Source organism: Moorena sp. SIO3B2, from assembly GCF_010692525.1.
In the GTDB taxonomy this organism is placed as follows: Bacteria; Cyanobacteriota; Cyanobacteriia; order Cyanobacteriales; family Coleofasciculaceae; genus Moorena; species Moorena producens.
Genome location: NZ_JAAHHE010000036.1, coordinates 1 through 51,623, shown reverse-complemented (window position 1 = coordinate 51,623; position 51,623 = coordinate 1). Strand labels below are relative to the sequence as shown.

Sequence of the window (51,623 nt, the reverse complement as noted above, 5' to 3'; positions counted from 1 at the left end):
AGTATAGTCCTGATTATAACTTAATTGAATTGGTTTGGCATTCAGCAAAAGAATATATTGCCAATCGAGTTTTCAAATCAATTGAAGAATTAGAATGTTTGTTAAATCATCTTTTAAATGAAGGAGGGTTAATTATAAAATGGGTACGAAAAATAAAAAACAAAGGCAATGCTGTTATCACAGTTTAAATGCGCAACAGCTTACAACCTATTGGATTGGCTATATATAGACTCCAAGCTTGATATGACAAGCATTTAGTCCTCCACAGTCACCTCATGACGCGCCGTTTACCGAAAAGATCCAGTAATGGCCGTCGGCTTCAGTTCCCAAATAAGGCTGATCCATACGGCAATCAACGAGTTTAATCTTATCCTCAGATTGCAACTGTTTGTAGTAACCCTCAAAGTCGTAGGTGTTGTAATACGTTGTTTTGGTACTCATGATAATAGTTCCTCCTGGCTTTGTGACCTGTGCTAACCATTTCAGAGATTGAGGTTCAACAAAGTCCAGGGCAAACACACCACAGCAGAGGGTTAGGTCATACTGTCCATGCAGAAAAAATGGCAGTGGATGGTTTAAATCAACCCATCCAATTAAGGTTTGGTAGGCTCCAGTTTTATGGGCTTCTACAATCATGCCCTGGGATAAATCTGTCCCATCAATATGCCGAAAACCCTGCTCCTGTAAGCCTTTGCCAACCAACCCTGAGCCGCATCCCACATCAATGACCTTAAAATCAGGATTTGTTGGATTGATCAACACTTTGCCACTGTTGACTATTTCCATCAGATAACGAACGATGTATTCTGGCCCATCGTAGTTTCTGGCTGCAACATCTCGGTTGTAGTCCGGTGCCCATTGATCATAGCGTTCTTGGTGAGTCTGCATAACGGTAGACCTGCTTATCTAGAGAACAATCAAAATTGGTATCAAACATCCCTATTGCTTAACTGGGATCAGTCTTTGAGCTTTTGTCGTATTAAACAATGGACTCTCCATAATCAATTCACCCTCTTCCTTACAGACATCTAGGGCAAAAGTAGTGAAAAAGCCGTAGCCCAAAATGTCGATAAAGGGTTTAAGTTTTTGAACCCTATCTAAATCATAGGTTGAATCTGCTGCGATAAATCTCATCACAAAGGCTCTTCTCCTATTAATGGGACCCTCGGTCAATAGACAAGTCCGATGCATCACCTCCTTGTCAAACAAAAGTGCATCGCCTAATTCAAAGTCATCCGTTTCAGCCTGAGTTCTGAGAATTGTATCAACCTCAGGTGAGTTAACCATCAAAGATTCTAAACGCCCCATTTCCTCTTTCGATGGAGCTGCATCTTGTGCTTGCAAGCCTTGTACATAAGAAGAAAGGATTAATGCATAGTCATAAAGAAATCTTCCAGAAAATTTTTCCTTTGAGACATAGCTCATCCCTCCTGCTTGTGCATTTGTATCTATCTTGGTTAAGGGAATCCAAAGGGTACAGCCAAAATCTTCTAATTGCTGGCAGGCAAAACTCAACATATCGGCGTGCCACTCGAATCCTGAATTGGTGTTTTTCTCTATTTCATAGGCCATGTGTTGAGTAGAGAATAACGAGCATTCGCAAAGCTTCGCGAATGTTGATTGAAATAGAGGATGCTGAATTATTTCGATATCTTCATTGTTTTCCATATCAAATTTATACTTTGAAAATGCATCTTCATAGGCTATTTTTGCATCTTCAAGCTCCTGTGATAAGATTCCATCAAGACATTTTATTGCCTCTGGTGCAAGAAAACCTTTCAGCTTGACAAATCCTTTTTTTTTAAAATTGGCAATATCTTGCTCTGTTAATTTGAAGGATGAAGAAATCATTTTTGGTTCTGTTTAAATTCAAAAAAAACCATCAATATCTTACAAAGATTGAGAGGAAAAGTCAATCATTTTTACCATTAGGTAAAGTTAATTATTATTACGATTGAAAAATGGATCTGATTGGTCACTGAGGCTTCTAGGAAGGGACTTGAGTGTGGCTTGCAGCTTCTCTACCCGCGATTCGCCCAAAAACCAGACATTCCGTGATGGCACACCCCCCTAGACGGCAGGCTCCGTGAATACCGCCTGTGACTTCTCCTGCGGCATACAGCCCGATAATCGGGCGATCGCCTTTCCCCAGAACCCGCCCGCGAACATCAATTTTAAGGCCTCCCATAGTGTAATGCACTTTAGGCCATAATCGAACGCCATAAAAGGGGGAACTCAAGGGCTTGGCATAATCCCGTATAAATTTACCAAACTCTGGGTCTTGATGCTGTTCCACAAAGGAGTTATATCGACTGATGGTTTGGTTGAGTTTCTCTAAGGGAATCTGATACGTGCTTGCTAAAGACGATAGGGTCTCAAATTTTTTCACCACGCCTCGATCTAAATCAGGTTCGATCTCAATGCCAGAATTTTGCATTCCCGCAGTATCCGCAATACCAATACAAGGATGACCAATTTCTAACAACTTATCTGTCCACCTTTTGCGATCAGCGAGTTCATTAATAAAGCGTTTTCCAGTAGCCGGATCAACCGCTAATCCATAGGCTAGCACCGTATAGCTAGCAAAGAGTGGAGCAATGCCATAGCCTGTTTCATCTGGAGAGACCCAGGGAGCAAGCTGAATCTGATCCAAATCGAGGCACTGGGCACCAATTCTGATGGCTTCTACCAAGGCTTCTGCGCTGGTATTGGGGACATTGGTGTGATCCAGATTGGGGGGGAGATGGGGAGCGTATTGCTGCCGAAAACCGGTATCTCCGGAGAAGCCCCCTGTTGCTAAAACGACTCCCTGGTTAACGTTAATCTGCTGGATCGGAGCTGATGGCTTGGTTGTTTGCACTTCTACTCCTGTGAGGATCGGATGGGTATCTCTCTGGGAGTTTACCAGTAATTTGCTCAGGCGAGTTTGGGTTCTAATTTCGACCCCGAGTTGCTTGGCTTTAGTCAACAGTGCAGTGATCATGGCGGCACCTGACACGTCTTCTGGTGTGTGGTTGCGAGGTACAGAGTGGCCACCATACTGATCCACTCGATCCTTGAATTTCACACCAAGTTCATTCGTGAGCCACTCAAAAGTGGGGTAGGATTGCTCGATCACCTGTTGAACCAAGCGCGGATTGTTTCTCTGTTGTCCTGCCTGGCACATATCTGATTTCAACAGGCTGAAAGAGTCTTGGATGCCTTCTCTGGCTTGAATCGGAGAACCCACAACGGTCACAGTTCCTCCACTAACAACTGAGTTACCGCCGAGGCTGTTTTCCTTCTCCAAGACAATGACTGATGCGCCAGCTTGGGACGCGGAGATCGCCGCACTCAGACCAGCAAAGCCACTCCCTACCACTACAACATCAGCGATCGCGTTACTAGTATCAGCCATATCATTCACTTGCTCTCAATATATGACTTTTGCCCAAGGTTTTGCTCCATGACTTGCATTGACTGCCGCACTCTTTCTGCCTGGCTGCTGTAGGGATAGTTCTGATTCCAGCACATAGCCTGCTAGCCGGGTTAAACCGGTTTCAATTTGATGGGCAGGGCAGGCAAAATTTAATCGTAAAAAGGCATGATCGTGCTCATGAAAATCAATGCCAGGAGTGGAACTCAGAGCATAATTCTGAGCCAGATGCAGCGATAATTCCATGGCATCTTGTTCTGCCTCTGCCACATCTACTAGCGCAAAAAAGCCAGCTTGAGGGTGAGTTCGCAGTTTTAATCCAAGGCGTTTGGCTGTGCGCTCAAACAGCAACCAATTGTAGCGCAACAGATATCGGTGTTTGCTCACCAATTCATCCCAGTGTTGTATCAGGTTCTCCGCAATCAGTTGGCTGGGTCAAAATGCAAGCACAGTAAGCTTTTAGGGATTGATAGTACACCTGTATGGGGTAACTTCAGTCTTGACAGGACTTGATTTACTCGCGGTGGGATTTTCATCCCTGGCTGACTATGGTTAGTAGTGCAAGATGTGATTTAAAATTGGCTGATATCAAATTATCATTGGTAAATTAACAAGTAATAAGTAACCAGTAAATAATTACTAATAACAAAATACTTTTGATTTAACTTTTGAGTTATCTAAATTAGATACTACTTCAGATAACTCCTGGGGTTCGTCGATCAAAAAATCGGGTTGATATTGAGCTAGGGCTTCTTTATAATTAAATCCCCAACTCACAGCAACTACTTTAATAGTATTTTTATTAGCTGCCTCAATATCCCTAGTTTCATCTCCGACATAGATCACATCAGCAGGATTTAAATTATGTTTTTTGAGGAATTTACGAATAACTTTTTCTTTCCCCAATATGGGACTCCCTGAGTCAACAAAATCAAAAAGCTTTACCCAAGAATTATGGGTCAGAAAAAGGTTAACGTTTTCTGCCGAGTTAGATGTCAATATCCCTAATTGGTAACCTTCAGATTTTAAATCATTTAAAACGTCAATTATTCCAGGAATAGGAGTTAAACTTTGAATATCTTGGCGTAATAGTTTTTGCACCTTTTTTAACAAAAACGGTATTTTAAACCTCGAAATACCCGATTGCTTAATAATTTCCCTAGAGCTTAAATGTCTAATTTGCTCCAATTTTTCAGCTGATGTGGGCTGATATCCAAATTCTCCCGCTAAGCTATTACTAATCTTGACAATGGCAGTAAGGGTATCAGCCAGAGTCCCATCAAAATCAAAAAGAATTACTTTTACACTCATTGAGCAATTAACAATTAACAATTCGCAATTCGCAATTCGCAATTCGCCACCCAAGTAATCAATGACTAGTCAGACTAGTCAACGGATTTTTGAGATGCATCAATATTAGCTTGGGCATTGCGCCGTAGCATATTTGGCTTAATACGCCGCAGCGCCGAAGCTGGAAACCGTCGATTCCACTCCTGATCAGATATAGTAGCTAATTCTGTGAGTCGAGGAGCCACATTCCAAGGGTAGGGCTGAAACTCTACCACATCAGTTTCTTTAGCAAAACGTTGGTTCCAGGGGCAAACATCTTGACAGATGTCACAACCAGCAACCCAGCCTTCTAAATGGGGTTTAATCGATTCCGGCAAGTTTTCAGCCCGATTCTCAATGGTATGATAGGCGATGCAGCGGTTGGCATCAACGACAAACGGTTTGGTAATAGCACCCGTTGGACAGGCTTGAATACAGCGGGTACAGCTACCACAGTGTGAGGTGTGAGGGGTATCTGGGGTCAAGGCTAGGTTAGTCAACACTTCCCCTAAAAATACCCAACTGCCATACTCCCGCGTAATTACATTACCATTTTTAGCAATCCAACCAATACCTGAGCGCTGCGCCCAGACTTTATCTTGTACTGGCCCTGTATCAGCATAGTAACGCACCTGGATTTCTTCTGCTTGTGCTTGTAACCAAAAGGTCAATTCCTTCAATTTTTTATGCATGACCTTGTGGTAATCTCTGCCCCAACCGTAACGGGAGATTTTCCCATACTCAGGGCTTTCGGGACGCTGCTGAGGGGTGTAGTAGTTGAGAGCAACAGAAATTACTGACTTCACCTTTGGCATACAGGCACGAATATCCAAGCGTCGAGGATTTGCCATCCAATCCATTTCTGCTTGATACCCTAACCCTAGCCAAGCCTTCAAGTTTTGCTCTGCTGAGTCATTATGATCAACATCCACAGCTGCAATGCCGACCTTATGAAAGCCCAGGGAGTGAGCTTTCTGTTTTACCTCAGTGCTAGTAACTGATATATCCAAGCTGTATTTACGAAATAACTCTACCTCTAGGGTGTGTTAATAACGCACCTTCACCCAAGACTTTTCATCCAACACCTTTCATCCTTTCCCCAATCTCTACAATAACCACAGTAATGTTATCCCTACCGCCTTGCTCTTTAGCCGCTTCAACCAGGATAACCAGAGCCTGATCAATACTTGAACTCTCTTGGAGAGAGGAAGCAATCAATTCATCGGAAAGTTCTTCGGTAAGTCCATCGCTACAAAGCAAAAGGCGATCGCATAATTTAACCTCTATCGGATAGACATCGACTTTAGGTAAATCCTTTCTGCCTAGACATTGAGACAGAACATGACGCCAGGGATGCATCCGAGCCTGTTTAGCTGTCAGTTCTCCCAACTTAACGGCTCTGGCTACCCAGGTGTGGTCTTCTGTAATCTTCTCTAACTTAGAATTTCGGAACCGATAGAGGCGAGAATCTCCTACATGAGAAAACCAACACTGGTCTTGACGGAACATCACCACTACGGCAGTGGTTCCCATATCTGACCGTTCTGGATGAGTTTGCTGATCGTTGAGGATAGCCTGATTGGCTTGATAGATCGCTTGTTCTAGTAACTCATCAGAAGGGGTTTGAGAGTTCCAATCCTTATTCAAATAAGTCTTAATCGCCTCAGTGGCGATTTTACTTGCCTCTTGTCCACCGGCATGACCACCCATGCCGTCGGCAACAATAAAGAAGCGACCGTCCGGGTCTATGTAGTAGTCATCTTGGTTAACTGTACGTAGTAAGCCCGGATCTGTAATACCGGCGAAGCAACTTTTCATCACATCGGTTGTTTACTGGCTTGATGCTTTAGACATCTCCAGAAACTCGGTTTTGACCCAGGCAGTGCAAGGGTTTGAGGTTAATTTTTGGAGATGTCTTTTCTGCTCGTCCGTGAGCTTCAGTTTGGTTTTGATGGATAGAAGCATAATTATTATCGACCTAATTCAGTTTAATTAAGGAAATGTCCAAAGATGTCCGGATAAATGCCGAAATATCCAACGATTTAGCCTCCTAGTACTTGCTAGTACAGTGGATAGATCGTGGAATAAGGAGTTATTACGACTTTACAACAACTACAACATCCGATCAAACCGGTCAAGCCGTCGGAGCAACCTAATTAAGGCAAATCCTAACATAGCTGCCACCAAAACGACTACCAAGGCTAGTACAACATTACCATTGACAAATAAAATAGTAGCCGAAAGGGTGAACGCACTGATTAATAAAGTATAGTTGGTTCCCAACTGAATACCACTCAGCCGTCGTAAAACCCGGTCTGATTCAATAGAGCGCACTCGAATGCGCAGGTCTCCTCTTTCTAATTTATCAATAGTACTTTCAATGCGCTGGGGCAAACCTAATGCTGTACTACTCATCTGTGCGGCTTGGCGTCCCAGTTCATTAATAAAGCTATTGTTGTCAGGAGTGTTGCCGTTGGTCATAATCTCTAGTGCGAAGGGTTTTGCAACTTCCATAAAATTAAATTCGGGGTCTAAGCCTTTACCCACTCCTTCCAGTGTAGAAAAGGCTCGCATCACAAATGTGAACGTTGCTGGGAATCGAAAAGGCTGGCCATAAGCAATTTCGTAGAGGTCATCGCTGATGTTACTGACCGATTGCTCCTCAAAGGGCTTATCCATGAAATTATCCAGCATGTACTGAACTGAGCGCCTTACCGGTCCCATATCACTCACTGGTGAGAGCGCACCCAATTCAATTAGGGAAGTCACCACTCGGTCGCCGTCTTTTTGGGCAATGCCAAACAGGGTTTCCATCAGTTGCTCGCGCACATTGGCCTTAATCTGCCCCATCATGCCAAAGTCGTAAAATATCAGGGAACCTTGATGACTAACCGCAATATTTCCCGGATGGGGGTCAGCATGGAAGAAGCCATCATTTAGCAACTGCTGTAGGTAAGCTTCTGCGCCCAGACGAGCGATTAATTTGCGGTCTAGACCAGCTGCTTCTAGAGCTTCGTAACTACTAATCTTAATCCCTGGTAAAAATTCTAGGGTCAAAACTCGTGATGAGGTATAGCGCCAGTAGACACGGGGTACCTTCACCCAGTCATAGCTGCGGAAGTTGCGCCGAAATGTATCTGCATTTCGACCTTCATTGAGATAATCAATTTCTTGCCAAAGAATGCGACAGCACTCTTCATAAATCCCGCTCCAGTCCCGACCACGCCCCCAGTCTGGATGGTTTTGAAAGTAATAGGCGATCCCCTTGAGAATTTGTAAATCAATGGTAAACAGTTTTTTTAAGCCTGGTCTTTGGACCTTAATCGCTACCTCTTCACCACTGCGAAGTTGAGCTTTGTGAACTTGCCCTAAGCTAGCCGCCGCCAGAGGAATTGGGTCAAAACCACTGAACAGTTCCTTGATGGGCTTGCCTAAATCTTCCTGGATGATCTGCTCAACTTGCTCGTAACTAAAGGCAGGAACCCGGTCTTGTAGTTTGCTAAGTTCTTCTACGTACTCACTGGGGAATAAATCGGCACGAGTGGAGAATAACTGTCCAACTTTGATAAACGTTGGTCCGAGATCTAAGAATGTATCTCGAATCCAGATAGCTTGTGTTTTGCGTCTATATGCCTGCTTTTGCTCCGTATATCCTCCCCGATAACTCCAAGGTTTCCCATCAAGCCACAACCCAGTCATGAGGGTCAAAACAAAACGCCAAATATCAATAAAACGCCTTTGACGGGAGTAATTTTCTTGATTCCACCGATAAGCTTTTTCGCTGTATGGCTTACCTATAGAACTTTGGCTAGACACATTGCGTTCCTGATCTAGTGTAAGGTTAATAGAGTTTTGAGAAAGAGCAGACACTCGGATTTCTCTGTAAGGTTTTTATCAAAAAAATAGCAGGTTATTAAAAAAAGATTAAAAAGCCTCGAAACTACTCCCTTTTGTAAATAATTTAGGGCAGTAACGATTAATCTTATCAAGATTGCTTGCGATAGTTTTTTAATTCAGTACGCAAGCTGGCAATTTCTGCTCGCAGCTCATCAATCATCGCTTGCAGATCAGCTGGCTTGGATCCTGTTTTACCTGTGTTACTACCTGTGTTACTAATAGTAGAATCAGCTGCTGCTCCGGCTTCCCGATTGGCACTTTCTATTACCTGATCGGTAAACTGCCGCAGTCGATCACGCTGCTCAGCATCAAACTTGCCTAACTCACTCAGGGCATTGGTCAGAGCATCCTCGAGCTGCCGATTAATGGCTTGAGCTGCAGCCCTACCCAGAAAAAAGGCATGAATTACAGAGTTACTCATTGATAAGTTTCTTTAGCTTACGTAACAAATTATAACGTACTTGCCCAGGATTATGAGTGAATTCAAATCTAGTTACTTGCCTCGTATATCCTCAGTTTGTCCAATCTGCCATGTCCTTTTAATTTAAAAATTTATTATTATATCACTTTATGTATTTAAATCTAACAGGACTTAGGAAGTAACTTTTCCTTAGTCGCCCTACTACTTATTAAGCGCGTTTGGTGGCCAGTGTGCTGTAAGTCCTGTACAAGTATGAATATGAATAAACCACCTTGATGAGGTTGAAGGTGTTTCAGAGTTGGGGTTCTGACAAAGGCCAATTGCTGCGAGGAGGGAAGGATTGATCGGTGTGGAAGATGGTAGAACCAGGTTCTTTTTGAGAGTTCATTCGCAGTGCGAAACCAAATCCTAATCCGGCTGAGGCGGCAAGAGCACCGGTCATCAGTAGGGCTTTCAGTGGGAATCCAGCTTTGGTAGTTTTGAGTTTTGAGGTTTGAGTTTTGAGCTTGGCGTGGACAGTTTTGAGAACAGCTAAGGTCTGAGTGCTCAGTTTTGAAGGCTGAGTGCTCAGTTTTGAAGTCTGAGTCTTCAGTTTTGAAGGCTGAGTGCTCAGTTTTGAGGGCTGAGTCTTCAGTTTTGAGGGCTGAGTCTTCAGTTTTGAGGGCTGAGTGCTGAGTTTTGGGGAAATTAATGACTTTTGCTGAGGACTCAGCACTTTCAATTGAGAACTGCTTTGAGGAACTTTCTCCTGAGTTGGCAGCAGCGATAACCAAGCTTCTACAGTTTGAGGACGTTGATTGGTGACCATGTGCAAGCCACGCCAGACTGCTTGTTTAACTACTGGAGTTAGGTTTTGTGGACATGGTGGTAAGTCCGGCAGGAAAAGAATATAGAAACCTTCCTGGGCATGCAATACTTCCCTGACTGGTGCGGGTAAGGGTGGGGTTCCAGTTAGCAAGCAGTAAAAGGTTGCGGTTAAAGAGTAGACATCGGTTGCCTGGGAAAGTTGCCCTTTAGAAATGTACTGTTCTGGGGCGCTATACCCAGCAGCAATTAAACTGGCGTGGGTTTGCCTGACTCCTAGGGTGAGTTGACTAGTAATCCCAAACTCACATAGCACTAGTTTATCGGTATCTTGACGCAGAATTATATTTTCCGGTCTAACATCTAGATGCAGCAAACCCTTTTGATGTAATATGCTAAGGGCATCGCCAATTTGACGAATGTATGCAATAGCTTGAGCTTCTGGAACCAAATTGGCTTGGATGAGTTCAGCTAACGTCTGCCCCGGAATATATTCCATGACTAGGTAAGGTCGTCCGGCAGCTTCAAAGGATTCGATTACCCTGACTAAATGCTGATGCTGACAGCCGCTCAAGAGCCTACCAAGGGCAATAAATTGCCGCTTGAACTGGTCACCATGGGGATGGTGGCACAGATTGTCGCTGAGGGTTTTGATCACCACGGTTTGACCAGACTCAGCGTTGATAGCTAGGTAGGTTATGCTAAAGACACCTTTGCCGAGCTGGCTATGAAGAACATATTTGCCGTTGTGCAAGACTGTGCCTGCCTTTAAGTCCATGAAAGTTCAGTTCAACTCCCACCTATGCTAACCTTAAGTGGTGCAGAATGGTTGACACGCCCTAGGTTTCGTTCCTCGTTTTTTGAGCAATCTTGGATCAAGGAAAAACCAGGATAACTATCAGCTAAATTATTCAGCTTCATTATTCTATGCTAGGAGTCGTTAATCAGGAGCAAAGATTACCAAGGGTTCCCAATTAGGGTAAAAGCGCTCCAATAGTAGGGATGTCGTAACTCCACATCTGGCAACTTGGCTAAGGCTGGTGGTAAAGGAAAACTGCCCTGATCCGTTACCAACTGCCCTCTCTCCAGACGGACTGTACCCCTGAGCAGATTTAACTGAGCTTTCCGTATCGCCTCGGCTTTCACTGGGACTTCCTGTAATTTTTCGTAAAACGTTGTCATTAGCCCCAGGGTACCCTCATCGCTGACATACCAGAGACTTCCCAATGCGGACTTGACCCCCGCTAGCACTGCTAGACCGGCAAATCCTAATTCGGCTTGCTCGTCTCCTAAGGCAGTACGACAGGCACTTAAGACCAACAACTCTACCTTAGGCTTACTTAAGCCTAGTTTATGGAGCTGGTTAAGTTGCAGCTTGGTATCCCACAGCTGGATGTAGGAATTACTGGGCTTACCGGCTAGGAATTCACTATGGGTAGCCAAATGAACGATACCAAAGGGTTGTGAGGCACGAGCTTTTCTCAAATTTGCTACGGTGAACGCTTCGTTAAGTAATGCCTTTCCTGACCAGAGTTTTTCTGTAACCATCGATAACTCTACAGGAACGGCTGGTAATGGGTTTTTGTTCTTAAAGTAGGATGCTCCCATGGCCAAGACTTGAAATTTCCTAATGTCTACATAGTTCATGTTGGTTAATGATAGAGTTGGCATTAAACCAAGGCTATATCGTTCTACAATAAAACCAGTGCCATCATGGAGTGCTGCCATGGGTAAGGAGCGCAAACCAACGTCCATGATAAAGGCAAGATTATTTATTTTTTTGGCTTTTAGCTCCTGCTCTACCGGACTAATCAACCAACGATACAACTGCTGAGCCAAGGGTAGGTAGACATTTGCGCTTTCGAAATTGGTGATACTCTTTTGGAATTCCCGAGCAACAGAGAGAACTTGCGATCGCGTTGCTCCCTGCACCTGTTTTCTAATTACTGTTCCCGAAGCCGTAACGACTAGTAATTCGAGCTGTGTATCGAGATTTTCTTCCCAGTGTGACCTAGTCTTTTGCCGATTTTCCGTTGTCTCTCGTTCCGGTTTGGTTGACGTCAATCCCTTGGAATTAAATGGCTTTCCCTTGGTAGTTTCCGCTTTAAATCCCGGTTTAAAGAACAGGTAAATTATGGCAGGTTTGAGTCCAGTAATAGTTTCAATTTTGCCTAGGTGGGCTTGGGCTTCTTCCAGGGTAACTATGGGAGTTTTGCTAATGCCTAGATGTTTTTCAAACGCATAGGTGAAGCCTCCCTCAAGTTGTTTAACATCAGCTTCTGCTTCTAGGGTAGAGTTAGATAATTTCCTGGTAACTAGCCGTGGTTCCGATTGTGCCGGGGATTGACTACTATTAGTATTAGGAATCTCTGCTTCTAGGGTAGAGTTAGATAATTTCCTGGTAACTAGCCGTGGTTCCGATTGTGCCAGGGATTGACTACTATTAGTATTAGGAATCTCTACTTCTAGATTAGAGTTAGATAATTTCCTGGTAACTAGCTGTGGGTCCGATTGTTCCAGTGATTGAATACTATTAGTATTAGTAATTTCTGCTATAGGATTTGTTTCTATTGGATTGAAATTCATTTTGTTTAAATTCAGATCAGCTTCTCTTTTAGTAGACTGCTCTTCTATTTCATTGGAGTCGGTTTGAGTTGGCCTATTGGAATTTGGAATCAAATTGGTAGCCATTGCTTGACCTTGGCTAGTCAAATTTGAAGATGGCTCCCCAGTCTTAATTTCTATATCACCTGAATCTGAGATCGTCGAAGTCAAAAAGGATCCTGGGGGAAGAATGGTAGAATCACCTGTAGAAATAGCTCCCTCTGTACCATTAGTACTGCTATTTCCCACCTCAAAGGGGGTTTGCCCGTTTCCCCCATGACCGATGGTGATTTTTCCTCCACCATCTCCCCCAACTGTAGCAATGCTCACTGCTGTTTCTTTGCCCTCGATTAAGGTATTAAAGGTATCAGTGGCTGTAAACATATCTTCTGTGGTAATTTCCACATTCCCGCCTTTGCGATCGCTACCACCTTGGGCATTGATCCAGCTAACCTGAATATTACCGCCATCGAGGGTAACATCCCCTCCCTTGCCAACTGTTGCTGATGAGTTAAGCTCTTCCGTGCTCAGAGTCTCAGACGCTGTGATTGTAATCGCTCCACCATCTGTGTTGATATCACCTACAGTGACATTAACGCCATCAATGGTGATCTCTCTACCCAAAGTAGTGATCGATTGGGTAGGATCCATTGAAAAATCCCCACCGTCAATGCCATCAGCATTAGCAGTAAACTTTAGGGATAGGGGATTAGCACCACTAACCCCTTGATCAGAGAAGTTCAGAGAGACGTTAGGGGCAATGGTAATATCATTACTAGCGTTGAGAACAATGTTGCCCAAGACTTGTTCTAGGGCATTCGCGCTAAGGCCAGGTGTCCCCCCATCCCCGGACAAAATTTCCATCACATCAAAACCAAGGGGATTATCCCCTAGCTGCTGACCAGCAATCCCTGTCCCAGGTACAATAGTAATGTTATTGTGGTCGAATGTAATCGTGCCGTTTTGACCAACAGGGGCGGTGAGATCAACTTTTTTGCCATCAAAGATTAAAGTCTGTTGGCTAGATATCTCAACTGTCCCACCATCTGGTGTTTTATCACTTCCGGCCTGTGAAGTTTGCTCTTGAGCGCCACGGGCAGTAATATCCCCGTAGAATGCTGTAGTTTCCTCTGACCAGACAGTAACTCGACCTCCGTCTCTATCTGCCGCTTGTCCATCAACCTTAATCACGGAATCACGGCTGACAAAGGTGCGATTGGCATTTAATTTCACATTGTCTGGATTGTCTTGGGGGTTCTTCCCAATCCACACCTGGCCACCATTACTACCGGAAGAGTTAATCGTGGCATCAATTAGAGCAATGCGATCGCCTAATACTGTTACACTGCGTCGCCTAAGTTCTTGGTTGGAAACATCTAGGGTACCGGACACAATGGTTGTTCCTGTCTCAGTGGGAACTATGGTGCCAGAATCCGTCAGCTGTACTGTTCCATTGGAATTGGCACTGAGTCCGGTCTCAACGCCTTGGGCTGGTCCTGTGAGTAGCTCTGGTATATCTAGTGCGGTAATTAATGGTTGCCCATCTAGTGTACGAGGGGGGTCAATCTCTAGATTCAACAAATTTCCAGATTGAGAAATCTTAACCAAACTTTGCCCTGGTACAGCAGCGATAGTAATATTGCCTCCCGGTGCGTTCAGTTGCCCAGTGTTAATCACACTACCCCCGATCAAGGCGATCCGTTGATTGTCTGGCACTTCCAGGTCACCAGCGTTAATGATACTTCCAGGTTGGGCTAAATCAAAGGCAAAGCTAGTGGGCTCACCAATTAAGTCCTGGTACCTCTTATTGTCACCAAAGGCATCAAACCAATTCCCGTCCTCAAAGCCAATCCCAGTTGCTGTGGTTGCTGTAAAGGAAGCAGGGACATTCAGTCGAGCATCAGCCCCAAAAATAATCCCTGCTGGGTTCATTAAGTATAAGTTAGGGCTCCCATTACCGCTTATGATTTGAATTAGACCATTAATAATTGAGGGATTACCGCCTACGACTCGCCCCAAAATATTCCTAACCTGGGGATTATTAGGGATAAAATTGGCAATCTGACCGGAATCGAGTCCAAATTCCTCAAAACTGTGGAACAGATTCGGTTGATTGCTATTAGAGAGGCTACCACCAGTGATCTCGAAGCTTTGACCATTAGGAGTTACAATTGTCCCTGCACTGTCTTCTGCTGAAGTGATTTGTGCTATTGCTGGTAGCCCACTTGGGGAGAGCAACATGGCTACCCCCCAGGGCATGACTTGAGCTAGAGATAAGCGGTTGAGGAATGAAGGAGAGATTTTTCCCTTAGAGCCTTGAGGGGGGAAAATCTTGCCCTCTAGGGGACTGCACCGCCCTTGGTACTTAGAATTGCTGGGCTTGGGTCTTACTACCGGTTTCCCCATAATCTTCATAGCAACCCCTAACGTTCTCTGTCTATTAGTCATGCAGTGTAGTGTTCATGCACCTAGTTGGAAACAGCTGTAGCACCGATCCACTAGGGTAAGGCCATGGTAATTTTACTAATTTAAAACTAAAATAGCCATGGTAAAATAGCCATGGTAGGATAGCCATCCTTAGTGATCACTGATCACAGTAACAGAATAGGTGTAACTTATGGGATATTCTGTCTAGCTGACAACAGCTAAATGGTTGTCTTGTGGTACCTGCTGAGGTGCTTCTGCAGGTAATCCTACAATATCTTGGTACATATTGATATATTCCCTGGCTGACTTCTCCCAACTAAAGTCTTGGCTCATAGCTCGTTGCTGCAAACTCCGCCATTCTTTCTTGTAGCGGAAACCTTCCCAAGCCCGAACCATACAAGTATATAAATCTAACGGTTCGTAGCGGTCAAAGCAGTAACCCGTTCCAGTTTGGTTGATAGGATCATGGTGGGAAACCGTATCCACCAAACCGCCAGTACGTCGTACAATGGGAATACAGCCGTAACCCATGGCCAGCATTTGGCTAATCCCACAGGGTTCAAAGCGGGAAGGCATTAAGAATACATCACTACCAGCATAGATCCGTCGAGCTAGAGGATCGTTATAGAGGATTTGAGCAGACATTCGTCCTGGATAGCGGGATGCGATTTCCCACAGTTGGGTTTCATAGTAGCGCTCTCCCGTACCTAGGACTAAAAATTGACAATCGGTGTAAGCTAGGAAACCCTGTAAAACTTGCACGAGCAGGTCAATCCCTTTCTGTTCCACTAAGCGGGAAACCATACTGATCAGACAGGTATCGGGATTGATGGCTAAGCCGACTTCTTTCTGGAGGGCTACTTTGTTTTTGCTGCGGATGTCGAGAGTATCAGCGGTGAAGTTGTGAGGAATGTAGTTATCGGTTTCGGGATTGTAACTTTCTGTATCAATCCCATTGACAATTCCAACAGTTTTACCACTGATAAATGACAGCAAACCTTCTAAGGACTCACCGTATTCAGCAGTTTGAATTTGTTGAGCGTAGGTGGGAGAAACAGTATTTACCCGGTTAGCATACTGTACAGCTGCCGCCATAGTATTATGACCTTGCATATACCAGGGACACCAAGTCATTTCTTCTAAGCGCCAGCGCTGGGGGCCTTGATAAGCCAGGTTGTGAATTGTGAAAACTGTGCTGATATCTGATGATTGGTTCATCCAAACGGGAATCATGCCCGTGTGCCAATCATGACAGTGAATAACATCAGGCTTCCAGTAGTTCCAAGCAAACTCAGCTGCACCATTGGCAAATAGGGTGAATCGCCAGTCTTCATCATCTCCAGAGTAGATTTGGCGACCAGCAAAGGCAGCATGACCAAATAAATATAAGGGGACATCAGTCTTGGGTAGTAGGGTTTCAAACACATTGAAGTGTTGAAACATAGCATCACCGGACCAGACTGGTTCCTCTTGAATCTCCATTTTATCGGGCAAAAAGCCGTAGTAAGGCATGAAAATTCGGACATCCTGTCCCAATTGCCTCAAGGTTTTGGGTAATGATCCCACTACATCCCCCATACCGCCAATTTTCGCGATGGGAGCTGCTTCCGCCGCAACGAATAGAATCTTCATCTGTTAGTTGTAAATTATTGGTTGTTAGTGCCTAGGAAATAGCTGCAAGCTTGAAGGATGAAGTGCATTTGATCAAGCCTGAAACATGGAGCAGAACTTTTCAGGAATTGACCTTGAACTCCTATCAGACTTGATCGAAGAACCTTCAGCTTTCCGGCTATCAAGGCTTACTGTAGCCTGAGCAAAAATTCTACGGGAAAAGAAAAAGGCTATGGCTTAAAAAACCTTTTCCTTAGCCTTTTCCTACACTGAAAGCGGATCAGGAAAATTATAAAATCTATAACGCTTGGCACAGGAATTGAATTGACTTTTCAGCTATATTCCTATTCCCGCTCGATTTGAGCCAAAATTTCAGCCAAAATCTCTTGTGCTCCTTGTTTTTTGAGCTGTTCGGCAAGTTCGAGTCCCAAATTTTCTGCCTGACTCTGCTCCCCTTGAATGGTATCTTTGACAAGTTTTTGCCCATCCACACTAGCCACTATAGCTGTTAGGGTTAGGGTATTGCCTTCCAACTGAGTGTCTACACCGATGGGAACTTGACAGCCACCTTCGAGCGCCCTTAATAATGACCGTTCCGCGTAACAGCGTTGAGCAGTGGGGGGATGTGCGATCGCATTGAGCAGTTCTAAGACTTCTTGATCATCCTCACGGCATTCAATTCCCAAAGCCCCTTGTCCCACAGCATGGAGTGATATCTCTGGTGGTAAAATTTGGTGAATGCGATCGCTCATGTCCAGTCGTTTTAGCCCAGCTACTGCTAAAATTAGTGCATCGTAGTCACCAGCATCCAGTTTGGCCAGTCTGGTGTTTAGGTTACCTCTGACATCTTTAAAACTCAGATGGGGAAAATGGTAGCGCAGCTGAGCCAGCCGTCTGAGGGAGGAGGTTCCAATGATCGAGCCTTCTGGCAACGTTTCTATCTGTTTATCAAGGTGCTTTTGGTGCATTACTAAAGCATCGGCGGGGTTCTCCCGTTCTGTGACGCACCCTAACACTAACCCTTCTGGCAATCTGGTTGGCAAGTCTTTGAGGGAATGCACTGCAAAATCGATCTCATCCCTAAGCATTCCCAATTCCAGTTCCTTAGTGAATAACCCTTTATCCCCAATCTTAGATAAAGCCACATCCAGGATTTTATCTCCGTGGGTACTCATGGTCTGGACTTCAAACTCTCGATCTGGAAAATGCTTTTTCAGTTGCTCTTGTACCCAGTAAGTCTGAATCAGAGCAAGTTGGCTTTTCCGAGAACCGATGCGAATTGTCCGGGCAGGACTGGTAACGGTAGAGGTCATAGGGCTGTCAATTTCTACAAGGCAGATCAATTTACTTGTTCTAGACTACCGCAGAAGGTGACGTTTCCGTTTCCATTTCTGTAATTAGCTATTTGTCATTTGTCATTTGTCAAAAACTAAGGCGTAGTATATAGCATTTATCAAATAGGTGAGGTACACAAGTTTGAGATTTTAGGGAACTCGAATCCACCCTACCTTATTAAGGGTGGCAGGGAACTCAGAAGAGGGAACTTCGGATCAGGTAAAAAATCCTGTCTACCTCATTAATATGACAGCGGTATTCGCATCTTATTTTGAAATGCCTACTGGATATGAGAGTCATACGATTAGTATTTTTGCTTAGAAATTTTTAAATCTTTGTTAGGTGCGCTTTCCGGAGACGAAACCTTGAAGAGGGTCGCCTTATTACAAAAGTTTTAACCCTTTTACGTATAGCCAGTAACCCATAAAGGCGACCCTCTTCTTACGGTAACTTCGTTCCCGCATTAAGAATTTAATTCGCTACGGGTCGCACCTTTTGATGCAAAGCGCGAGTGGGGCAAACCACGGCAGTTGCTCATGGTTTGAACGCGCCCCGCGTCGGCAGGCCTTGAAGTTACCGTAAGAGAGGGTGGCCTTATTAAAAAATATTTAACCCTTTTCTGCATAACCTACTGACATTAAAGGCGACCCTCTCTAAGGTTTCGTCTCCGGGGGAACCCCCAAGACCGCATTGCCTCCCCGTGAGGCTACTGCATCGCTTTTGAGTAAGGCTTCTATAATTTAGATACCTTTGCATTGATTAATATGAGAACCACTATAACTCAATACTAATGACTCAAAATTTCACTACTTGAGTGGTGGGATGAGTTAACCTTTATCAGCGACGCCAAAATTTTTTTCAGTGATAGTATAGCGCTTTTTATCCTCATGAGGTACACATTTTTTTTTACCTCTTCCCTCTTCCGAAGTCCCTGCTCCGAACCAGCACACCGTGGCCTACGGCCTCAGTACCTGCTCCCTAAAACCCAAAAACTTGTACCTTACTAGATTAAAAACCGCTATATTCAAACAGACATCATGGCTTTGTAAACAATTGTATAGTCGCTGAGGGGGTGACATGCAAGCTGAAATCCTTACTGGGTAATATTTTCAGCCGATGTGTTACAAAAAGATACATGCTGTTTTGGGCTGACCTTGGATGTAGTTATAAGGGTTTGAGCTTGCCATTAAATCACAGGAGGGTCAATTTGGGAGTTTATCTTTTCTAAGAGAATTGGAATCAAAGGCTTATCTAGTAAGCTTTTCAGGGCTCATGTCACCCCCTCAGGTATAGTCGTTATGTTGAAATATATTGAGTTCACAGTAAATTTTAAGTTACTTATACTATTGTTGTACTAATTGGTTGAGGTGCAGTGTAATTGACTTAATCGGGAAGAGGTAAATGGTGGGAGGGAAAGAAAGGTGGAAATTACCACTAAACTTTCGAAATTTTTCCTAAATTTTGCCAATTTTATCTTGATTATCTAAATTTTACTTCTATGACCACAACTGCCCCAGAAACCAAGGCATATTCGAGTCTAAGTAATAGTGGTTTGTGTAAATAGTTAACGGGTTGACTCGAAAATATTTCCTTTACCCCCACGGAAATTCCTCCCCTAAAACGGTTTTATCCTGACTTAATCAGGGTGCTCGCTAGATTCGCGCTTATATAACATTGATTATTTAATAGTAGGTCACGTCGCCTGCGGTTGCTGAGGAAAAGGACCGTGAGAGGCTGATGGGTGCTTAAAAGTTAAAGATTTGCAAATAAATATTGCAGGAATTTAAGCAATGCCAAGTTTCAACACTGATAACCCCTGTATGCGAGTTGGTATATTGCATTCCTTAAGGGGAACTATGGCAATTAGCGAAGCCGCCCTGGTGGAAGCTGAGCTGATGGCGATCGCAGAAATTAACCAAACCGGAGGAGTTCTTGGTCAATATATCAAACCGATCGTTGAGGATGGGGCATCGAAGTCAGCGGAATTTGAGAGCAAGGCCAGAAAACTGATTCAAGAGGATCAGGTAGCCACAGTCTTTGGCTGCTGGACGTCTGCTTCTCGTAAAGCAGTTTTGCCCGTATTTGAGGTGTTAAATTCTCTGCTATGGTACCCCCTACAATATGAGGGTCTGGAATGTTCCCCAAATATTTTTTATACCGGGTCTTGTCCAAATCAACAAATTGAGCCAGCGGTGAACTGGCTGGTGAAAAATTACGGTAAGCGATTTTATCTGATCGGTAGCGACTATATTTTCCCCCTGACTGCCAACAAGATTATTAAAGCGCAACTGAAACAACTGGGGGGAACAGTGGTTGGGGAAGATTACATTCCTCTAGGCACTCAAGATATGGGTGAGGTGATCACCAAAATTAAACAAGTTCGACCAGATGTGGTCTTCAACACCCTTAATGGTGACAGTAATGTAGCCTTCTATCGCCAGTACAAATCCTCTGGAATTACAGCTGATCAGATTCCGATTATGGCAGTGAGTGTGGCTGAGGCGGAACTGCAAAGGATAGGGGATACAGCGGCGGGACATTATGCCAGCTGGAGCTATTTCCAGAGTCTGGACACTCCTAATAATCAACGGTTTGTCCAGAATTTTCAGCGTCGTTACGGAGCTAACCGAGTGACTAGTGACCCCATTGAAGCTGCCTATGCTCAGGTTTACCTCTGGAAACAAGCCGTGGAATCCGCTCAATCATTTGAGGTAGACCGGGTAAGGGTGGCAGCTTATGGTCAGAAATTTGATGCTCCGGGAGGATTAATCCAAATCGAACCCAATCACCATATTGGCAAAGAATGCCGGATTGGACGGATTTTGCCGACTGGACAATTTGAAATTCTGTTTACCAGTGAACGTCCGATTAAACCCCTACCCTGGTTAGGGGTTGAAACCTGTAACTGTGCCTCAGATGCACGAACTCACCAATACAATGGGTCGGCTAGGGCCACACCATTGATCGAACCCTACAGCACAAATGTGGTGATTGAATTATTGGCTGAGGTTGCTCAATGGATTGAAAAAGCTAGGTATCTAGAGACCAATGCACAAGCATTAGAAATGGCAACGGAACAGTTGAAACATGAAATAGTTGAGCGGCGACGAATTGAAGCAGAACTCCAGAAAGCCTTCGATGAGCTGGAGCTCAAGGTTGAACAACGCACAGCTGACTTAAAAGCATCTAATGCTCAGCTTATGATGGAGGTGCGAGAGCGTGAGCAAGCTCAAGAAGAACTCAGGGCAGCTAAAGATCAGTTACAGGCAGTGTTGGAAGCGGTACCAGGGATTGTCTCTTGGATTAGTTCGGATTTGCGCTACTTGGGTGTGAATCGCCATTTAGCCAAAACTTTTAACTTGTCCTCAGAGGGGTTTGTGGGTCAAGACATTGGGTTTCTTCAGGCTAGCTCAGAGTTTAATGACTTTGTCAAGGAGTTTTTTGCTAGCCCAGAGCAAGATGCTTGCCGAGAGGTTTTTGCTATTGTTAATGACGAAAAGCGAAACTATGTAATTGTTGCCCAGAAGTACCATCAAGGCTCAGCCGCTTTCACCGTTGGGATTGATATTACCGAACGTCAGCAGGCTCTTGATGACCTGCGCAAGACCAAAGATCAGTTACAGGCCGTGTTGGAGGCAGTACCGGGAATTGTCTCTTGGATTAGTTCGGATTTGCTCTACTTGGGTGTGAATCGCCATTTAGCCAAAACGTTTAACTTGTCCTCAGAGGGGTTTGTGGGTCAAGACATTGGCTTTCTTCAGGCTAGCTCAGAGTTTAATGACTTTGTCAAGGAGTTTTTTGCCAGCCCAGAACAAGATGCTTGCCGAGAGGTTTCGGCTATTGTTAATCACAAAAAGCACAATTATGTGATTGTTGCCCAGAAGTACCATCAAGGCTCAGCTGCTTTCACTATTGGGATTGATATTACCGAGCGTCGGCAAGCTGAAGAAGCCCTGAGGCAAGCTGAAGCGAAATATCGCAATATTTTTGAAAATGCTGTAGAAGGCATCTTCCAAACCACCCCCTCAGGACGTTACCTCAGTGCTAACCCAGCCTTAGCTCGCATCTATGGTTATGAGTCCCCAGAAGTATTAATTAATACTGTCACGAATATTGAGCAGGAACTTTATGTTGATCCGAACCGTCGCTCCCAATTCATCCAGTTGTTGGAAGAAAATGGTACCTTAGTGGATTTCGAGTCCCAAGTCTATCGCCAGGATGGCAGTTTGACTTGGATTTGCGAAAATGCCCGTGCCATTAAAGATGAGCATCGCAATCTGCTCTATTACGAAGGTACTGTGGAAGACATCTCTGAGCGTAAGCAAGCTCAGGAAGCCTTGCAAAGAGCCAATGAAGTGTTAGAAACCCGAGTGGAGCAACGGACAGCAGCACTACGGGACGCCAATCATCAACTACGGATTGAGATTGTAGAGCGCAAACACATCGAAGCAGCACTACGTAAATCCGAAGCTGAGTTGCGGGTGCTATTTGGGGCGATGACCGATGTGATTACCGTTTTTGATGCTCAAGGACGATACATGAAAGTAGTCTCCACCAATTCTGAAGTTTTATATAGTCCAACGACCGAACTACTTGGTAAGAGTGTCTACGAGGTTTTTCCCCCCAAGCAAGCTGAACTTTTTGTCACCCATATCCGGCAAGTCTTAGATACTAAACAAACCCTGAATATAGAATACAGCTTACCTATAGGAAATTATCAAGTAGGAAGTATTAAGGATGAAATTAGTTCTAACTCAGACTTGAATGGCCACAAACTTTCGGACTTCGATTCCAAGAATATAGGGCATCACACTAACAAATATTATCACAATTCATCCGATTATGAAAAATTTTCGGAATTCAATGGCCAAAAGCTAGTGGAGCAAACTGAAAAACCCTTTCATACTTCACACTTTAGAGGTGATAATTCCCAGGTGTGGTTTGCTGCGAGTGTCTCACCCCTGCCAAACAATTGTGTGATTTGGGTCGCTCGTAATATTACAGAGCGCAAACGGGTTCTAGATGCACTTCAGGAAGCTGAAGAGAAGTATCGTAGCATCTTTGAAAATGCCGCTGAGGGGATTTTTCAGATTACACCAGATGGGCGGTATCTCAGTGTCAATCCAGCTTTAGCTCGGATGTATGGCTACTCTTGCCCAGAAGAAATAGTGGCTAAAGTGACCGATATTGAACAGCAACTCTATGTCAACCCCAACAGCTATGCTGAGTTTATTGCTGCGGTTGAGGAGCATGGTGCTATCTCTGATTTTGAAGCTCGGGTTTATCGACAAGATGGCCAAATCATCTGGACGTCTCAGAATGCTCGTGTTGTGGGTGATACTCAAGGGAAACTACTATACTACGAAGGCACTGTAGCCGACATTACCAAGGGCAAACAGGCAGAAGCAGCACTGAGAGCTGAACAAGAAAAGTCGGAACACTTGTTGTTGAATATTTTACCTCACTCCATCGCCCAACGATTAAAACAAGAGCCAAAAGCTATTGCGAATCGCTTTGACGAAGTAACAATTCTGTTTGCTGATATTGTGGAGTTTACCAAGCTTTCTGCTCGCATCTCTCCCACAGAATTGGTTAATCTACTTAATCAAATTTTCTCAAGCTTTGACCAACTAGCGCAGCACCATGGATTAGAGAAAATTAAGACCATTGGAGATGCCTACATGGTGGTTGGTGGTCTACCAAACCCTAGGGATGACCATCCAGAAGCGATCGCAAACATGGCATTGGATCTCCAACAGGAAATTAGTCGTTTCCAGCGGCATGATGGGGAACCATTCCGCCTGCGCATCGGGATTAACACTGGTCCTGTGGTAGCTGGGGTGATCGGTATCCAGAAGTTCATTTATGATTTGTGGGGCGATGCGGTTAATGTGGCATCTCGGATGGACTCTCAAGGGGAACCTGGGAGAATTCAAGTTACTGCTAACACTTACGAGCGTTTACGAGACAAGTATTTGTTTGAAGAGCGAGGGATTATTAATGTTAAGGGCAAAGGAGAGATGATCACCTATTGGCTGACTGGAAGAAAGTAACTCATTGTTGAAGGTTGTTCGCCCTTGGCGTCCGAAGTAGGGTGGGTTGAGGGTTGAAGGTTGAGGGTTGAAGGTTGAGGGTTGAAGGTTGAGGGTTGAAGGTTGAGGGTTTAAGGTTGTTCGCGTAGCGTGGCCGAAAGCCCAAGGTTTAAGGTTGTTCGCGTAGCGTGGCCGAAAGCCCAAGGTTTAAGGTTGTTCGCGTAGCGTGGCCGAAAGCCCAAGGTTTAAGGTTGTTCGCGTAGCGTGGCCGAAAGCCCAAGGTTGTTCGCCTTTGGCGTTCCCGTAGGGTAGGTTGACCGCCTGCCGATCTTTGGGGGGATCAAAGCTTGACTGTTAACTAGCCCTTACCTTATTAATCCTCCATCTGCTTCTGCTTTTGGATAGAAATTTTTAGCCAGGTGTTCCTTGACGGAGTCTGATGGGAATCCTAGAGGAATAAATATTTCTGATTTACTAAAATCTAGGTTAACCATGAGCAGAGTTTCTGTTACCCAACAGATTGGTTTGATGTTAGGTATCTCCCTGGTGTTCGGTAACTGTTTGGCCAGTCGCAGTCTTGCCCAAACACTGTTTGAACTTGATGGTCGTGCTTACTTGGTGGGAGCTGATGGTGCTTTCCTGGGTTTAGTGTCTAGTAACCCTGTGGATGAAAAGTCGATTTGTAATCAGCTAGGGGATTATGGTAATCTGTCGGGCGTTGATAGTGTGTGGAATCGGGAGGGAAATTATGGCAGTTCTCACTCACACCTCAGTGCCTATAACCCCAGCACAGAATTACCCCCTGCAATTTATTACAGAAAGGCTCAAATCGGTTTTTTGACGGTAAACCCACAAATCGAAAATTCTTTTGATCCTGATCTGTTATTCCAGGCTTTCTGTCAGTGACAGTAAACGGCGGTTTTCAGGAATCACCCTTGCTCCCCTTCTTTAACAAACTAAGGAGGGGAGAAACTATCTCTAACTGTCCAGAATCCCAATAAGACCGCTGTATTATATAGTGTAATAGCCGGTGAAGCAAGTGTTTAATTTTACTTACGAATGAAGAAATCAGTGTTGTGGTCAATTGCCCTATTTTCAATTGCCCTATCTGTACCTTTAGTCTTAGCGAAATCTCTGTCACCTGGCTCTGAGTTAGAAACATCTTCCTCAACCTCTTCTGCTCCAAATTCCCCAGATCAAGTTTCCCCTGAATCGGATGGGCTGGCTAACAACGAGGAGACTCCCACATCCGAACTAACCTCTACCGCCACAGATCCAAAACCATCCCAATCTCCTACCCCCAAGGATGAGAATTCTACTGCTTCTAACTCACCACCCTCACCAACCCTAGCCCAAACTAAAGCTACCCAAGCATCAACCGCTAGCAACCAGGGCACGAAACAAGCTACTGCTACTACCAAGGATAAATCCCAGGATAAATCGGATAAATCAGCCAAGACTGAGTCTTCTAATCACAACAACCAGCCGCCCAGCCAGTCTGAAGCGGCTACCAAAAATCAGCAACCAGCAGCAAAGCCATTGAATGATGCTCCGATCCTAGAAATGCGAGTTGCTGTAGCTAATGGTGTTAAGTCTCTGGTAGTGGCTACCTCAACACCGGGTGAGTTGCTGGATGCTAGGGGTCAGCCCCTGGGTAAACTAACCGCCAATCAGGGAAGTAATGTTAAACCATTAGGGGACTATATTCAAATTGGTAACTATAAGACCCCCGCAGGGCTTTGGGTGAAGCCCACAAATGGAGGGTATGTATTAGTAGGAAACCGGTGGTATCGAGGGGATTTGCTATTGATTTCTAAGGGAGATAGCATCTTGGCAGTAAACTACGTTGACCTTGAGCTTTACCTGACTTCGGTGGTGGGAGCGGAAGTGTATCCTAGTTGGCCAATGGCAGCTCTCAAAGCACAAGCCATTGCTGCTCGCTCCTATGCTTTGGTTCATGCGATTCGACCCGCTAGTAAATTCTATGATTTGGGAAACACTCAGCGTTGGCAAGTTTACAAAGGAATCAAATATGAGTGGAACACCACGGCTCAGGCAGTTCAAGAAACTCGCGGCATTTTTCTAAGTTACAAAGGTGGGGTGGTAGAATCCTTGTACGCGGCTTCTGACCATATTGTCAAAAATGTATTTGGTGGTCAGGGTATGAGTCAAACCGGAGCTCGTGACTTGGCTAAGCAGGGTTACACGTATCAAGAAATTTTAGGCAACTATTATCCAGGCACTAGTTTGGCTTGGATTGATACTGTTGAGGCGGATTACGATTAGAGTTTTGTGGCAATTCAGCAACCATATTCTGGAAATATGTGGATAGAATAGATATTTTGTTGTTTTCCACAGGGTGAAACTATCATGAGCCGTGCTGAAAAAGTTGTTCTAGCATATTCCGGTGGCGTAGATACTTCGGTTTGTATCCCTTATCTTAAAGAAGAATGGGGAGTCAAAGAGGTGATCACCCTAGCCGCAAATTTAGGTCAGGGAGATGAATTAGAACCAATCAGACAAAAAGCTTTGGACGCTGGGGCAACAGAATCCTTGGTTGCTGATGCTACCTACAGCTTTGTCAAGGACTATGCGTTTCCAGCAATTCAGGCTAATGCTCTTTATGAAAGTCGCTATCCCCTCTCTACTGCTCTGGCTCGTCCCCTGATTGCTAAATTATTGGTGGAAACTGCTGAAAAATATGGTGCAGATGCGGTAGCTCATGGTTGTACCGGTAAGGGCAATGACCAGGTGCGTTTTGATGTGTCGATTATCGCCCTTAACCCCAACTTGAAAATATTGGCACCAGCTAGGGAGTGGGGGTTCTCTCGTGAAGACTCGATCGCATATGGTGAGCGCTTTGGTATTCCCTCACCAGTCAAAAAGTCTTCCCCCTACAGCATTGACCGTAACCTGCTAGGGCGCAGTATTGAAGCGGGGGTGCTTGAAGATCCGATGGTAGAACCACCAGAGGAAGTTTATGCCATGACAAAAGCGATCGCAAATACGCCAGATGAGCCAGAATATATTGAAATTGGCTTTGAGCGGGGTGTCCCCACTATTCTTAACGGTAATCTCCTTGACCCCGTGACTTTTATTAGTCAACTGAACGAGTTGGCTGGCAATCATGGTGTGGGACGGATTGACATGGTTGAGAACCGGGTAGTCGGTATCAAAAGCCGAGAAATTTACGAAACACCAGCCCTATCGGTGTTGATCCAAGCTCATCGTGACTTGGAAAGTCTGACCTTGACTGCTGATGTTACCCAGTACAAGCGAGGGCTTGAAGACACCTACAGTCAAATGGTCTACAAAGGCTTGTGGTATAGTCCTCTTAAGGAGGCTTTGGATGCTTTCATTCAAAAAACCCAGGAGCGGGTATCCGGTACAGTCAAGGTTAAACTTTTCAAGGGTAATGCCATAATTGTAGGGCGTCAGTCAGAGAATTCTCTCTACACTCCGGAACTGGCTACCTACACCTCGGAAGACCAGTTTGACCACAAGGCGGCTGAAGGTTTCATCTACTTGTGGGGATTACCGACTCGGGTGTGGTCAGCAAAAACCAGGAGTTAGTAATTTTGGGTTACGGTAATTGGCTAAGGTAATCCTTAACTACCAATTACCGATTGCCCTTAGCCAATCTCAATTAATCCCCGATCTCCAATTTCTGTCTACGAGACTCCAACCATTTAGGAACAACAATCGAGCCAATCACCAAGATCAGAGCAACAATCGCAAATTTAGATACCGAAGAGATTAATAGTTCCAGAGGTATCAAGCGTCCGCAAAAGTAGGATAAACTTACCATCACTGATGCCCAGATCGTAGCACCAGCGAAATTGCATAAGAGAAATTTCGGGTAAGGCATCTGAACAATCCCTGCCATTGGACCAGCAAAGATCCGCAGTACTGCCACAAATCGACCAAAAAAAACTGCCTTAGCAGCGTTCTTACGAAATTCGGTTTTAGCCTCTGTCAGTTGTGCTTCTGTGATCCGGACTAAACCCCCAATTCGCACTAGTAATGGCCAACCACCGATTTTCCCAATCCAGTAACCACAGTTATCTCCTAGGACAGCACCAGCGATCGCAGAGCATAGGACTACCCAATAATTGAGTTCGCCGCTACCTGCGAGGAAGCCACCTACCAGGGTAATGGTTTCTCCCGGTATGGGTACCCCAGCGTTTTCCAGGGCAATCCCAAAAAAAACTGCCCAGTAGCCATAGTCGTTAGCTATGTTCTGGACCGTTTCCAACGATAAAAGCTCAAAAGACATCCAGCGTTACAAAAATTAATCCTTTTTAATATCTTGGCTCGATCGTCTCTTTTGTGTCAATTAAAGCAGTATTATAGAAAATACTGGACAAACACAAACAGAAGCAATCCGAGCTTTTATCAAAAGCTTGCTCAGTAAAATTAAAACTTGACTGGCGATTAATCCCATGCTGATATTAGGTGCATAGTGGAGCTTCTCGCCAGAGTAGCTAAAATTCACAAAGATATCAGGTTGGTACCAGCTCACCAGGACGAAGCTTTGCCCACTTCCCAGTTTCCTGCTTAAAGCTATTACACCCCACAACGTCCCATTCCATTTCGATTATATCTTCAGTAGAACGGATATTGACATTGATGGTGGGCTCAACCGCTTCAAAGTTGGGAGATTCCGTCAGGTGAGGTACCTGATGCTGGGTTTCCACAGCATGGTATGTAGTACAGCGGTCTACGTAGTGGCAGTTAATGCAAATACACATTGCTTAAACTCCAATTCCTTTATTTTAGCATAGCTCAAACCAGACATTTCTTGAGTAGCTTATAGGATAAAATAGTTAACTATTAGCTACTTTGTTTGCTACTTTATTTTCCAAAAAATTTCTGTTTCCGATTCCGAAGTTGCGATGTTCTCTATTCGATTTTAGCACATATTGATATATAGTATTCATTCTGAGATTTCAGAAAATGACTAATGACTAATTATCAAACTGCTCTATCACCCCAAAATTGGCCGTTTAACTGGGAGTTACTCCCTTCTGACGCTTGCTTGGTGGGTGGTGCGGTTAGGGATGCTGTGATCAACCGACAGTCGGATTACCTAGACTTAGACTTTGTTTTACCCACTAAAGCAGTACGGTCAGCCAGCAAGCTAGCAAGACGTTATAAGGCCGGATTTGTGGTGTTGGATGCCCAGCGTCAAATAGCTAGGGTAGTGTTTGGCAACGCAACAGTTGACTTTGCTCAACAGGACGGGGATAGCTTAGAGGCTGACTTACATAGGCGGGATTATACGATTAATGCGATCGCATTTAATCCCCACACCAAGGAATTCATTGATCCATTACAGGGTATCTTGGATTGCCGTAAAGGCATAATCCGGATGGTGTCACCAGAAAACTTACAAAAAGACCCATTACGATTACTGCGGGGTTATCGACAAGCCGCTCAGTTGGGTTTTCAGATTGACCCAGCCACCCAGTCAGTGATTAGAAAGCTAGCACCGTTATTGAGCAAAATCGCAGCAGAACGGGTACGGACAGAATTGGGCTATCTCCTCAAGTCACCTCAGGGTGTACCTTGGCTAAAAGCCGCCTGGGAGGATAATGTGTTACGACCATGGCTGCCTGATGCCACGGCTGAGGGTTTAGAGCACATGGCAGCAGTTGACCAATCCGCTGTGGTACTGGCAGAAACCTGGCCTAAGCTTGGGGTGGAATTGAAATTACAGGTGACTAAGCATTCTTTATCGTTGCTAAATCTGGCTAAGCTAGCAAATTTATTATCATCAATACCAGCAGTTGCTGAACAACAGCTGTTAGCTCTAAAGTACTCTCGTGTTCAGACTCGGATAGTAGTCAGGGCAATCCAACATTTGCCCCAACTGCTGTCTTATACTACTGCCAAGGATATCCCATTACGGGAGCAGTATTTCTTCTTTCTTAACGTTGGAGCTGTCTTTCCTGTGGTAGCGCTTTTGGCAGTTGCCAGGGGTATGGCTGTGGATACTATAGCACCGTTGATTGAGCACTATTTGAATCCCAATGACCAGGTTGCCCATCCGACACCACTAGTTACTGGTAAAGATTTAATCAAATCCCTTAAGTTATCCCCTAGTTCTAAAATTGGTGAGTTACTGACTGAGATTCAAATTGCACGGATTGAGGGCAATATCAATAGTATTAAAGGTGCTCTGGAATTTGCTGCCAAGCTCGACTCAATAAACTGTGGCTCTGAAGATAAAGACAAATAACACATGATATTAAATCCGATTAACTTATTATCATAAGCTATCAGCTATCAGCTATCAGCTTTTTAATAAAATCAGCTGACCGTTGACCCTTCTGTTGAAATCCTCAGCAAAGTTTTTAGTTAGAATTGGAGGCTATCAGCAGTCATTTTGACCGCCGATTGATAATTCGATCCAAAATAAACGCAGCGATCGCACCAACTCCAACACCAATCAAAATATGAAATACCACAAACACTACACTGTAACTCAAGCAAGGGTAGAATCCAGCTTCAGGGCAATCTAAGGATCCCTTCCGGTCTAGTTCGATCAGGATGGCTTCTAGAGGTTGTTTAGCGTCGGTTTGGGAAGAAATACCACTGACCGCTAGGCCAGTACCGACGAAGGTGATCCAAAGTTGTAGTCTTTTCTCCTGTTTCTCAGCTTGTTTGTCTCGGGCTCGATCAGCCTCTTCCTTATCTCTGAGGGCTTTTTCCAAAGCGCGATCGCGTTCTGCTTGTTCAATTTCCACAATACCTCTGATTGAGGAAATCGCTTTGTCTAACAGTGCGGAGCTATGGGCAAAATAGCTTAAGTTTATTTGAATTTGATTTTGATAAGTAGGGCTGATTTTATGCTCAAATACTGACAAAAAGCTTAAATCTTCATCCTTTGGTAATTTTGCTTTAATTTGTTGAAGCTTTTCGGAATAATTGTGAGCATTAATCTTCATTGTCAAGCTATAGCTTTCTAACTGTCTCAGCCAGTCTGAATAGTTCAAGTCTAGCTTCGGCAGTATTCTCAGCTTCTTCTTAAACTCCAACAGTTCAGCTTCAGATAATACAGCAACTTTCGCCCCCCTAGCCCCCCAATTTTGGGGGGAACTTGAGTTAAAGTCCCCCAGAATTGGGGGATTTAGGGGGCTTGCAGCTCTCGGTAGTGAGGTCAATTCATCTGGCTGTAAGCTCTGATTATCTTTACTTTGGGTGGTTTCATTGATAATTTGTTTAATGTCTTGATATCCTTGGTAAGCATCACTATACACTTCCCTGCTGATTTGATAAGCTTTAATTACTTTTTGGCGATCAAAAAATAAATCAATAAAGTATTGATAAAACCAGCAAAAATTTTCCTCCGCTCGGGCAGCATAGTTGCCATTGATATCTTCTCCTAAAAATAGCCAAACAAAAATTTTGCCATAGTCTTGAGATTGATCAGGAATGCCATATTCAAAAATCGGACTACCAAATAATTGACCTTCTTGATAAAGCGGTGGACAGTTATCCTGATCGTTTTCCCCAAGAAAATTCTGCACACACTGATCAGCTATCTCTTTCCATACATGGGAATCTTGCTGCTGCTTCTGGGGTAGCCAAGCAGTTAGTAACAGAATTTGTCCTAGGGAACTGTTAATGTTACTGGGAAGAAAGCACTGGTCTGGATTAAAATCCTTGAATACAGTCAGGTCTACGTCTTCAGTTTTCTGATTATTCTCAACTTCAGGAATCCGAATATTTAAACCAAGAGCATAACTATCATAGATCTGGAGTGGACAAGCTTGACCAGTAATTTTTATTCTTTTGCCATGATTGAGAGATAATTTACCCTCCAAAGGTAAGAGAATATTATCCTTGGTGGCTCCTTTTAGTAAAGCAATGCGGGAACCTTCTGCAACGTCTCTCAGGTCTAGCTTCTGTTGAATTTGGAATTTAGCACAAATCTGATCGTACTTGTGCCAAAGTAGTTTGCTGTCATAGTCGGTGTCTGCTTGGGAATCACTACTAGATAGATTCCTAAGATGGAAGGCAAAGAGATGAATATTAGGTGCGTAGATTTTATAAGTCATTGTTTGACATTTTTAGTAGCTATTCAGCTGTCAGCCGTCAGCCGTCAGCCGTCAGCCTTCAGATTATTTTATTCAATAGCTGTTCGCGTAGCGCATTAGCTGATAGCTGATAGCTGATAGCTGATAGCTGATAGCTGATAGCTGATAGCTGATAGCTGATAGCTCAATGCTTACCCTTGTTTTGATTGCTTACTCTTGTCTTGATTAGTTTTAGCTTTAATAATTTCTTGGTTGGTTTGTCGCAGTTCAAATAGGTTTTGAAGAATACTTGCTTCGGAATTAGGCGGAGGCTCGGGTGACTTCTTTAATTCCTGAGTAGTTTGAGCAAATTTGCGTATAGTTTCTGTAACTTTTGTATGGTTTTGGAACCAATTTTTGAGTAAATTAACTAATTCGCCTTCTGTTTGAGTGTCTAAAGCTGCTAAAACTTGGTCTAAGTCTTGCAAGTCTTCAAGTTCAAACTTTTCAGAGTGAGTTTTGAGTACTTGCGGAAAAACTTGGATAATTTTTTTAAATTTCATATTTTTTTTTGTTTACTTAACTAAATATATGATTCTCCAATGGCGCAGTAAGCCGCCCAATAATAAGGAGAATAAAAGGGTTTGTAGTCATTTTTAAATAACTCTATTTCTTCCTCCACTTCTTCCTTAAAGTTATTCTCCAAAGTCAACTGTTTAGTTAACTGTTCAGCCCAATTTCGCAAGTCCTGTACAGTGGCATCCCGCAGCCAGAGTTGGGCTTGATTCAGCGCAACTGCTAAGGACATCTGGTTTAGCAGATTCTGATAAAATTTAATCATCAACAACGCTGTAGAAACCTCCTCTACCTTCCATAGGCTACTAACTACTGCTGGACTTCCGGCAACTAAGAAACCACTGGGTAAACCAATGTATTCATCGCTGGTGTTATCAAAGTCGATTAATCCTGTTTCGCAAGCAGAAAGGGTGACAAGGCGACATTGTGCTAATTTCTGTTGTGATTTAAGGGCAAAGATGGCATCTAAGGTGAGGCATTTGTGTAAGTCAATTACTTCACCGTCATCCAAAACTAGATGTTGTTCTGGATTTAGTTCAGCCGGTGCAGAGTTGAGGTACGCATCTGCCAGGATTAAGGCGGATTTCTGAGGCTGGTTAAGATTAAAGTAACCGTGACAGCTAAAATGGACACAGTGGTAAGTGTTGAGAGGTTTGCTATCTATGGCAGCTTTGGTGGCAGCGTTTTCCACAAGAACCTCTGTATCCGCTGGATTGAAGTAGCTTTTAATCACTTCTACTCCGATGTTAGCGTAACTTAAGTCACCCGTGGGGTTTTGAACGGCAAACAGGTGGGTAAAGTCCGGGCGTTTTCTGGTTTGGACAAGTTGGAGTAATTGGCAACTGGGAGAATAACGAACTCCTTGGGAGAAACGATTAAATAGCAATTTACCTGGATTTTCAGGAAGGGGTAAGGCGTGCAAGGGGAATAGATGTAGATACTGATGGGGGATGAGGATCAGTTGATTGCAGTCTTTGGGTAATTGCTGGAGAATTTTGTTAAAATTCAGAATCTCTGCTAGCTTCTGGAGTCTTGAAGTTAGTGGATTCCTCCAGTCTTGTGGTTGGTCGTAATAATCATCCAGATAAGCAGTTGTCCAATCTATCAAGGCATATAATTGATCAGTAGAAGATGACAAAACTAGAGGCTGTTGGCTGTGGCGAGTAAAAATGAAAGTTAAAAAGCGATCAAAGCTAATATAAAACTCAACAATAGCAGTGTTTTTTTCTAGAGTTTTCCGGAATTGCTCAAAGTTAAAGCTAGAACCGATAGGTAAATATTGGTCTTGTAAATCATTGCGCTGCTGTCGCAACTCTTGGAGATGTTGTGCCAGGGCGGTTGGATTTTCAGCTTTGCCCTGTTGGATTTGATATTGACCTATGGCTATTTCATCCCTGTATTGTTCTAGTTGAGAGACAACATCTACGGAAAAGATGGTTTTCAGGTCACGGCGGAGAATCTCTTCAATTAAATTGCGGGTTTTGCTCCGTTCAACATATTCAATGGCTTCAGTGATATTAGTTAATTCTAGGCAAACTTCTACCATGCTCCTATAAAGTTTGTTCCATTCTTCTGCTTGCTTGCGTTTGCTTTCATCACCAGAAACGATTTCCTCCCGCAAAGATTCTACGGTGTCAATGGCAAATTTAAATTTGGTGTAAGCTAAAGTAAACTGGTTACTACCTTTGTAAGTCAGCCCTAGGTTGAATAAAGTTTCTGCATGGTTTTGGGGAAAAGCGTCAAAGGTTCTTACTGTAAGAGCCTTTTGGAAACAAGCGATCGCCTGTTCTACATTCTGTGCTTTCTGACCTATTATTCTGTCAGAGTAAGCAAGACCGAGATTGTTTTGAGTACCTGCCCAATCAATAGGAAAAGCTTTAGGGGTGCGTACTTCTAAAGCGGATTTGTAGCAAGCGATGGCATCTTCTAGATTTTGTGCCTTCTGACCTGTGATTCTGTTCTTATAAGCAAGACCGAGATTGTTTTGAGTCATTGCCCATTGTTCGGGAAAAGCTTCACGGGTGCGTACTTCTAAAGCGGATTTGTAGCAAGCGATCGCATCTTCTAGATTTTGTGCTTTCTTTCCTTTGATTCGGTTACAGTAAGCAATACCGAGATTGTTTTGAGTCATTGCCCAATCAATAGGAAAAGCTTCACGGGTGCTTACTTCTAAAGCGGATTTGTAGCAAGCGATCGCATCTTCTAGATTTTGTGCTTTCTGACCTCTGATTCGGTTACAGTAAGCAATACCGAGATTGTTTTGAGTCATTGCCCATTGTTGGGGAAAAGCTTCACGGGTGCGTACTTTTAAAGCCAATTGCAAGCAAGCGATGGCATTTTCTAGGTTTTGTGCCTTCTGACCTGTGATTCTTTTTAAGTAAGCACTACCGAGATTGTTTTGAGTCATTGCCCATTGTTTGGGAAAAGCTTCGCGGGTGTAGACTTCTAAAGCCGATTGGTAGCAAGGGATGGCAATTTCTAGGTTTTGTGCCTTCTGACCTGTGATTCTTTCTGAGTAAGCAATACCGAGATTGTTTTGAGTCATTGCCCATTGTTGGGGAAAAGCTTGACGGGTGAAAACAGTTAGTGCCACTTCATAGCCAGTGATGGCAATTTCGATGTTGCTGGCTTGGTCACCCAAGGGGAATTGCTGAATTACAGTGCTGAAGTTAACAATACCTGCTGCTAAGTATTTCGCTTCATCTGCTTCTGCTTCCGCCAGTTGAATTGTTGCCCAAACCCGCCATAATTCTGCTAACTTCTGATTAAGTTTGTCTGTATTTGCTGCCAGTAATCGGTAAATTACCTGCTTATTACCCCTACTGTTTGCGGTTGCTTGTAGTACCTGCTTTAGAAAGTCAAGTTGGGCATCAGATGTATTGTCAGGCATTGCCATCAACTGCTCTACAATAGCTATTAAAATATTATACTATTTGAATTTAAATGGAGCATTTATATTTGAGTTGTGAACATAATCTCTTAGGTAAAGGCAAGAGGCAAGAGGCAAGGTCAGCTATCAGCTTAAGCGCTACGCGAACAGCTATCAGCTATCAGTTATCATTTATCAGTTATCACCAAACGTTTGACTGCTGATAACTGACCACAATTCAACGATAAATGCTATACTATTTTATATATTTAAATCAAATTTATTGGAAATAAAATAAACTAGTAAAACCCATGACTATTGACCAAGAAATTTTTCAAACAGTTGTGATAATGCCAGAATCCCTGAAACAAGAACTGCTGCATTATGCCAAGTATCTGATGGAAAACTACTCCCAAGATGTTTCCCCAGAGCAGCATTCTGTCAAGAAACGTCGTTCAGGTATCTTAAAAGGAACCTTTGTTCTACCATTGCCTGATGATTTTGATGAACCATTAGAAGATTTTAAGGAATATATGTAATGACTTTTTTTCTGTTAGACACCCATACCTTTATCTGGTTATCTGAAAATGACCAAAATTTGCCAAAGAGACTAAGAGATATGATTGATGTCGCAGATAGCGTTTATCTTAGTATTGCTAGTCTCTGGGAAATTGCGATTAAATTGAATCTTGGTAAGTTATCACTGCAACGAAGTTATCAAACCATTGAATCTGAACTTCAATCATCAGATATTAGTTTACTACCTATTGCATTTATCGACACTCTGCAAATTTCTAATCTCCCCCTACATCATCGTGATCCATTTGATAGAATGTTGATTGCTCAAGCCATGAATAGATCCCTGGTTTTGATTAGTCGGGATAATAAATTTGATGCTTATCCAATTCAAAGGTTATGGGCTAGTTAACTGACTGATAAGGCTGTAAGCATTCAGCCGTTTACCATTTTTAAGAGCATTTTAGCGATTATTATACAGATAATCGCTTTTTTTTTTACTCCTAAAAATCCCCAAAAAAAATTTTTTAAAACCCTTGACAAACAAAATTATAATCATTACAATAATCAATGTAACAAGTTTAGTTTTTGACCTATGCCAGAAGAATTTACTCGGAACTTCAAGAAACAACCTGCTCAACAAACTCTCAAGGGTTCTCGTGAAGCAGTAATTTATAGCATGCAGATGCTTTATTCATTGGGCTATGCGGAGATTGCCGAGTGGACCCCTCTGGAGCCTACTGATGTTCCAGGCGAAGTGATCACAACCATGACCAAGTATTGGTTGTTGCCATAACACCTTGTCTTGATGCAGTCGCTCATGGGGGAAACCACGCCAGTTGCTCATGGGGGGAACCCCCAAGACCGCACTGGCTCCCCAAGACCGCGCTGCATCGCTAAATTTCTGGGGGGGTTTCCCCCCCGGGAGCCTTGGGTTTGGTCTGATAGCATAGGATCACATCCGAATGGTTTCGGGTATTCTTCTGACATGAATCATTGAACTAGCCGTGGATAGTATTTCTACGGCTATTTTTTTTTGCTTTTGGGATGTATATATAAAGGGAATCGGGAATTGGGAATCGGGAATCGGGAATTGGGAATTGGAAGAGTGTAGGGAGTGTGGGGAGTTTGGTGAGTGTGGTAATTCTCTTATTTAGCGTTATGTAAGCATTCAGCTTCGATGTAAGCTAACATTTCATAAAATTTTGAATCGTCCTGATATTTTCCAGCCAATTTTAACCAGGGATTTTCTTGAAATTATAATTCCTTTTGGAGTACCTTAAATACAGCTTTCTTTCCCTCTAAAGGTAATTGCTTTACTAACATGATGACTTGCTCAACTGTTATATCTAAGGTAGGCATACCGATGACGTCACTTTGTAAATTTATACTTGTTTTATTATAGTTTGACCCGGTGGTGCGTTACTGTTTCTTGATAAGCTATTACCAAAGATTCTAACGCTTCAGTTCCATTCTTAACCGCTTCTTCATAAGAATCGCCATGATTCCGCCATTTTTGTCCTGGTAAATCGGGAAAACCAACTAAAAAAAAATTATCTTATTCTGACCATTGAATTATCATTTTATATTTAAGTTTGATCATCATTAAGATTACCCTCTACTTCATCAATAGCTTTTTGTACAGCGGTTTCTATTCTAATGAGATACACAGATTTTTTTCACTCTTGCCTCTTGCCTCTTGCCTCTTGCCTCTTCCCTGTTCCCTACTCCCTACTCCCTACTCCCTACTCCCTACTCCCTACTCCCTACTCCCTACTCCCTACTCCCGACTAATAGCTCAATTAATATAACTTTCCACTAAAGTCAAAATCGCTTGTTCTTGAAATCCATCCGCTAAATCTTTGAGCTTATTAGCAAAAGGCCGATAGTTTTCATGGAGATGTTCTATGAACATAGCGCGATCGCGAATCTTTCTCATACTGCCGAGCATGGCCAATTCGTAGAGTACTTCCATTTCCTCAGGGGGCGGCGGGATAATTGCTGCTGTCTGACTTGAGATAGTGCCATTTTTGCTCAAACCCATGTCATCAATTGGTTCATACACCCACTCAATCGGTAAATATTGCTCCAATAAAGCGAATAATTTATTCTGGTCAATGGGTTTGGACAGAAAAGCTTGACAGCCAATTATCTTACTCTTGTTATGATCCATATCCAGGAAGCTAGCTGAGACAGCAATGATGGGTATGTCTTTAATTTCAGGAATTTGTCGGATTTCGTTAACCGCTTCAAAGCCAGTTTTAACTGGCATGACTAAATCAGTCAAAATCAGGTCGGGGTGAAGTTCAGCCGCCATATATACTGCTTGTTCACCATCCTCGGCGGTGACGATATCAAAGCCGATCGGTGCGAGCATGTTGAGCAAAACTAAGCGATTTTCCAGTTGACCATCCACTACCAATATTTGGCATCGTTTACCCTTGTAGCCCTTAATTTTACCCACTATTTCCGGTTGAGCTTTGGTAACGGTTTTGACCACAGTAAAGGGGATCTCAAACCAGAAGGTAGACCCTTTACCGAATTCACTGGTTACCATCAGTTGACCCCCCATTAACTCCACCAGTTGTTTAGAAATGGCTAAGCCTAAGCCAGTGCGAGCAGAGCGCCGTTGGGTATCACCCACTTGTTCAAAGGGTTGGAAAATTGTTTCTAACTGTTCCGGGGACATGCCAACGCCGCTATCAATGACTTCAAAACGGATAACTGAAGTAGTCTGTTGTTGCTCAATTACAGCAAGTTTCGCCCCCCTAGCCCCGCAATTCTGCGGTGCGACCCGTGGCGAATTTAATTCCCCTACGGAAAGCGCACCGGTGGGGGAAATTGAGTTAAAGTCCCCCAGAATTGGGTGATTTAGGGGGCTTGCAGCTGTCTGTAGTGAGGTCAATTCATCTGAAAACGGCTGTAAACTAACTCGCAACGTTACTTGACCATGGTCAGTGAATTTAACAGCATTGCCCAAGAGATTAATCAAGATTTGTCGCAACCGTTTCTCGTCAGCTTGAATCCCATTGGGTAAATTCCCCACAGGGTCGTATTTGAACAAGATATCTTTTTCTAAGGCTCGCATGCGAATAATACCTACCACACTTTCGATGAAAGTTGGAAAATGTAAGTCACTGGGGTAAAGTTCAATTTTGCGAGCTTCAATTTTAGATAGGTCTAAAATATCGTTGATCAGAGTCAACAAATGGTTGCCGCTTTCCTCAATAATACTTAAACCATCGATTTGCCTGGTGCCTAGGTACCCGTCTTGCTTGAGGATTTGAGAATAACCAAGAATGCCATTGAGAGGAGTATGCAATTCATGGCTCATATTGGAGAGGAATTCGCTTTTAGCTTGGTTAACCGCATCAGCTGCTTGTTTGGCTTGTGCTAATTCAGCAGTGCGTTCGGCAACTTTCTCTTCTAAATTGCTGTAAAGTTGAGCATTTTCTAGGTAAATAGCAGCTTGGGATGTGAGCAGATTTAAGACTTCTAATCTATCTGAAGTAAAGGCTCCAGTGGTGAGATTATTTTCTAGATAAAGTAAGCCAATTAGTTTACCTTGATGGATGATCGGAGTACACATCAGACTCCGGGGTTGCTGACTAATAAAATAGGGGTCAGCAGCTAAGATAGTCTCAACCGTGATATCATTGATAACTAAGGTTTCCGATTTCCGTTTAACATAATTAATCGCACTTTGGGGAATATCTGGGCTTTCTTCCACTGGCATAGATTCAACGAAAGCCAGTTGATTAGAAGTTTCCATAGCCTCGATCACTAACCGGTCACCTTTAACCAAAATTAGAGCGCATTTGTCAGCTCCAGCATTCTCCATCACCACTTGCATCAAAGTCGAGAGCAACTGATCTAGCTGGATTTGCCCAGATAGAGCTTGGGATGCTTTGATCACCGTAGCCAAGTCGAAAGTGGTTGAACCGTTAGTAGTGGTGGTATTAACTCCTTGAGTGGTGAGGTTGGTGATCGTCTCCCCGGTGCTGATATTGATAGTTTTCTCGGTAAGAATAGAACTGAGAAATTGGGGATAGCGAATTTCCAAATCCTCCACCTTAGCCAATGCGCCCCAGCGACTATAGCCATAGTAGGCACAACTCAGGTAGGCTTGGGCAATAGTTTCAAAACCCCACTCCAAGTAGAATTTAGCAGCCAGTTCATTAGCCAGGGCTTCCTCTTGGATGTATTGATTTTCCTTTGCGCCAGCAATGGCGCGCTCATAATACTCCATAGCCTCAAGCTTTTGACCCAAAACACGATAGCGTTCGGCTTCTACTAAATAAAATTTGTGCAAATAATTCATCGGGGCATGGTCTGCCCATTTTTTTATTTTGTCTTGATTGTGGGCTATCTTATCTAAACTTTGTTTTTGTTGAGCGTGATTCTGTTGAGGATAGAGAGCTAAGCGAGTTAGAGAATCGTACCAATAGAAAACTGCAAAAACGAAAACGGCTGGTGCTCCATCTAAATAATTTTCGGTAATGATGGCATGTTGCCAAGCTTGCCGATAATCCTGAAATAGATAACAGAGGAATAATTTATTCAGGTGTAGGGTGTAAATTGCCCTGAGGTTATTGAACTCCTGATGGAGTGGGAGCATGATCTGTTCGTCGTAGACTTCACCCCTTAAACAACAATAATTTTCAGCCTGTCCTAGCAAGTTTAAGACCAATTGCCAGGTGATGGCCGTAAACTGACGTGGCATCTCTTGCTTGAGTTGATCAATCCCTTGATAATATTTAGCACAGGTCTGGTCAAGCTCAGCCAGCTCTTTGCCAAGCCAAAAGGAATGTTCTAAGTAGAACATTGCACAGAAGGCAGATTGGTCAAAATCTCCAGTTTCTACCCCTACAGAGTAAGCTTCTAGCAAAGGGGTTAATGTTTCTTTCAGATGCACTTTCCAGGGCTTTGTTCCGAAATTGACCAGCAACATTACTCCAGATTTAAGCTGTTTCGCATTGAACCGTGCTAATAACTTCAGAGCCAGTTGACCGAATCGATTGTTGCCATCCATATCTCCACAAAGCTGCCAGAGAATGACTGCGTAACCTGCATAGGACACAGCAGACAAAGGACAATTGCCATTTTGGAGGGAGAGATTGACCTGTTTCAAAACGACTAACGGAAACAGTAGAGGATTGGTCCTATAAGCAACTGGCATCAGTCGCCAGAGGATACTCATCGCCGCTAGTTTTTCGGGTGCGGTCATCACCGGCAAATCAATTAAGTCCTCAATCTCTTTACCTTCTAAACCTGACTGTGTCTGGTGTAGTGCCAGCCCAATCTCTTCTGGACTGGGCTGTTGGGGCAGTTCTATCCCCAATAACTTCAGGACTTGGAGCCCGGTGGTAATGGCTTGCTCACCGTGGCTTTGAGCTTTATAGGCTTCAATCGAGACTTCATACGCTGTGATTTTGTCCAGTAGTGTTTTCCCTTGTGCCAACACCACCTGGACCATTTGCTCCATCTGCTCAAAGTCTGTATTGAGGTATGCCACCTCGGCGGCAGCTTGAGATAGGGCTAGGCTTAGGTCATACTGACGTTGCCAGCTATTTTCTCCTAGCAGTTCCAGACCTACTGTTAAATATCTCAGAGCAGCCCCATAGGCCGTCGCCGCCTTCGCTTTTTCTCCAGCAATACGATTTAATTGAGCTAATTCATCTCGCTGAGCTTGATCGGTGATTAACTCCACACCATAATTCAACTGGTTGACAATATCAAAAATCTTCTCTTCTCGTTTTGCTGTCGGGATATTTTTCAACAGCAGTTGCCCAATGGTTAGGTGGGTTAACTGTTTCTGGTCTTCCGGAATCAGAAAATAAGCCGCTTGCTGCACTCGGTCATGTAAAAACTTGTAAGTTGGGGATTGGTGTTCGCGTAGCGTGGCCAATTGCTGATTGCTGATTGCTGATTGCTGATTGCTGATTGCTGATTGCTGATTGCTGATTGCTGATTGCTGATTGCTGATTGCTGATTGCTGATTGCTGATTGCTGATTGCTGATTGCTGATTGCTGATTGGGATAATTTGGCCTCAGTGCTTGATGGTGAATTACTATTAACGGTGAAGAACTTGTAAATTTCAGTGGTGGGTAACACCAACCCTTCTTGCAGGGATTTCCATAAATAATTCGCCGTATCGATTGGGGATTTATCATGAATAATCGCCAGGGTATCCAAATCAAATTGGTGGCCAATACAAGCCGCTACTTTCAAGACATCCTGAGTTTCTTTTGGCAACTTCTGTAACTGAAGTGCCATAAATTCTACCACATCATCCGTGAGGGCCAAGGGTCTAATTTGAGCAATATCACACTGCCAATACCCTTGATCAAAATTAAAGGTGATTAATCGGTCGTGATGGAGGGATTTCAGGAATTGGGTCGCAAAAAACGGATTTCCTTTAGTTTTCTGAGCGACTAGTTCGGTCAGGGGTTCGGCCAGTTCTATCCCACAAGTCAGGGTATCGGCAATCAGATGGTTTAAGTCGGATTTACTCAGGGGGTCGAGGGTAATTGTATTGAGTGAAACGCCAACGTTGGCCATCTCGGACAACGTGAGCATCAATGGATGAGTAGGATTTACCTCATTATCTCGATAAGCACCAATTAGCAGTAGATAGGAGGTATTAGTTTCTGCCATCAACACTTGCAGCAACTTCAGGGAAGCCGAATCTGCCCACTGCCAGTCATCGAGGAAAATCACTAGGGGATGTTCCTTAGTGGTGAAAACTTGGATAAATTTACTAAAGAGCAAATTAAACCGATTTTGGGCCGCCGTACCGGAAAGTTCGGGAGCAGGAGGCTGTTTGCCGATAATCCCTTCTAATTCTGGAATCAAATCCACCATCACTTGACCATTCTCACCCAAAGCAGACAGAATTTGTGCTTTCCACTGCATAAGTTGGCTATCAGTTTCCGTGAGTAATTGCTCCATCAAGTCCCGGAGTGCTTGGACGATGGCACTAAAGGGAATATTACGCTGGAACTGGTCAAACTTACCTTGGATGAAGTAACCCCGCTGCCGCACAATTGGTTTTTGGACTTCATTGACCACAGCGGTTTTACCAATCCCGGAAAAGCCAGCTACCAGAATCATTTCTGTAGATCCTTCACTGACTAGCTCAAAGGCGACCAGTAAGGTATTTACTTCGGCTTGACGCCCGTAGAGTTTTTCCGGAATTACGAAGCGATCGGACCTAGGAGCCGCTACGCGATCGCAAATATCTCGACTGCCCAACTTAATGTCAGCGATCGCGCCAAATCTTTGCAAGTGATAGGAACACTGTTCTAGGTCATACTTGAGTCCCAAAGCACTCTGATAAAGGTCTTCAGCATTTTTAGCCATCAGTTTACTGATAATTTGGGACAGGAGTGGGGGAATAGCGGGGTTCAGCTGGTGTGGAGCTAATGGTTGTTTAGCAATATGACAGTGAACCAACTCCATCGGGTCAGTAGTGCTAAAAGGTAACTCTGTGGTGAGCAGCTTGTAGAAGGTTACCCCAGTAGCATAAAAGTCACTGCGGTAGTCAATTCCCCGATTCATCCGTCCAGTTTGTTCCGGAGACAGGTAAGCCAGGGTACCTTCGAGGCAGTTAGGACTAGTCAGGATTTGGCTTTCTTTCGGGAGTAGGGAGGCAATACTGAAGTCAATGAATTTGACTTGACTGGTGGTGGGATTAATCAGGATATTCCTAGGCTTGATGTCTTTGTGGATCACTCGGTGGCGATAGAGTTCATCCAGGATGGAGGCGATTTGAATCGCGATGTGGAGAAATTCCTGAAGTGACTGCTCACGGATCATACCGGGATGCTCTAGCTGATCCGTTATCCGTCTTTGGTGCAAGCTATCAGTGGTATACTCTTCCAGGGAGATGCCACCAAAGTCTTCCATCACCAATACCAAGGTATTGTGGTAGGACTCCAAGCTATAGATTTGGATAATTCCGGGATGGTCAAGATTTTTGGCAATAGTGTACTGATTGCGGAACTGGACAAGTTCCTGGAAGCTGGGATAGGGATTATTCAGCAGTTTGAGTACTACTGGTGTGTGGTCTGAGTTCCTAGTGCCACGATAAACTAGGGTTCTCGACCCATGGTAGACCAGGTCAGTGATGCAATAGCCTTTAATGTTGGGAGCAGTTGTGTTCATGGGTGACATACCTACGTGAGGGTATAGGGCATCTGGACCAATTCAAGCGGACTCACTTTATAGATTTCCCGTTTCCGCCAGACTAGGTAACATTGAGCCAGGCACTCAGCAGCTAGGTGCCATGGAATGCTATCGGATCAAGAAAGCTAAACTAAGGAAAATTACCCAAGTGAAGCTAGCGGGGAATCTCAACCATGCTCAAACCCAAATTAACCTTAATTGCTTTCCTATCAACTACTGGAATTGCCAGTGCTGTTTTGTTGGGTTCAGTTAGTCCAGCTGAATCTTGTATGTACAAGAAGTCCATTAACTACATAAGATCTGAGCAAGTGAATTGGTTACGCTCTCCTTGGGCAGCGGTTATTACCTTGCCAGGACTAGCTATGGCAGCAGCTTTGTACCTGGGTAATCGCTATTACTTAAGCGATCGCCAGTGAGCTTGTAAGCATATGCGCTACAGATGGTGCTACTTGAGGTGCGGTCAGCTGTCAGCCCTCAGCCCTCAGCCCTCAGCGGTCAGCGGTCAGTGGTCAGCCATTCGTGTAGCGTCAGTATTGGCCTTTGGCTGATAGCTGATAGCTGATAGCTGATAGCTGATAGCTGATAGCTGATAGCTGATAGCTGATAGCTGATAGCTGATAGCTGATAGCTGATAGCTGATAGCTGATAGCTGATAGCTGATAGCTGATAGCTGAATGCTTACAAAAAAATTGATTAAAATAGTATAAAATATACTAGTCCTAAATCAGTGGAGAAATCACTATGATTCAACAGGAAGAGGAAGTAACTTATACCCAAAAGACAGAGCGCATCCAAGCCTTTACCCAACTGATTAAGTCAGTGGCTCCACTGATTTGGACTGTAGTAATTATTATTGTATTCATTCCCTTAGTCAGCAAACTTATAATCCCCCATTCGACCAATCCTGCTCAAATTACCCCCTCGACTGAACCAACAGTTGTTATTGAACCTCGTCCCGACTTTAGTAAAGTTAATCAAGCGGTTGCTGATGCCGTTAAAGCATCTCACGCCAGTGCTGAAGGGTTTGCGGCCCAGGAGTTAGATGTTTGGGAAGCAGAGTTAATCCCCCGTGTGGATAGTTTTTTGGATTGGTATTTTGATTATTTCAATCAGAAAAAGATGGAGCTTTCAGTTCCTTTTATGTGGGGAAAGTATGCTATCATGCATCAAATCAATACCAAGCTACCCTCTGGCAAGGAAGCGATTGACGCCAAACTTACCGAGACGTTCCAAAAAGAATTTTCTAAACGAGTACTGGTTCCTCAAAATGCTCAAATGAGGATGGAACTAATCACGAATGATACGATTGAATTATATATGGCTGAGTTGGGCAACAATCTTAGTGACATCCAAAGCCAATATCAAATTCCTCAAGGTCAGTGGGATAGATATATTAACGAAATTTCAACGACAATTAATGATACAGAAGGAAACCTATCCAATATTTCCCTGAAATTGTTAATTGGTGGTAGTGGTTACTTGGTCGCTAAACCTATCCTAGTTTCCATGGGAGGAAAAGTAGCGAGTAAAGTTAGCACCAAACTAGCTGGGAAAGCTGCTAGCAAAATGGCCGCAAAAACCGGTGGTTTAGTGGCAACGGAGTTAGGAGCAAGTATAATTGATCCCCTGGCTGGTATCGGTTTATTAATTTGGGATGTTTGGGATTACCGCCACACCCTTAAAGTCGAGAAACCTATTTTACGCAGCAATATATTAGGATACTTAAAACAGGTTAAAAAATCTTTGTTGAACAATCCTGAAACTGGGATTATGACAGCAATTTATCAGTTAGAAGATGGGATTTTAAAGTCAGTTGAATCGTAAGCGGTCAGCAGTCAACAGTAAGCTGTCAGGGGTCAGGGGTCAGGGGTCAGCTTATTTTATTCAAAAGCGTTCCCTTAGGGTGGCCTACGGCCAATGGCTAATAGCTGATTACTGATTACTGATAGCTGATAGCTGAATGCTTACCTTCAACCTTGGCCTAAAGGCCACGCGATCGCTGAAAGCGGGACTTCTTCCATCGCGTTCAACCTTAAACCTTAAAAGATTGATCAATTTGGTCTATAAATGTGCCCAATGCCTTGACATATCGCCACAAGTTAGATTAGACCATCAATAATATGTGCTTATAGTTTAAACCGGATTGGATATTACTCAACCTGGGGCATCCTATGGAAATTTCCTTAATTAAACAAGGGCAATTAAATGCCCAGAACTGGTCTGGCACTGATATAACACCAGACGTGTCAGTGGTGGTACCAATCTACAATGAGGTGGAGAGTTTGCCCCACCTGATTCATGCGATCGCATCCACCTTAACCGATACTAAGCTCACCTATGAGCTTATTTGTGTCGATGATGGGTCCACAGATGGTTCAACCCAACTGCTCAAGGAACAAGTCCTCTCCCGCCCTGATTTGCGAGGGGTAATTTTGCGTCGCAACTATGGTCAAACTGCTGCGATGGCAGCTGGGTTTAATTATGCTCGGGGTCGTGCCATTGTTACCTTAGATGGTGACCTACAAAATGATCCAGCCGACATTCCCATGCTGCTTGCCAAACTTGAGGAAGGATATGACTTGGTTAGTGGCTGGCGTAAAAAACGGCAGGATGCGGCTGTGACTCGTTTACTGCCATCCAAAATTGCCAACTGGCTGATTGGACGCACCACTGGGGTTAAACTCCATGACTATGGCTGTTCTCTGAAAGCTTATCGCTCGGAATTGGTAGCAGACATGAACCTGTACGGTGAGTTACATCGGTTTTTACCAGCCTTGGCATTTATTGAGGGGGCAAGAATTACCGAGTTACCCGTGCGTCACCATGCTCGTCGCTATGGTAGTAGTAAGTATGGTCTGGGGCGAACGTTCCGGGTGCTAATGGATTTGTTGACCATCTTCTTTATGAAGAAATTCCTCACCCGACCCATGCATGTATTTGGATTACTAGGTCTGAGTTCCCTAGGCACGGGCATAATCATTGGGACTTATCTGACCATTCTCAAGCTAGGTCTTAATGAAGATATCGGGGATCGGCCTTTACTAATCTTGGCAGTACTCTTGATCTCGACTGGTGTACAACTGTTTAGTCTTGGTCTACTAGGAGAACTACTGATGCGTACTTACCACGAATCTCAGGGAAGACCGATTTATCGGGTCAGAGAAGTGGTGTCCTTTAATGTTGAACAACCTTAGTGATAAGTAGGTGAGCTTAATTATCCGTAAAATAGCGATTGAGATTCAAAATGCTGAAAACCCCTTTAATAAAGGGTTTCAGCTTTATTTTCGTATTTTGAGTTTTAACGTTTATTTATGCCCACCTACTTATCAATTGGAAATCAAGTTGGTTAGTGGCTAACCAAAGTATCATCGTAAGCATTCAGCATTCAGCCCTTAGCTGACAGCTAAGGGCTGAATGCTGACCTCAAATTTAAATGCATATTAGCTTAGCCGCTAACCAAGGCGATTTCTTGAAGATTGGGAATTTGTAAAGATTATATGAAGTTTATCATCAAGATTTCATTAAGCTCCAGATTACTAGTTGATTTGGAGAATTTATTTAGGTTCTAATTAAGATAGATTTTTTTTAGATAAAAAATCCCTTCAAACCAGTTCTGCATAACACTTAGTTGGGCAGTATGGTTCATCCTCATGGAATAAAGTAGGAGCAGTTTTAGTTTATAGTTAAAGCATTATTTAATCCATTTGTATCGGTGTTTACCATTGAGTCATACATTCTTGCTAAGTCAGGGGTTTTAGTCATAGCTGAAATTAACCACTGGTGATTGTAAAATTATCTTAAGCTCTACCGGAAACTTACTGAGCAATAGTGGAGTTTAAATCAAGCTGGCTTGGAAATGGGGCGCTCTTGATTAGAGTGCTTTAAATATAGGGGGAGATAAACGTGTATTTAACGAGCAAAACTGATCGGCTTACTGATCGGCTTGAGGTCAAAAGCAGCAGGGATGAATTGACTGTCTGGGAGAATCAACCAGTCTCCTATGATGAACGAAATGTCAGTAGGATGAACATTCTATTACTCGCTCCTCATCCGTTTTATCAGAATCGTGGCACACCCATCGCAGTCAACCTGGTTTTGAAGGTGCTTTCTGAACGGGGAGACCAAGTTGATGTCGTGACTTATCCTGAAGGGCGTGACATCAAGTATGAAAATATCAAGGTATACCGAACCCCTAAGCTACCCTGGGTTCGCAATATACGACCAGGCTTCTCCTGGAAAAAAATCGTCTGTGATTTTTTCATGTTGCTTGCTGTAATTCGCCTAGTGACTAAGAAACGCTACGATTTGGTTCATGCTGGAGAGGAATCAGTCTTTATCGGTTTAGGGCTCAAAATCCTGTGTAAGATTCCCTATATCTATGACATGGATTCATCTCTAGCCCAACAAATGATTGAAAAGTATCCTTTGCTACAGATTTTTTCGTCACTATTCAACTTTTTTGAAGGACTGGCTGTGAAGAATGCCAAAGTTGTGGTTTCAGTTTGCGATGCTTTGGCAGCAGATATTCAAAAGTACAAGCCCAGAAAAACTGTAGTTATTCCAGATATATCGTTGCTTAACTCTAATCTTTAACAAATTAATAAAAAGTCTTTAAAGTTAGACTAAATATTTAAAACCTCCATACTTTATAATTTGAGTTAAATAAATTTATAATTATTGTTAATAATGAACAGAACATATTGTTTTGATGTCCTAAGAATACGTTTTATTTTGTAAGGAAAGATAATTCTAGTAAAAATGTGCAGGTTTGTGTTAAATTTTGCTTAAAGATTCAACAGTTTCAAGATTCAACTTCAAGATTCAACTTCAAGATTCAACTTCAAGATTCAACATTGGTGTAACTATGTATAGTACTATTTATAGTAATCTCAGACGTGAGCTAGGAATCCATAATGTCCTCCTGATGTATGTGGGCAATCTGGAGACTTATCAGGGGATTGACCTACTTCTAGACAGCTTCGCGTTGACCCTTGAGCAGACTGATCAGGCTAACTTAGTCATTATCGGTGGAGAAGCGGACGACATTCGGAAATACACGAATAAGGCTCACTGTCTTGGGATGGAAAAACATGTCCATTTTTTAGGACCGAAACCAGTTGAGCATCTGGCTATCTATTTGGAGCAGGCTGATATTTTAGTCTCTCCGAGAATTTTGGGTAAAAATACCCCGATGAAACTCTACTCCTATCTCGATAGTGGAAAAGTATTGTTAGCAACAGATTTACCAACCCATACCCAGTTGCTAGACAATCAGGTTGCTCTGCTGAGGAGGCCAGATGCCAAAGCTTTCGCGAAGGGAATGCTTGCTCTGATCGCTGATGAAACCCTACGACTGAGGCTGGGCAGTGCTGGCAAGAAATTGATTGAGAAAAGGCATACTTATGCAGCTTTTCGGGAAAAATTAAACAGTCTTTATGATTGGCTACATCACGAGTTAGTAGAGCATATAGCCTAAGCAGACAACTAATGAAAAGGAACCTAGTAGAGTTAGCCAGAAACTCTTACGATCTATTAGTCATCGGTGGTGGGATCTATGGAGCTTGCGTAGCTTGGGAAGCAAGCCTCAGGGGATTGTCAGTTGCCTTGGTGGAAAAAGCTGATTTCGGTGGCGCTACCTCTGCTAACAGCTTGAAGACCATCCACGGGGGATTACGGTATCTCCAGCATGCTGACCTGAAACGGATGCGTGAATCGATTCATGAACGCACCAGTTTAATGCGGATTGCGCCTCACTTAGTTCATCCATTACCAGTGTTGATTCCCACCTACGGCCATGGGATGAAGGGAAAAGAAGTGCTATCTGTGGCACTTACTATCAATGACCTAATCAGTTGCGATCGCAATCGCCAACTCGATCCCCAAAAACACATATCCAATGGTCGGGTCATCTCTAAGCAAGAGTGTCAGCAGCTGCTTCCAGGAATTCCCCACCAGGGGCTAACTGGAGCAGCAGTCTTTTATGATGCTCAGGTCTACAACTCTGAACGGTTGACCCTATCTTTTCTGCGCTCAGCTGAGCAAGCTGGGGCAGTGGTGGCTAACTACGTAGAAGTGACTGGATTTCTGCAAGCTGGAAATCGGGTCACTGGTATTCAGGGGCAAGATGTGTTAAGTGGGAATCAATTCGACATCCGCGCCAAGACTGTGGTCAACACCAGCGGACCATGGACAAATCGGGTATTGAGTTTACTGAAACAACCCCAGCAGCAACCCCAGCAGCAACCCAGAGTTCCCCTTGCCAAAGCCATGAACCTGGTGATTCGCCGTCCCCTCTGCCAAACCTATGCTGTGGGTATTTCCACGCCATACTCCTATCGTGACTCCGATGCCATAGTTAACAAGGGGTCTCGCTTACTATTTATTGCGCCCTGGCGTGGTAAATCCCTGGTAGGTACATCCTATGCTGTTTGGGATCAAGACCCGGATAACTTAAACATTACCCAACAGGATATTCAAGACCTGCTCGATGACATCAACCAAGCATGGCCATCGGTTAAACTCAACCAAGCAGATGTAGCTTTCATCCATGGTGGCTTGCTTCCTAGAACTGGCATTACTGAGACAGGATTGCCACAACTGGCTAAACACTATCAACTCTTCGATCATGCCAAAGAAGAATTGCCAGGATTGATCTCAGTGGTTGGGGTGAAATATACCACTGCCAGAGATGTGGCTGAGAAAGTGGTTGACCAGGTATTTCGGTCATGGGGCCAAAAGCCTCCCAACTCCCTGTCATCAGTTACACCAATTTACGGTGGACACATCGAACAATTTGAAGTGTTTTTGCAGACGGAAATCCTTAAGCAACCCTATGGACTGGGGCAGGAGGTAATGCGCCGCCTCGTGTATAACTACGGTAGTGCCTATCAAGATGTACTGCTATATTTGGAGCGAGTATCAGATCACTCCTGTAAACCTACTGATGATTTGGCTGTACTCAAAGCTGAAGTCTTGCATGGGGTTGTTGAGGAAATGGCTCAAACATTAGGTGATGTGGTGTTCCGGCGGACAGAACTGGGTAGTGCTGGTCATCCCGGAAATGAGGCTCTCAGAATCTGTGCTGAGGTGATGGGTGCGGAATTAGGATGGAGTCGGTCACAAATAGAGCTAGAGTTAGACAAGGTTAATCACATTTTTAATATGGGAGGTGCATTAACTCAGGACAAAAGTATTGGAATTGAAACCCTTAACGGTCCAGTGAGTTTAGCCCAGAAGATCCTTTGAGGTTGTGGTGCAAGATTTTAGCTGAATGCGATTGAAGCAGCAGCAGTTTATGGAAATCAGGGAGATTCTAACAAAAATCCATGGTAGCTACCGCTCAAAAGCATCAATTAATCCTGATTGATGGTCACGTTCACCTTCATGACTGTTTTGATATCGATCAACTGCTGACCTCAGCTTGGGAAAATTTCCAGCGATTTTCTGGTCAGGCAGGTGATAGAGAAAATTTTCAGGCTGTATTATTGTTGACAGAAATAGAGCATCAAAAATGGTATAAAAAGTTAGCTGATTTAGCTCAAAACAATAATCAGTCTAGGGTAAGCCAGGGAAAACCTT

37 protein-coding genes and 3 pseudogenes are annotated in these 51,623 nt (G+C 43.7%); 18 read left to right on the top strand and 22 right to left on the bottom strand.

What is annotated here, in order from left to right:
* A pseudogene (locus F6K38_RS11690) lies at positions 1-188 on the top strand (IS630 family transposase); the annotation flags it as partial.
* 85 nt (positions 189-273) lie between these two features.
* Here the strand turns inward: F6K38_RS11690 and F6K38_RS11685 are convergent.
* From F6K38_RS11685 to hemC, 13 genes are all read right to left on the bottom strand, one after another.
* Positions 274-888, bottom strand: a complete 615-nt coding sequence (locus F6K38_RS11685; protein ID WP_008180862.1) for a class I SAM-dependent DNA methyltransferase — start codon at positions 886-888, stop codon at positions 274-276.
* 51 nt (positions 889-939) lie between these two features.
* Entirely contained in the window at positions 940-1,851 is a 912-nt protein-coding gene (locus tag F6K38_RS11680; RefSeq protein WP_008180863.1) for a phytanoyl-CoA dioxygenase family protein, read from the bottom strand.
* 136 nt (positions 1,852-1,987) lie between these two features.
* The gene (locus tag F6K38_RS11675) at positions 1,988-3,397 is read right to left on the bottom strand and encodes a flavocytochrome c (RefSeq protein ID WP_287263750.1); all 1,410 of its coding nucleotides are present in this window, start codon (positions 3,395-3,397) and stop codon (positions 1,988-1,990) included.
* A gap of 15 nt (positions 3,398-3,412) precedes the next feature.
* Positions 3,413-3,802 (bottom strand): pyridoxal phosphate-dependent aminotransferase family protein, encoded by a 390-nt coding sequence (locus F6K38_RS11670; protein ID WP_008180867.1) that lies wholly within the window; start codon positions 3,800-3,802, stop codon positions 3,413-3,415.
* A 252-nt stretch (positions 3,803-4,054) separates the two neighbouring features.
* A complete protein-coding gene (locus F6K38_RS11665) occupies positions 4,055-4,726 on the bottom strand; it encodes an HAD-IA family hydrolase (protein ID WP_008180869.1) in 672 nt (223 codons plus the stop codon).
* Positions 4,727-4,800: 74 nt separating this feature from the next.
* A complete protein-coding gene (gene queG / locus F6K38_RS11660; RefSeq protein WP_008180872.1) occupies positions 4,801-5,754 on the bottom strand; it encodes a tRNA epoxyqueuosine(34) reductase QueG in 954 nt (317 codons plus the stop codon).
* A gap of 64 nt (positions 5,755-5,818) precedes the next feature.
* Entirely contained in the window at positions 5,819-6,562 is a 744-nt protein-coding gene (locus tag F6K38_RS11655) for a Stp1/IreP family PP2C-type Ser/Thr phosphatase (RefSeq protein ID WP_008180875.1), read from the bottom strand.
* A 294-nt stretch (positions 6,563-6,856) separates the two neighbouring features.
* Positions 6,857-8,560 (bottom strand): ABC1 kinase family protein, encoded by a 1,704-nt coding sequence (locus F6K38_RS11650; RefSeq protein WP_229414387.1) that lies wholly within the window; start codon positions 8,558-8,560, stop codon positions 6,857-6,859.
* Positions 8,561-8,729: 169 nt separating this feature from the next.
* On the bottom strand, positions 8,730-9,062 hold the full coding sequence (locus F6K38_RS11645; protein WP_008180879.1) for a DUF6825 family protein: 333 nt from the start codon (positions 9,060-9,062) through the stop codon (positions 8,730-8,732).
* Positions 9,063-9,354: 292 nt separating this feature from the next.
* Positions 9,355-10,644, bottom strand: a complete 1,290-nt coding sequence (locus F6K38_RS11640; protein ID WP_287263747.1) for a serine/threonine protein kinase — start codon at positions 10,642-10,644, stop codon at positions 9,355-9,357.
* A gap of 179 nt (positions 10,645-10,823) precedes the next feature.
* The gene (locus F6K38_RS11635; protein WP_287356646.1) at positions 10,824-14,918 is read right to left on the bottom strand and encodes a CHAT domain-containing protein; all 4,095 of its coding nucleotides are present in this window, start codon (positions 14,916-14,918) and stop codon (positions 10,824-10,826) included.
* Between the two features lie 183 nt (positions 14,919-15,101).
* Positions 15,102-16,529 (bottom strand): glycogen synthase GlgA, encoded by a 1,428-nt coding sequence (glgA, locus tag F6K38_RS11630; protein ID WP_008180891.1) that lies wholly within the window; start codon positions 16,527-16,529, stop codon positions 15,102-15,104.
* Between the two features lie 323 nt (positions 16,530-16,852).
* A complete protein-coding gene (gene hemC, locus F6K38_RS11625; RefSeq protein ID WP_008180892.1) occupies positions 16,853-17,821 on the bottom strand; it encodes a hydroxymethylbilane synthase in 969 nt (322 codons plus the stop codon).
* Between the two features lie 1,812 nt (positions 17,822-19,633).
* Here hemC and urtA point away from each other — a divergent pair.
* Complete coding sequence (gene urtA, locus F6K38_RS11620) at positions 19,634-23,896, top strand: urea ABC transporter substrate-binding protein (protein WP_044492408.1); 4,263 nt, start codon at positions 19,634-19,636, stop codon at positions 23,894-23,896.
* A 1-nt stretch (position 23,897) separates the two neighbouring features.
* Here the strand turns inward: urtA and F6K38_RS11615 are convergent, their stop codons facing one another.
* Complete coding sequence (locus tag F6K38_RS11615; RefSeq protein WP_193374690.1) at positions 23,898-24,041, bottom strand: hypothetical protein; 144 nt, start codon at positions 24,039-24,041, stop codon at positions 23,898-23,900.
* Positions 24,042-24,240: 199 nt separating this feature from the next.
* Complete coding sequence (locus F6K38_RS11610; protein WP_008180894.1) at positions 24,241-24,369, bottom strand: hypothetical protein; 129 nt, start codon at positions 24,367-24,369, stop codon at positions 24,241-24,243.
* On the opposite strand from F6K38_RS11610, the gene F6K38_RS11605 reads away from it, so the two are divergent.
* The 3 genes from F6K38_RS11605 to F6K38_RS11595 all read left to right on the top strand — a co-directional run bounded on the left by F6K38_RS11605 (position 24,368) and on the right by F6K38_RS11595 (position 27,448).
* A complete protein-coding gene (locus F6K38_RS11605) occupies positions 24,368-24,781 on the top strand; it encodes a hypothetical protein (RefSeq protein WP_287295579.1) in 414 nt (137 codons plus the stop codon). The genes F6K38_RS11610 and F6K38_RS11605 overlap by 2 nt on opposite strands.
* 153 nt (positions 24,782-24,934) lie before the next feature.
* Positions 24,935-26,161, top strand: coding sequence for a SpoIID/LytB domain-containing protein (locus F6K38_RS11600; protein WP_287249238.1), 1,227 nt, complete (start codon positions 24,935-24,937; stop codon positions 26,159-26,161).
* Between the two features lie 84 nt (positions 26,162-26,245).
* Positions 26,246-27,448 carry an argininosuccinate synthase gene (locus F6K38_RS11595; RefSeq protein WP_008180902.1) on the top strand — a complete coding sequence of 401 codons (1,203 nt, stop codon included), beginning with the start codon at positions 26,246-26,248 and terminating at the stop codon, positions 27,446-27,448.
* A gap of 73 nt (positions 27,449-27,521) precedes the next feature.
* Here the strand turns inward: F6K38_RS11595 and F6K38_RS11590 are convergent, their stop codons facing one another.
* Together F6K38_RS11590 and F6K38_RS11585 are read right to left on the bottom strand one after the other, a co-directional pair.
* Positions 27,522-28,151 (bottom strand): DedA family protein, encoded by a 630-nt coding sequence (locus F6K38_RS11590; protein WP_287249241.1) that lies wholly within the window; start codon positions 28,149-28,151, stop codon positions 27,522-27,524.
* Positions 28,152-28,377: 226 nt separating this feature from the next.
* On the bottom strand, positions 28,378-28,626 hold the full coding sequence (locus F6K38_RS11585; protein ID WP_044492409.1) for a Ycf34 family protein: 249 nt from the start codon (positions 28,624-28,626) through the stop codon (positions 28,378-28,380).
* Between the two features lie 212 nt (positions 28,627-28,838).
* On the opposite strand from F6K38_RS11585, the gene F6K38_RS11580 reads away from it, so the two are divergent.
* Positions 28,839-30,116, top strand: coding sequence for a tRNA nucleotidyltransferase/poly(A) polymerase-related protein (locus F6K38_RS11580; RefSeq protein ID WP_287249244.1), 1,278 nt, complete (start codon positions 28,839-28,841; stop codon positions 30,114-30,116).
* Positions 30,117-30,258: 142 nt separating this feature from the next.
* Here F6K38_RS11580 and F6K38_RS11575 read toward each other — a convergent pair whose 3' ends face one another.
* From F6K38_RS11575 to F6K38_RS11565, 3 genes are all read right to left on the bottom strand, one after another.
* The gene (locus F6K38_RS11575; protein ID WP_287356644.1) at positions 30,259-31,938 is read right to left on the bottom strand and encodes a hypothetical protein; all 1,680 of its coding nucleotides are present in this window, start codon (positions 31,936-31,938) and stop codon (positions 30,259-30,261) included.
* Positions 31,939-32,108: 170 nt separating this feature from the next.
* The gene (locus F6K38_RS11570) at positions 32,109-32,459 is read right to left on the bottom strand and encodes a hypothetical protein (RefSeq protein ID WP_287249247.1); all 351 of its coding nucleotides are present in this window, start codon (positions 32,457-32,459) and stop codon (positions 32,109-32,111) included.
* Between the two features lie 20 nt (positions 32,460-32,479).
* Positions 32,480-35,368, bottom strand: coding sequence for a CHAT domain-containing protein (locus F6K38_RS11565; RefSeq protein WP_502709577.1), 2,889 nt, complete (start codon positions 35,366-35,368; stop codon positions 32,480-32,482).
* 284 nt (positions 35,369-35,652) lie between these two features.
* Here F6K38_RS11565 and vapB point away from each other — a divergent pair, with 284 nt between their 5' ends.
* From vapB to F6K38_RS11545, 4 genes are all read left to right on the top strand, one after another.
* On the top strand, positions 35,653-35,880 hold the full coding sequence (gene vapB, locus F6K38_RS11560) for a type II toxin-antitoxin system VapB family antitoxin (protein WP_008180922.1): 228 nt from the start codon (positions 35,653-35,655) through the stop codon (positions 35,878-35,880).
* Complete coding sequence (locus F6K38_RS11555) at positions 35,880-36,269, top strand: type II toxin-antitoxin system VapC family toxin (RefSeq protein WP_008180924.1); 390 nt, start codon at positions 35,880-35,882, stop codon at positions 36,267-36,269. Before vapB ends, F6K38_RS11555 begins: the two co-directional genes overlap by 1 nt.
* A gap of 183 nt (positions 36,270-36,452) precedes the next feature.
* Positions 36,453-36,653, top strand: a complete 201-nt coding sequence (locus F6K38_RS11550; protein ID WP_008180926.1) for a hypothetical protein — start codon at positions 36,453-36,455, stop codon at positions 36,651-36,653.
* A gap of 211 nt (positions 36,654-36,864) precedes the next feature.
* A complete protein-coding gene (locus F6K38_RS11545; RefSeq protein WP_154659699.1) occupies positions 36,865-37,014 on the top strand; it encodes a hypothetical protein in 150 nt (49 codons plus the stop codon).
* Between the two features lie 242 nt (positions 37,015-37,256).
* Here F6K38_RS11545 and F6K38_RS44150 read toward each other — a convergent pair.
* Positions 37,257-37,460 (bottom strand): annotated as a pseudogene (locus F6K38_RS44150) (type II toxin-antitoxin system HicB family antitoxin).
* A gap of 56 nt (positions 37,461-37,516) precedes the next feature.
* Between F6K38_RS44150 and F6K38_RS11540 the strand changes: the two are divergent.
* Positions 37,517-37,651, top strand: coding sequence for a hypothetical protein (locus F6K38_RS11540; protein ID WP_287251481.1), 135 nt, complete (start codon positions 37,517-37,519; stop codon positions 37,649-37,651).
* A 4-nt stretch (positions 37,652-37,655) separates the two neighbouring features.
* On the opposite strand, the gene F6K38_RS11535 is transcribed toward F6K38_RS11540, so the two are convergent.
* Positions 37,656-44,024: an ATP-binding response regulator gene (locus F6K38_RS11535; protein ID WP_287356640.1), complete on the bottom strand. Its 6,369-nt coding sequence runs from the start codon at positions 44,022-44,024 to the stop codon at positions 37,656-37,658.
* Between the two features lie 194 nt (positions 44,025-44,218).
* Here F6K38_RS11535 and F6K38_RS11530 point away from each other — a divergent pair, with 194 nt between their 5' ends.
* From F6K38_RS11530 to F6K38_RS11500, 7 genes and pseudogenes are all read left to right on the top strand, one after another.
* Positions 44,219-44,461, top strand: coding sequence for a hypothetical protein (locus F6K38_RS11530; protein WP_008180935.1), 243 nt, complete (start codon positions 44,219-44,221; stop codon positions 44,459-44,461).
* 325 nt (positions 44,462-44,786) lie between these two features.
* On the top strand, positions 44,787-45,869 hold the full coding sequence (locus F6K38_RS11525) for a hypothetical protein (RefSeq protein WP_287356638.1): 1,083 nt from the start codon (positions 44,787-44,789) through the stop codon (positions 45,867-45,869).
* 347 nt (positions 45,870-46,216) lie between these two features.
* Positions 46,217-47,239, top strand: a complete 1,023-nt coding sequence (locus F6K38_RS11520; protein ID WP_008180938.1) for a glycosyltransferase family 2 protein — start codon at positions 46,217-46,219, stop codon at positions 47,237-47,239.
* Positions 47,240-47,948: 709 nt separating this feature from the next.
* Positions 47,949-48,638 carry a glycosyltransferase family 4 protein gene (locus F6K38_RS11515; RefSeq protein WP_008180942.1) on the top strand — a complete coding sequence of 230 codons (690 nt, stop codon included), beginning with the start codon at positions 47,949-47,951 and terminating at the stop codon, positions 48,636-48,638.
* A 271-nt stretch (positions 48,639-48,909) separates the two neighbouring features.
* Positions 48,910-49,521 carry a glycosyltransferase family 4 protein gene (locus F6K38_RS11510; RefSeq protein ID WP_008180944.1) on the top strand — a complete coding sequence of 204 codons (612 nt, stop codon included), beginning with the start codon at positions 48,910-48,912 and terminating at the stop codon, positions 49,519-49,521.
* 11 nt (positions 49,522-49,532) lie between these two features.
* Positions 49,533-51,290 (top strand): glycerol-3-phosphate dehydrogenase/oxidase, encoded by a 1,758-nt coding sequence (locus F6K38_RS11505; RefSeq protein ID WP_008180946.1) that lies wholly within the window; start codon positions 49,533-49,535, stop codon positions 51,288-51,290.
* An 80-nt stretch (positions 51,291-51,370) separates the two neighbouring features.
* Positions 51,371-51,623: pseudogene (locus F6K38_RS11500) on the top strand (hypothetical protein); the annotation flags it as partial.

Excerpts from the sequence above, each read along its gene's own strand:
- F6K38_RS11685 (WP_008180862.1), bottom strand. The coding sequence starts at position 888 with ATGCAGACTCACCAAGAACGCTATGATCAATGGGCACCGGACTACAAC.
- F6K38_RS11680 (WP_008180863.1), bottom strand. The coding sequence starts at position 1,851 with ATGATTTCTTCATCCTTCAAATTAACAGAGCAAGATATTGCCAATTTT.
- F6K38_RS11675 (WP_287263750.1), bottom strand. The coding sequence starts at position 3,397 with ATGGCTGATACTAGTAACGCGATCGCTGATGTTGTAGTGGTAGGGAGT.
- F6K38_RS11665 (WP_008180869.1), bottom strand. The coding sequence starts at position 4,726 with ATGAGTGTAAAAGTAATTCTTTTTGATTTTGATGGGACTCTGGCTGAT.
- F6K38_RS11655 (WP_008180875.1), bottom strand. The coding sequence starts at position 6,562 with ATGAAAAGTTGCTTCGCCGGTATTACAGATCCGGGCTTACTACGTACA.
- F6K38_RS11645 (WP_008180879.1), bottom strand. The coding sequence starts at position 9,062 with ATGAGTAACTCTGTAATTCATGCCTTTTTTCTGGGTAGGGCTGCAGCT.
- F6K38_RS11640 (WP_287263747.1), bottom strand. The coding sequence starts at position 10,644 with ATGGACTTAAAGGCAGGCACAGTCTTGCACAACGGCAAATATGTTCTT.
- F6K38_RS11635 (WP_287356646.1), bottom strand. The coding sequence starts at position 14,918 with ATGACTAATAGACAGAGAACGTTAGGGGTTGCTATGAAGATTATGGGG.
- glgA (WP_008180891.1), bottom strand. The coding sequence starts at position 16,529 with ATGAAGATTCTATTCGTTGCGGCGGAAGCAGCTCCCATCGCGAAAATT.
- hemC (WP_008180892.1), bottom strand. The coding sequence starts at position 17,821 with ATGACCTCTACCGTTACCAGTCCTGCCCGGACAATTCGCATCGGTTCT.
- urtA (WP_044492408.1), top strand. The coding sequence starts at position 19,634 with ATGCCAAGTTTCAACACTGATAACCCCTGTATGCGAGTTGGTATATTG.
- F6K38_RS11605 (WP_287295579.1), top strand. The coding sequence starts at position 24,368 with ATGAGCAGAGTTTCTGTTACCCAACAGATTGGTTTGATGTTAGGTATC.
- F6K38_RS11610 (WP_008180894.1), bottom strand. The coding sequence starts at position 24,369 with ATGGTTAACCTAGATTTTAGTAAATCAGAAATATTTATTCCTCTAGGA.
- F6K38_RS11600 (WP_287249238.1), top strand. The coding sequence starts at position 24,935 with ATGAAGAAATCAGTGTTGTGGTCAATTGCCCTATTTTCAATTGCCCTA.
- F6K38_RS11595 (WP_008180902.1), top strand. The coding sequence starts at position 26,246 with ATGAGCCGTGCTGAAAAAGTTGTTCTAGCATATTCCGGTGGCGTAGAT.
- F6K38_RS11590 (WP_287249241.1), bottom strand. The coding sequence starts at position 28,151 with ATGTCTTTTGAGCTTTTATCGTTGGAAACGGTCCAGAACATAGCTAAC.
- F6K38_RS11585 (WP_044492409.1), bottom strand. The coding sequence starts at position 28,626 with ATGTGTATTTGCATTAACTGCCACTACGTAGACCGCTGTACTACATAC.
- F6K38_RS11580 (WP_287249244.1), top strand. The coding sequence starts at position 28,839 with ATGACTAATTATCAAACTGCTCTATCACCCCAAAATTGGCCGTTTAAC.
- F6K38_RS11575 (WP_287356644.1), bottom strand. The coding sequence starts at position 31,938 with ATGACTTATAAAATCTACGCACCTAATATTCATCTCTTTGCCTTCCAT.
- F6K38_RS11570 (WP_287249247.1), bottom strand. The coding sequence starts at position 32,459 with ATGAAATTTAAAAAAATTATCCAAGTTTTTCCGCAAGTACTCAAAACT.
- F6K38_RS11565 (WP_502709577.1), bottom strand. The coding sequence starts at position 35,368 with ATGGCAATGCCTGACAATACATCTGATGCCCAACTTGACTTTCTAAAG.
- vapB (WP_008180922.1), top strand. The coding sequence starts at position 35,653 with ATGACTATTGACCAAGAAATTTTTCAAACAGTTGTGATAATGCCAGAA.
- F6K38_RS11555 (WP_008180924.1), top strand. The coding sequence starts at position 35,880 with ATGACTTTTTTTCTGTTAGACACCCATACCTTTATCTGGTTATCTGAA.
- F6K38_RS11550 (WP_008180926.1), top strand. The coding sequence starts at position 36,453 with ATGCCAGAAGAATTTACTCGGAACTTCAAGAAACAACCTGCTCAACAA.
- F6K38_RS11540 (WP_287251481.1), top strand. The coding sequence starts at position 37,517 with ATGAGATACACAGATTTTTTTCACTCTTGCCTCTTGCCTCTTGCCTCT.
- F6K38_RS11535 (WP_287356640.1), bottom strand. The coding sequence starts at position 44,024 with ATGAACACAACTGCTCCCAACATTAAAGGCTATTGCATCACTGACCTG.
- F6K38_RS11530 (WP_008180935.1), top strand. The coding sequence starts at position 44,219 with ATGCTCAAACCCAAATTAACCTTAATTGCTTTCCTATCAACTACTGGA.
- F6K38_RS11525 (WP_287356638.1), top strand. The coding sequence starts at position 44,787 with ATGATTCAACAGGAAGAGGAAGTAACTTATACCCAAAAGACAGAGCGC.
- F6K38_RS11520 (WP_008180938.1), top strand. The coding sequence starts at position 46,217 with ATGGAAATTTCCTTAATTAAACAAGGGCAATTAAATGCCCAGAACTGG.
- F6K38_RS11510 (WP_008180944.1), top strand. The coding sequence starts at position 48,910 with ATGTATAGTACTATTTATAGTAATCTCAGACGTGAGCTAGGAATCCAT.
- F6K38_RS11505 (WP_008180946.1), top strand. The coding sequence starts at position 49,533 with ATGAAAAGGAACCTAGTAGAGTTAGCCAGAAACTCTTACGATCTATTA.